The 45,957-nt window shown below is 34.0% G+C and carries 45 protein-coding genes and 1 pseudogene; 20 read left to right on the forward strand and 26 right to left on the reverse strand.

Annotated features, from left to right (window positions below):
* The 11 genes from BTJ66_RS10755 to BTJ66_RS10805 form a co-directional block, all read right to left on the reverse strand.
* Positions 1-194: transposase (locus BTJ66_RS10755; protein ID WP_476661997.1), on the reverse strand; the 194-nt coding region annotated here is incomplete at its 3' end.
* 242 nt (positions 195-436) lie between these two features.
* Positions 437-1,201, reverse strand: a complete 765-nt coding sequence (locus BTJ66_RS10760; RefSeq protein WP_099090954.1) for an alpha/beta hydrolase — start codon at positions 1,199-1,201, stop codon at positions 437-439.
* 19 nt (positions 1,202-1,220) lie between these two features.
* Entirely contained in the window at positions 1,221-1,910 is a 690-nt protein-coding gene (locus BTJ66_RS10765) for an ABC transporter permease (RefSeq protein WP_099090955.1), read from the reverse strand.
* 2 nt (positions 1,911-1,912) lie between these two features.
* Positions 1,913-2,854 (reverse strand): osmoprotectant ABC transporter substrate-binding protein, encoded by a 942-nt coding sequence (locus BTJ66_RS10770; protein WP_099090956.1) that lies wholly within the window; start codon positions 2,852-2,854, stop codon positions 1,913-1,915.
* A 15-nt stretch (positions 2,855-2,869) separates the two neighbouring features.
* Entirely contained in the window at positions 2,870-3,505 is a 636-nt protein-coding gene (locus BTJ66_RS10775; protein ID WP_099090957.1) for an ABC transporter permease, read from the reverse strand.
* A complete protein-coding gene (locus BTJ66_RS10780) occupies positions 3,505-4,689 on the reverse strand; it encodes a betaine/proline/choline family ABC transporter ATP-binding protein (protein ID WP_099090958.1) in 1,185 nt (394 codons plus the stop codon). Before BTJ66_RS10780 ends, BTJ66_RS10775 begins: the two co-directional genes overlap by 1 nt.
* A 293-nt stretch (positions 4,690-4,982) precedes the next feature.
* Positions 4,983-5,456, reverse strand: coding sequence for a thioesterase family protein (locus BTJ66_RS10785; protein WP_099090959.1), 474 nt, complete (start codon positions 5,454-5,456; stop codon positions 4,983-4,985).
* Position 5,457: 1 nt separating this feature from the next.
* Positions 5,458-6,423: a 3-hydroxyacyl-CoA dehydrogenase NAD-binding domain-containing protein gene (locus tag BTJ66_RS10790; protein WP_099090960.1), complete on the reverse strand. Its 966-nt coding sequence runs from the start codon at positions 6,421-6,423 to the stop codon at positions 5,458-5,460.
* Positions 6,420-7,310 carry a beta-keto acid cleavage family enzyme gene (locus tag BTJ66_RS10795; RefSeq protein ID WP_099090961.1) on the reverse strand — a complete coding sequence of 297 codons (891 nt, stop codon included), beginning with the start codon at positions 7,308-7,310 and terminating at the stop codon, positions 6,420-6,422. The genes BTJ66_RS10790 and BTJ66_RS10795 overlap by 4 nt, the downstream gene beginning before the upstream one ends.
* A 170-nt stretch (positions 7,311-7,480) precedes the next feature.
* Positions 7,481-8,041, reverse strand: a complete 561-nt coding sequence (locus tag BTJ66_RS10800; protein ID WP_099090962.1) for a TetR/AcrR family transcriptional regulator — start codon at positions 8,039-8,041, stop codon at positions 7,481-7,483.
* A gap of 235 nt (positions 8,042-8,276) precedes the next feature.
* A complete protein-coding gene (locus tag BTJ66_RS10805) occupies positions 8,277-8,870 on the reverse strand; it encodes a YdeI/OmpD-associated family protein (RefSeq protein ID WP_099090963.1) in 594 nt (197 codons plus the stop codon).
* 186 nt (positions 8,871-9,056) lie between these two features.
* Between BTJ66_RS10805 and BTJ66_RS10810 the strand changes: the two genes are divergently transcribed.
* On the forward strand, positions 9,057-10,415 hold the full coding sequence (locus tag BTJ66_RS10810; RefSeq protein WP_099090964.1) for an APC family permease: 1,359 nt from the start codon (positions 9,057-9,059) through the stop codon (positions 10,413-10,415).
* Positions 10,416-10,502: 87 nt separating this feature from the next.
* Here BTJ66_RS10810 and BTJ66_RS10815 read toward each other — a convergent pair whose 3' ends face one another.
* The 4 genes from BTJ66_RS10815 to BTJ66_RS10830 all read right to left on the reverse strand — a co-directional run bounded on the left by BTJ66_RS10815 (position 10,503) and on the right by BTJ66_RS10830 (position 14,402).
* Complete coding sequence (locus BTJ66_RS10815) at positions 10,503-11,675, reverse strand: MFS transporter (RefSeq protein ID WP_099090965.1); 1,173 nt, start codon at positions 11,673-11,675, stop codon at positions 10,503-10,505.
* 438 nt (positions 11,676-12,113) lie between these two features.
* Positions 12,114-12,887 carry an ABC transporter permease gene (locus BTJ66_RS10820; RefSeq protein WP_099090966.1) on the reverse strand — a complete coding sequence of 258 codons (774 nt, stop codon included), beginning with the start codon at positions 12,885-12,887 and terminating at the stop codon, positions 12,114-12,116.
* Positions 12,884-13,534, reverse strand: a complete 651-nt coding sequence (locus tag BTJ66_RS10825) for an ABC transporter ATP-binding protein (RefSeq protein ID WP_099090967.1) — start codon at positions 13,532-13,534, stop codon at positions 12,884-12,886. Before BTJ66_RS10825 ends, BTJ66_RS10820 begins: the two co-directional genes overlap by 4 nt.
* A gap of 85 nt (positions 13,535-13,619) precedes the next feature.
* On the reverse strand, positions 13,620-14,402 hold the full coding sequence (locus BTJ66_RS10830; RefSeq protein WP_099090968.1) for a CPBP family intramembrane glutamic endopeptidase: 783 nt from the start codon (positions 14,400-14,402) through the stop codon (positions 13,620-13,622).
* A 194-nt stretch (positions 14,403-14,596) separates the two neighbouring features.
* Here BTJ66_RS10830 and BTJ66_RS10835 point away from each other — a divergent pair, with 194 nt between their 5' ends.
* Entirely contained in the window at positions 14,597-16,180 is a 1,584-nt protein-coding gene (locus BTJ66_RS10835; protein ID WP_099090969.1) for an FMN-binding glutamate synthase family protein, read from the forward strand.
* Positions 16,181-16,333: 153 nt separating this feature from the next.
* Here BTJ66_RS10835 and BTJ66_RS10840 read toward each other — a convergent pair whose 3' ends face one another.
* Entirely contained in the window at positions 16,334-16,849 is a 516-nt protein-coding gene (locus tag BTJ66_RS10840) for a thioredoxin domain-containing protein (RefSeq protein ID WP_099090970.1), read from the reverse strand.
* Between the two features lie 200 nt (positions 16,850-17,049).
* Here BTJ66_RS10840 and BTJ66_RS10845 point away from each other — a divergent pair, with 200 nt between their 5' ends.
* Entirely contained in the window at positions 17,050-18,126 is a 1,077-nt protein-coding gene (locus BTJ66_RS10845; protein WP_099090971.1) for a M42 family metallopeptidase, read from the forward strand.
* A gap of 108 nt (positions 18,127-18,234) precedes the next feature.
* Here BTJ66_RS10845 and BTJ66_RS10850 read toward each other — a convergent pair whose 3' ends face one another.
* The gene (locus tag BTJ66_RS10850) at positions 18,235-19,053 is read right to left on the reverse strand and encodes an SDR family oxidoreductase (protein ID WP_099090996.1); all 819 of its coding nucleotides are present in this window, start codon (positions 19,051-19,053) and stop codon (positions 18,235-18,237) included.
* 210 nt (positions 19,054-19,263) lie between these two features.
* Between BTJ66_RS10850 and BTJ66_RS10855 the strand changes: the two genes are divergently transcribed.
* The 13 genes from BTJ66_RS10855 to hisIE all read left to right on the forward strand — a co-directional run bounded on the left by BTJ66_RS10855 (position 19,264) and on the right by hisIE (position 33,358).
* Positions 19,264-20,802, forward strand: a complete 1,539-nt coding sequence (locus tag BTJ66_RS10855) for an AbgT family transporter (protein ID WP_099090972.1) — start codon at positions 19,264-19,266, stop codon at positions 20,800-20,802.
* 217 nt (positions 20,803-21,019) lie between these two features.
* Positions 21,020-22,546 (forward strand): exopolyphosphatase, encoded by a 1,527-nt coding sequence (ppx, locus tag BTJ66_RS10860; RefSeq protein ID WP_099090973.1) that lies wholly within the window; start codon positions 21,020-21,022, stop codon positions 22,544-22,546.
* A 67-nt stretch (positions 22,547-22,613) separates the two neighbouring features.
* The gene (locus BTJ66_RS10865) at positions 22,614-24,773 is read left to right on the forward strand and encodes an RNA degradosome polyphosphate kinase (RefSeq protein WP_099090974.1); all 2,160 of its coding nucleotides are present in this window, start codon (positions 22,614-22,616) and stop codon (positions 24,771-24,773) included.
* Positions 24,774-24,975: 202 nt separating this feature from the next.
* Positions 24,976-26,277, forward strand: coding sequence for a D-serine ammonia-lyase (locus BTJ66_RS10870; protein WP_099090975.1), 1,302 nt, complete (start codon positions 24,976-24,978; stop codon positions 26,275-26,277).
* A 168-nt stretch (positions 26,278-26,445) separates the two neighbouring features.
* Positions 26,446-27,261 (forward strand): ATP phosphoribosyltransferase regulatory subunit, encoded by an 816-nt coding sequence (locus BTJ66_RS10875; protein ID WP_099090976.1) that lies wholly within the window; start codon positions 26,446-26,448, stop codon positions 27,259-27,261.
* Between the two features lie 18 nt (positions 27,262-27,279).
* Positions 27,280-27,897 (forward strand): ATP phosphoribosyltransferase, encoded by a 618-nt coding sequence (gene hisG, locus BTJ66_RS10880; protein WP_099090977.1) that lies wholly within the window; start codon positions 27,280-27,282, stop codon positions 27,895-27,897.
* Between the two features lie 22 nt (positions 27,898-27,919).
* Positions 27,920-29,155 (forward strand): histidinol dehydrogenase, encoded by a 1,236-nt coding sequence (gene hisD, locus BTJ66_RS10885; protein WP_238597630.1) that lies wholly within the window; start codon positions 27,920-27,922, stop codon positions 29,153-29,155.
* The gene (locus tag BTJ66_RS10890; protein WP_099090979.1) at positions 29,142-30,146 is read left to right on the forward strand and encodes a pyridoxal phosphate-dependent aminotransferase; all 1,005 of its coding nucleotides are present in this window, start codon (positions 29,142-29,144) and stop codon (positions 30,144-30,146) included. The genes hisD and BTJ66_RS10890 overlap by 14 nt, the downstream gene beginning before the upstream one ends.
* Complete coding sequence (hisB, locus tag BTJ66_RS10895; RefSeq protein WP_099090980.1) at positions 30,124-30,702, forward strand: imidazoleglycerol-phosphate dehydratase HisB; 579 nt, start codon at positions 30,124-30,126, stop codon at positions 30,700-30,702. The genes BTJ66_RS10890 and hisB overlap by 23 nt, the downstream gene beginning before the upstream one ends.
* On the forward strand, positions 30,699-31,295 hold the full coding sequence (hisH, locus tag BTJ66_RS10900) for an imidazole glycerol phosphate synthase subunit HisH (RefSeq protein WP_099090981.1): 597 nt from the start codon (positions 30,699-30,701) through the stop codon (positions 31,293-31,295). The genes hisB and hisH overlap by 4 nt, the downstream gene beginning before the upstream one ends.
* Positions 31,270-31,974 carry a 1-(5-phosphoribosyl)-5-((5-phosphoribosylamino)methylideneamino)imidazole-4-carboxamide isomerase gene (hisA, locus tag BTJ66_RS10905; RefSeq protein WP_099090982.1) on the forward strand — a complete coding sequence of 235 codons (705 nt, stop codon included), beginning with the start codon at positions 31,270-31,272 and terminating at the stop codon, positions 31,972-31,974. Before hisH ends, hisA begins: the two co-directional genes overlap by 26 nt.
* Entirely contained in the window at positions 31,971-32,729 is a 759-nt protein-coding gene (gene hisF / locus BTJ66_RS10910; RefSeq protein ID WP_099090983.1) for an imidazole glycerol phosphate synthase subunit HisF, read from the forward strand. The genes hisA and hisF overlap by 4 nt, the downstream gene beginning before the upstream one ends.
* Complete coding sequence (gene hisIE, locus BTJ66_RS10915; protein WP_099090984.1) at positions 32,726-33,358, forward strand: bifunctional phosphoribosyl-AMP cyclohydrolase/phosphoribosyl-ATP diphosphatase HisIE; 633 nt, start codon at positions 32,726-32,728, stop codon at positions 33,356-33,358. Before hisF ends, hisIE begins: the two co-directional genes overlap by 4 nt.
* A gap of 59 nt (positions 33,359-33,417) precedes the next feature.
* Here the strand turns inward: hisIE and BTJ66_RS10920 are convergent, their stop codons facing one another.
* On the reverse strand, positions 33,418-34,329 hold the full coding sequence (locus BTJ66_RS10920) for an ABC transporter substrate-binding protein (protein ID WP_099090985.1): 912 nt from the start codon (positions 34,327-34,329) through the stop codon (positions 33,418-33,420).
* 176 nt (positions 34,330-34,505) lie between these two features.
* Here BTJ66_RS10920 and BTJ66_RS10925 point away from each other — a divergent pair.
* Positions 34,506-34,873: pseudogene (locus BTJ66_RS10925) on the forward strand (VOC family protein).
* Between the two features lie 230 nt (positions 34,874-35,103).
* On the opposite strand, the gene BTJ66_RS10930 reads toward BTJ66_RS10925, so the two are convergent.
* Positions 35,104-35,604: a GNAT family N-acetyltransferase gene (locus BTJ66_RS10930; RefSeq protein WP_099090986.1), complete on the reverse strand. Its 501-nt coding sequence runs from the start codon at positions 35,602-35,604 to the stop codon at positions 35,104-35,106.
* Between the two features lie 88 nt (positions 35,605-35,692).
* A complete protein-coding gene (locus BTJ66_RS10935; RefSeq protein ID WP_099090987.1) occupies positions 35,693-36,397 on the reverse strand; it encodes an SDR family oxidoreductase in 705 nt (234 codons plus the stop codon).
* A gap of 191 nt (positions 36,398-36,588) precedes the next feature.
* Here BTJ66_RS10935 and BTJ66_RS10940 point away from each other — a divergent pair, with 191 nt between their 5' ends.
* Positions 36,589-36,858, forward strand: coding sequence for a DUF1413 domain-containing protein (locus tag BTJ66_RS10940; protein ID WP_099090988.1), 270 nt, complete (start codon positions 36,589-36,591; stop codon positions 36,856-36,858).
* A 215-nt stretch (positions 36,859-37,073) separates the two neighbouring features.
* On the opposite strand, the gene BTJ66_RS10945 is transcribed toward BTJ66_RS10940, so the two are convergent.
* The 5 genes from BTJ66_RS10945 to BTJ66_RS10965 form a co-directional block, all read right to left on the reverse strand.
* Complete coding sequence (locus BTJ66_RS10945; RefSeq protein ID WP_099090989.1) at positions 37,074-37,265, reverse strand: hypothetical protein; 192 nt, start codon at positions 37,263-37,265, stop codon at positions 37,074-37,076.
* Between the two features lie 189 nt (positions 37,266-37,454).
* Complete coding sequence (locus tag BTJ66_RS10950; protein ID WP_099090990.1) at positions 37,455-38,297, reverse strand: SDR family oxidoreductase; 843 nt, start codon at positions 38,295-38,297, stop codon at positions 37,455-37,457.
* Positions 38,284-39,360, reverse strand: a complete 1,077-nt coding sequence (gene uxuA, locus BTJ66_RS10955; RefSeq protein ID WP_099090991.1) for a mannonate dehydratase — start codon at positions 39,358-39,360, stop codon at positions 38,284-38,286. Before uxuA ends, BTJ66_RS10950 begins: the two co-directional genes overlap by 14 nt.
* A 19-nt stretch (positions 39,361-39,379) precedes the next feature.
* Positions 39,380-40,786, reverse strand: a complete 1,407-nt coding sequence (uxaC, locus tag BTJ66_RS10960) for a glucuronate isomerase (protein WP_099090992.1) — start codon at positions 40,784-40,786, stop codon at positions 39,380-39,382.
* Positions 40,787-40,804: 18 nt separating this feature from the next.
* A complete protein-coding gene (locus tag BTJ66_RS10965; RefSeq protein ID WP_238597631.1) occupies positions 40,805-42,193 on the reverse strand; it encodes a glycoside-pentoside-hexuronide (GPH):cation symporter in 1,389 nt (462 codons plus the stop codon).
* 988 nt (positions 42,194-43,181) lie between these two features.
* Between BTJ66_RS10965 and BTJ66_RS10970 the strand changes: the two genes are divergently transcribed.
* Positions 43,182-44,027, forward strand: coding sequence for an HAD family hydrolase (locus BTJ66_RS10970; RefSeq protein WP_099090994.1), 846 nt, complete (start codon positions 43,182-43,184; stop codon positions 44,025-44,027).
* Positions 44,028-45,752, forward strand: a complete 1,725-nt coding sequence (locus BTJ66_RS10975; protein ID WP_099090995.1) for a glycoside hydrolase family 3 protein — start codon at positions 44,028-44,030, stop codon at positions 45,750-45,752.
* Here the strand turns inward: BTJ66_RS10975 and BTJ66_RS14040 are convergent.
* A partial coding sequence (locus tag BTJ66_RS14040) for a hypothetical protein (protein ID WP_420801886.1) occupies positions 45,697-45,957 on the reverse strand: 261 nt, incomplete at its 5' end. The genes BTJ66_RS10975 and BTJ66_RS14040 overlap by 56 nt on opposite strands.

Below are 45,957 nucleotides of genomic sequence, written 5' to 3' on the forward strand. Positions count from 1 at the left end.
AATATTTTTACTAAAATAACAGGATCTATAGATGGTCTACCATTATCAAGGCAATATTTGTCTTCGACAAGTTCATACACAAAATTTAAATCTAATATCGTATCGACTTTACGTAATAAATGATTATTAGGGACTAATTCAGAGATAGAAATCATTTCATATTGATCTCTTTTATCAATTGATTTATTCAACATAATAAACACCACCACTGTTTAATTTACATATATTATAATATTTTTTGTGTAATATTGGCAGTGATTTATGCCGACTCCTGCGGGAATAGCACTAGCCGAAGACTACAGGCTAAGGCAGTGCCCGCGGAAAGCGTGCATAAAAAAACTGCCAACAAAGTCGTAGACTTTGTCGACAGTCTGAAGCATCCACTCAATGGTGGATGCTTTTTACTTACATATATCCTGAAATTTAAACACTTAGCTTAGTTCCCTTCTATGAACCATTTAATCGCACGGCGTATTGCATAATCCCAATATGCATAGTTGTGTTCACCAGGACCTTCTTCAAATGTATAGGGTAATCGACGTTTATTTAAATACTGAATAAACCGTTGATTGTCTTGGTATAATTCATCTTCAGTACCACACATAATAAGCAGCTCGGGAATTTCTTTTTGCTGCTTTATGGCTTCATCAACTAAATAATATGGGTCTAATGGCGTCCCATTTATTTGTGCATCTGGACCAGCAATGGCTGAACCGGAATAGTCATACCAATCATAATTAATCAAAGCTTGCGCATTAAATGCAGCAGATAACGGACTAGCTTTCGCAAAACGATGACCTTCTATCAATGCATATTTGATTGTGCCATATCCTCCCATAGAATGACCTGCAATAAAGTTATCTTCTCTGTTTGATGATAGCGGTAGTATTTGATGTGCATAATCAAATACTTCTAATACATAATCAAAATAATCATGACCATACACCATATTACTATAACCACTATGATCTGCATTAGGCATGATAACTGCTAATTGATAATCATTTGCGTAACGTTCTATACTTGTATAGCGCATATATGATGTTTCATCACTTGAAAGACCATGTAAGAGTAATAGCGTTTTTAACTTTTTTGGCTGTTTTTTCACATCAAAATAAGTTGAATCTTCTGGTAAAACTACTAAAAATTGTTGATGCATACCGATTGTTTTTGAATTATAGTTTATTGATAAAATTGCCATTGTCAGTCACAACCTTTTATTAATGAATACTTTGCGCTTCTTGTCTTTTCTTTTTATTTGTTTTGTTAGATGGATCTAAACGTTTTTCTAAGAATCTTAAGAAAAGATCAATTAAAATTGCAATTAAAGCAATTGGGATTGCGCCTGCTAGAATAAAAGTCGTTCCATCTGTTGCATTGGTACCACGTATAACAATGTCCCCTAATGTTGGCGCACCTATAAATGAACCAACAGCTACGACACCTATTGCAACAACAAGTGCAATTCTAAGTCCACCAAGAATTACGGATAATGATAACGGTAATTCTATCATACGCAAGACTTGATTACGCGTCATACCCATACCCTTACCGGCATCTTTAATATTCTCATCAACACCTACTATACCAGTAAATGTATTTTTTATAATTGGTAATAATGCATATAAGAACACAGTAACAACAACTGTTGTTGGACCAAGTCCCATAACTAACATTAATATAGCTAACATCGCAATGACAGGAACAGTTTGAATAATATTCGCAATTGTAATAATCGTCCAAGATAACTTTTTGTATCTCGAAATAATAATACCTAGAGGTATTCCTACAATCGCAGCAAATAGCACCCCATAAACAGACATAAGTAAGTGCTTAATAAATAGATCCCATAGGTAGCCAAAGTTCACTGAATAATATTCAACTAATTGTTGCAATAAATTACCTTCCATTACTAATGACCACCTTTCTTATCGTTTTCGAAATAATTATGCGCTTTCAAGAATTTTTCAGCGACAACTGCAGGTTCTTGCCCTTCTCCATCAGCTTGATAATTAAGTTTTTGCATTTCCTGCGTCGAAACTTTATTGTGTAATTTTTCTATTATCGGTTTTAATTCTGGCTGCTGTCTTAATAAATCATTTGTTGCTACTGTACTTGCATCATATGGAGGGAAGAAATGTTTATCGTCTTTCAATACCTTCAAATCATATGCAGCGATTCGACCATCTGTCGAATAACCGACTGCTACGTCTAAATTATTTGAATTTAATGCATCATATACTAACCCGATTTGCATTGGTCGTACCGTATTAAAATCAAAGCCATATTCTTTTGTAAAACCTGGATAACCATCGCCTTCTCGATTTAACCATGAACTATCGACGCCAAGTTTTAATTCATCACTATGTGCTTTTAAATCAGATACAGTTTCCAGATTATATTTTTTTGCCGTTTCTTTTGTCACCATAAATGCATAAGTATTTGCAAATCCATATGAATCAAAGAAAGTTTGATCGAATTTCTTTTGAAAACCATCTTGAGTAGCTTTCATCGCTTTTTTCGGATTTTTAATTGGTTCTTCATTCAACGCACCTGTTAAATCTGTACCATTATAGCGTGCACCTGATAGATCAGCATCACCATTTACGAGTGCATTATGTTGAATTGTACTAGACCCTAAGTTATTGATAAGTGTTGGTTTAATTTTTCCATCTGTATCATGTTCTATTAAAAGTCTCAACATATGAGACATAATTTGTGATTCGCTCGTTGCTAGCGCTGTGATTTTGACTTCGTTCTCTGAGCTATTCCCACCTAAACCAGGTAAACTACATCCAGACAACACCGTCAGACACAGTACAAGCACGATGCAATACTGTTTAATCTTTTTCATAATGTCCTCCTTATATTATCTGGATACTTTTAATCCTTTTGGTACTGCCCATTTTTCTACTAATGATAATAATACATCCACAATTAGTGCTAAAGCTGTTACTAATACTGCTGCACTCACAATCATTAATGGGTCATATAAGTTTAATCCATTGAATACAAAATCACCTAAGCCCCCTGCACCCACATAACTTGCAAGTGTTGCCCAGCTAATGACGTATACGGATGATAATCGAACACCACCTAAGATTAATGGTAATGCAAGTGGTAATTCTACGTCCTTCATTAGTTGAAAACGTGTCATACCCATACTTGTCGCTGCTTCTTTAATATTACTATCAATATTTTTAACACCTAAGACAGTATTATTTAAAATCGGTAAAAGTACATAAATAAATAAAGCTACAATTGCAGGTAATTTACCGACACCAAATATGGGTATCATTACAGCTAACACCGCTAATGTAGGTATCGTTTGTAATACACCAGCAATCGTGAGAACAATGTTTGATGTTCTTTTCATTTTGGATAGTATAATGCCTAATGGTACTGCGACTACGATAGCAATTAACAAAGCGATCATTGAGATATAAAAATGTTCAACCGTTTTTGATATCAGTTGGCCACCATATTGCTCTATGAATTGTTTCATTATTTATCAGCTCCTACGTTATCGGGCTCTACAATTGCGTCATTTGAAGTCGCTTCATCATCATCTAATTCTCCCCAGATACTATCGTATACAATATCTACTAAGTTTGCTCGCGTAACCAATCCAATTAATGTTTCTTCATCACTATCCACGACAGGTACATTTCTAACATTTCTTTTTAATATTGTACGTACTGAATCTTGTAATTTACTATCGATACGTACTCTGTATATATCGCGTTGCATCGTGTCAATTAGTTCTTTATTTCCACGTAGACCTTGATTAATATCTTCAATATCTAAATAACCCAATAATCTGCGATTGTTACCAACAACAAAAATTGTATCAACACGACGTTCTCTCATAATCTTAACCGCTTCATTCAATGAGCTGTCTGCATGAACAGTTACTGGTTTAATCATTGCATCTTCAACTGTACGCATATTTGGTCTGTCTTGAATCAATCTATTTTGTCCGATAAAGTCACGCACAAAATCATTTTCAGGATGACGTAAAATATTATCAGGTGTATCAAATTGCACAACACGTCCTTCAGACATAATGCATATTTTATCTGCCAATTTGATTGCTTCATCCATATCGTGAGTTACAAAGATGAAAGTTTTACCTAATTTTTGTTGCAATTCTTTAACCAAGTCTTGTAGTGTATCTCTCGTGATTGGATCCAATGCGCCAAAAGGCTCATCCATTAAAATGATATCTTGTTCAGCTGCTAATGCACGCACAACACCAATACGTTGCTGTTGTCCACCTGACAGTTGTGAAGGATATCTATCTAAATATTCTTCTGGTAAGTCTACTAATTTAATCAGTTCTTTTGCTTTCTGTTCCTTCTTTTCTTGTGACCATTTTAAAAGTTTTGGAACTAATACAATGTTTTCTCTGATAGTCATATGTGGCATCAAACCAATTTGTTGAATCACATAACCTATTTTTCTACGTAATTCCACAGGGTTCATTTTACGGACATCTTTGCCATTTATCGCAATTTGTCCTTCAGTTGCTTCTATCATTCTATTTATCATTCTTAAGGCAGTCGTTTTACCACTTCCACTTGTCCCTATAAATGCAATAAATTCACCAGCTTCAACCTCTAGTGATATATTATCTACAGCTTTTTTACCTCCACCATAAACTTTAGATAAGTTTTTAATACTTAACATGGGTCAATTCCTTTCTATGTACATATTCAATTTCAAATATTTCATAATAAATATAGGACTACCTGTGGATGTTATACAAATACTAAAATAAGTAAAAACATGAGCACACATAGCCCTACTTTATTTGTGTGTAAGCAATCAAAACGAATAACTCATTTAACTTTGATTTTATTAACCTATATATAACAAGATACATCAATAAATGAAAATTAACAATTTATAACCAAAAATTTGGTTATTGAATGTGTTATTAAAACCTTTTTATTCAATCGTTTCAAACTCATTTCAAAAAATTATTTTTTCTTAATACCTATAAGATGGCCGAGTTCTTTGGGTTGTATTTGAATTGATGCCCTCTGTGCGTATTCGTCAATTGATTGTCTTATGTCAGTAGGAAATGCTTCTGGCTGATTTTCCACTGTATTCATTCCCATAAGCATCACTTCGTATGTTGCACATCTATCTTTAACTTCATCACTAAGTGTCATAAATACATGTAATCTTTTAGCATCATAATCTACTAACTCGACCGAAACATTGATTACTTCGTCTACTTTAATCTCTTTCAAATACATGACATGATTTTCTAACGTGAACACAGTATACCCAATGCCTTCAATCGTCTGCTTATCTAAGCCTAAATATGAGAGCCATGCATCTGTAGCATCACTAAACACACGATTGTATTCTGCGTCATTCATATGCCCATTATGATCGACCCAAACTTGTTTTACATCTGTCTTATATTCATATAGTTTGTTAGCCATATTATTTCACCGATTGTTGTGTTTTCTTTTTCATAGTCGGGGTTTCTTCTGGCCAATATGCATCAGCAAGTTGTTTTACTTTGACTAAGAATTCATTACGTTTTTGGTCAAGTTCTGACATTGTTTGACCTTGTGAAGATGATTCACAACCATTTACAACTTTATCATACAAGTCCTGTGTTAATTCAGGTGCCACTAATTTAGTCCATGGTTTTTTTAAAGCTGGACCAAATTGTTTTAACATGTGACGCATACCGCCTTCACCACCCGCTAAATGAAAAGTCATAAACGGGCCATACTGTGCATAGCGTAAACCCGCTGCATGTGTAAATGCTTTATCAACCTCTTCTGTAGTAGCTATACCATCATTAACGATGTGCAGTGCTTCTCTCCATAGTGCTTCCATTAACCTATCTGCAACATGACCTTCAATTTCATGTCTAACATGAAGCACGTCCATACCAATACTTTCGTATATTTCTTCTGCTTTTACTGTTGTTGCTTCTGTTGTTGCTTTACCCGGAACAATTTCAACGAGCGGTAAAATATATACTGGATGGAATGGGTGCGCTACAATCAATCGTTCTGGATGTTGTAAATTCTCTTGCAATTCTGAAGGCATAATACCTGATGTACTTGAACCAATTGTTGCCTCTGTTTTTGCATAAAAATCAATTTCAGTAAGAACTTGATCTTTTAAAGATTCAATTTCTGGAACATTTTCTTGAATATGATCTGCGTCTTTAACTGCTTCTTCTAAATAAGGTGTGAATGTTAAGTTATCGATTGAAGCTCCTGCGGCTAAGCCTAATTGTTCAGCATATGGCCAATTTTGTTTAACTTGCTTCAACATTCTTTCATATGCACCTTCACTTGGATCCGTAGCAATCACTTCGTGTCCATGAGCTAGCATTCTTGTAATCCATCCACTTCCAATAACGCCTGTACCTACGACTGCAAATTTCATTTTGCGCCTCCTTGTGGTTGTCTTAATTGATATTTTTCGCGTGCTTCTGCTGCCGTCATAGGCTGTATATCTAAATCTTTCAATATTTCAACTGCTTTTTCGACTAACTGCTCATTTGTTGCTTTTACACCTTTAGTTAAATATATGTTATCCTCTAGCCCAACACGAACATTCCCACCACGTTTTGCTGCTTCTTCAACGGTTGGGAATTGCATGCTTCCAATTCCAAATGCTGACCAATGTGCATTTTCTGGAATACGTGTCTTAAAGTATTCTATTGTTTCTGAATCATTTTCAGCTCCCCAAGGAATACCTAAACAAAATTGAAATAATGGTTCGCCTTCGATTAATCCCTCATTGATTAATTGCTTAGCGAATGAAATATGACCGCTATCAAAACACTCTAATTCAGGTTTAACGCCTGCATCTTTAACCAGTTGCGCTTGTTTTCTTAACCAACCTGCTGGGCTTAAGTAAATTGCGTCTCCCATGTTGACGCTGCCACAATCTAAAGTACACATTTCAGGAAGTAAATCCCCTATGGGTTCGTGTCTTTCTTCAGGTGTTTGCATATCAGAACCCTCTGCCGCAAGATATGGATTTTCAAGATTTGGAATAAAATCTCCCCCACCTCCTGAAGTAATATTTATAATAATATCTTCATCTGCAGCTCTAATAAGTCTTACTGCTTCTTTGAAAAATTCAACATCATGACTAATACCACCTGTTTCTGGATTTCTCGCATGAATATGTGCCACTGTCGCACCCGCTTTTGCACATTTTATTGCTGAATCAGCTATTTCTCGGGGTGTCACAGGGACACTTTTATTTTTCTCCGTCGTATCGCCAGCACCTGTCAAAGCTGCTGTTAGCATAACTTTTCTCATTAATATAAACCTCCCCAGCTTTTTATAACACATCCATTAGTGTACCAACCAGACGGTTTAGTTTCAACTTTTATAAAGTTAAAAAATAAGGATAATCAACTTTGAAATGTTGATTATCCTTATATTATCAGTACTTTGCATGAATGATACATTTTATTTAATTTGAGAATTCAACTATTGTTTTCTTGTTTCTTATTCGTTAGTGTATACTCGGTTAATCTATTTAAGACTTTTTCCCTCATGTCTTCATCAAGCCCATCCAATCCAAATATTTCTGAAAGCCATAATCCATCCACTGCAAGTCGAATAATCGTAGCATCTACCTTGTCTAGACCATCATTTTCAATATTTTTCTGCCATTCTTTATAAGTATCCTGTAGAGGCTGAAGCAACTGACTATTAATTCCTTGAGCAGCAAGCATACCTGATGTGATTGAACCATTTTCTGAACGATGCCCTCTTGTGGCTTCAATAAATGCGCGTGCCCATTTTCCTTGATCTTGATGATCTGCATGAACGTGTCCATTAACATTCTCCCTATATAAAGCGTCTGCGTGATCAACAAGTCCTTGGATTAATGCAAATTTGTTTTTAAAGTGATACAATAGCCCACCTTTACTTACACCAGCTTTTTTAGCAACGGCATCTAATGTTAAATACTCACTGCCTTGTTCATCTACAATCGTAGCAGCGGCTTGTAGTAATTGTACCCTCTTGGAAACTCTCGGCATTAATACACCTTCTTTCTCATATTATACTCAAAAACTAATTAAGCTTAGTTTTTATATTCGAGCAAACTATATAGGATAAATATTAAAGTTGCAACTCTCATTTTTATTATTGAAGCAAAATGCGCTGCAATATGCTTAATTATAACTAGCTAATACAAATCGTTAGCACTGTAATATAAGGGTTAAAATCCAATTGCCATTTCATGATCAACTTTAATTTTATACTATTGATGAATTAATCATTCATACCTTTACCATCTAATATATGCTCAATGTATTTTTCCACGCGATTTTTGCGTGATGCTGCTCTTTTAGCTTGTCCAATGTGAAATATATATTGTCTTTGTCTTCCTGGCGTTAATTGACTGAATGCTTCTTTTAATTTTGGCATTTCATCTAGTTTAGATTGCAACTCTTCAGGCATATCATAGTCTTCTGTCTTTTTCATAGGAACCTTTTTGCCTGATTTTTCAATTCTAATGGCCTCTTCAACATACCATTTAATTTCATCTCTGCGATTGTTGATTTCATCTAAACTCTCAAAACGTAATTGCCTTGCTGCTTGTACATTTTTAGTTTGTTGTATGAGTGATTGATACGGGTCTTCCATTATTGCCCCTTTTTCAAAAAGCAAAGCGCAATAGTGTTTAAAATCCTGTATAATAACAACATTTTTATTTTCAAATGTGTAACAAGGGTGCATCCATTTATAATCTTCTTCTAATTCGGTTTCTCTTATTATTTCACGCAATATTTTAAATTCATTTTGCCATTGTTTTAATCTTTCTATAAAAGCATTCACTTTAATATTATCTTTTTCATTAGTCATAAAAATCACACCTCTTAATCATTTTTTAATAACTTTATTCTACTATGAAATGCTTTATTTTATCTATAAATAGTCTTTCCAGTAATTATTGTTTTGTTTTCCGATTGTTTTGGTAGGAATTGAGACGCGTTTATGCTATAATTTTTTTATTATTTTTATAAATACATAGAATATAGAGGTGATTAAATGCAACAAGCAACAAATTTAAAAAGCGTATTAGGTTTAACAGATGTATTAGGCATTGCCATAGGACAAATTATCGGGGCCGGCGTGATGTCATTGACTGGTATTGGAATCCAAATGACTGGCAGTGGTATTACGCCTGCTTTTATATTATCAGCAATAATCACATTACTAACGATGTTTCCAATTGCAATATTAGGATCAACACTTCCTACTACAGGTGGTATGTATCAGTATACAAGTCGCTTGTTGTCACCCAAAATTGGTATCTTTTGGTTATTATTATTTATACTTTTGCAAGTCACATTATCTTTATATGCTTTATCATTCGCACAATACTTAGAAGGTCTGCTTCCAGGTTTGCCTGTTAGAGTTGTCGCATTTACCTTACTAACGATTTTATTCATAGTTAATATCGTGGGCATCAAATCTGCGTCTGTCATTGGTAACCTGATGGTTATTATATTGATCATTGCATTATTTTGTTTTATTATATTTGGCCTACCACATGTTAATTTCGGTGTATTTAATATACATTCCATGCTACCAGAAGGTTTCGCTGGTTTCTTCACTGCCGTGGGTCTTGTATCATTTGCAACTGGAGGTGCACAAGTTGTCGCTGAATTAGGTGGTGAAATGAAAAATCCCAAAAGAGATATTCCAATTGTAATTATAGTGGCTACCATCTTTGTAGGATTATTATATGCCTTTATCGCCTCTATAGCTGTTGGTGTCTTGCCTATACCAGAAGTCGCAGGCAGACCACTGACAAGTGTTGCTCAAGAGGTATTACCTACGCCCATATTCATCTTTTTTATGGTTGGTGGCGCTATGTTCGCATTAGCGACGACACTCAATTCAACCTTTACTTGGGTTACGAAAAGCTTATTGGTCGCAATCCACGATGGGTACCTGCCCAAGAAATTAGGCGATGTAAATAAACGCTTTGGCACACCTCATTGGCTTTTATTACTTTTTTATATTATCGGTGCACTACCCATTCTTACAGGTGTTTCTTTAAATGTTGTAGCACAGTTAGGCACAGGAATTTCATTAATTGTCTTTGCATTTCCAGCTTTAGCAGTAACTCAATTACCTAAAAAATATCCAACAGCCTACAATCACTCGCCATTTAAATTACCCTATCCAATGCTTGTGACCATAGCAGCAGTTGCTATCATTATATTATTGTATCAATCTTATTTATTAATTTCTGATTTAAATATCGGTTACATTATAGGGACCTTAATTTACATTTCAGTTTCCGCAATTATTGCACTTATTTCTAATAATAAAAATAATATATCAATTAATGACATTCGTATAAATACTACTCAGTCTTTTGAAAAATCAAATTTATAATATAAAAATAGTGGGCATACATTACTGCTACTTAGTTAGTAATGTATGCCCACTATTATCATCTAATGCACTTTAATGATTTTATATTTAGGCTCTATGATATTTTTCAACTTGTTTTAGACTGATGATTAAAATTAATGCTAATAACGCAATTGCTGCACTAAAATATGTTGTAGCTAACACATCTATTTTAGACACAACTAAACCACCGACAATACCACCGATACCAATACCTGCATTCAAGCTCGACATATTCCAGCTCATCACTTGGCTTGTATCACCTTCAACATGTTCGATAATACCGCTTTGAACTGCTGGGTTTGTACTCCACTGCATGATATTCCATATGAAGATAACCATTAATAACAATCCTGTTCCAGGTAAGAATAAATTCAGTATCAACATCATCGTAATAAATAATGATGTTGCAATAATCAACCAACGTTTACTTGTTAATCTATCTGAAAGGAATCCTCCCATTGACGTTCCAATTACACCAGCAACCCCATTGATTAATAGCGTAATTGATACAAAAGATAAATCATGACCGCTAGATAGCATTAGTGGATTTATATATATAAATGTTACAGAATTTGCAACAAGTAATAAAAATGTGATACCTAAAAATTTAATTACTTCTGCCGGTCTTAATACTTTAGAATAGCTGCTTTCACGTTTCTGAGTGCCAGCCTCTGTACTTACTGTTTGATATTGTGGGTGCGGAACATAGAAATACATCAATATTCCAACTAATACGCTGATAATCACTATAAATATGAATGTATATCTCCATCCAACTAAATCACCAATGATAGTTCCAATAGGCACTCCAAGCACATTTGCACCGCTAAATCCTGAATAAACAATACCAATCATTTTCCCGCGATGTTGAGGGGCAGTTAATAACGCCGTTAACGCTAATATTTTCACTACTATAAGCGCTGCTGCTGCAGATGAAATAATACGTCCAAATACTAAAACCGTAAAGTTAGGGGCAACTGCAATGATAACATTTCCGGCAATAAACACTAATAATGCCCATAATAATACTGGCCTTGGCGAAAATCGATTTGTTAATTTCACTAGGATAGGTCCTGCAATGGCAAATGTAATTGCATAAAGTGTCACTAATTGACCTATAATCGCTTCGGAAACATGCAAATCATTACTCATTAAATTCATGATCCCAGCAACCATCATTTCAACCATACCTACGATAAAGATACTCAAAATAAAGGTAGCAATTCGCATAACTGACATATTTTCACTCCTCTCTTAAATAAAATGGGTTTATACATAACCATTATATTATAAACCATACGTCAACACGTTTGAACACTTTTTATGTAGTGCAATATTCAAATTTTTTGCAATAGAAAAAGAGTCTGTGACATTATTGATTCGTCTCAGACTCCTTAAAGACCCACTTCTCAATTTATTGAGTTAGTGGGGCTTATGCATGAGCTTTAGCTCAGGTATTCCTCTAAACCACTTCTCAATTTATTGAGTTAGTGGGTCTTATGCATGAGCTTTAGCTCAGGTAATCTTTTTATACTATTTCAATTCTAGTCATCCTTGATTCGATGAGACGTAAAATTTTTTTAATAAAATCAGATTTCAGCCGCCATTCCCATGTTCTGTATAAACTTGAGTCATTTATGTCAAAACTTGTTTTTATATGTTATTAACTCATTCACTTCATTCGTCTTCTTGTTTCAAATGCCGACCGATCAATTGATCACGATGATTAAAGAATTGTTTATAACTTAAATACGTAGCAATTAATGCTGACATGATAGTTGCAGTTGTATGAATAAATACAACCATCAATTGAAACTTAACTGCTTGCAATGGCGCAACACCACCAATAATTAATCCAGTCATCATACCTGGAATCGAAACAATACCATACGTCTTAACGGAATCAATCGTCGGTACAATCGCTGTCTTTACACTGTTACGAATCGTTTCTTTAGAAGAAAGCTTAGGATTTGCTCCAAGCGCTAACTTCGATTCGATTTGACTCATTTCTTGCACAAATTCCCTATCTAAATTTTGGTATGCTAAATTAATCGCAATCAAACCATTACTTCCTAACATCCCTGCAATCGGAATGACTTCATTAGGTTTAAATTGAATGGCTCCTGTTAAAATCACACCAATTAAAGGTAAAGCTACACCTACAAAAATAGCGACAAACGAAATCCAAAACACATGATGCATGACTGGAGATGCCCTACTCATAGTATTCCAAGAAGCATTAATGATAATGATTAATACAAATACTACTAACAACCACGCTTGGTTTACGCCAAATATAAAATGTAAAAGATAGCCTAGTATAATTAATTGGATAATTGCTCTTACTGTTGCTGTTAATAAATCTTTAATAATATGTAACTTTTCTTTATACGAAACAATAATGGGAAAAAGTAACAGCAGACCCGTCAATGCTAAAGCAGTAGTACTCATGATAAATGCTCCTCCTTATCAATTTTGCCATCGACAATTCTCACTTTTCTTTTAAAGTGTCTATTACTTTGGTCATTACTATGTGTTATCCATAAAATTGCCACACCTTCATCTGCTAATTTAAAGATTAAAGACTCAATGTTTTCACTATTATGCACATCTAATGCGCTTGTGGCTTCGTCTAAAAGCAAGATTTTCGGTGTGTACATAAGTTGTCGCGCAATCGTGATACGTTGCCGTTCTCCTCCTGACAAATGTTCTACCCGGGTATTAAAATGATAATGTCCTAAACCAACTGCTTTCAATAAGCGTTTAGCTTGTTTGCGATCAAATTTATCTCCTCTAATTTCTGCCGGAAAAGCTAAATTTTCACCAATTGTCCTATCAAATAAATCACTTTCTTGTAGCAGATAACTCACTTCCATACGTAATTGTTCTGGATTTATTTGTTCATATGGTTTGTCATTAAAATAAATTTCACCCTCTGTTGGACTTATTAAATTATTAATCAAACGCAATAGCGTACTCTTACCGCTTCCAGAAGGACCTACAATTGCTATAGTGTCCCCTTGTTCGACCTTCAAATTTATATCATTGATAATGTTTCGATTATCTATTGTGTATGATATATTTTTCAGTTCTAACATAGCTATTCACCCTTTTTTAATTACTCACAGTATTATTCCCTAAGTTATCGATTTTAATAATATCTGATATCGATTTCTTCTAAAATTATTTTAGAAGAACAATTGCTATAAATGATACAAGATTATTTAATGCGTGCAATGTTATTGAGACAGCTAGATTCATTCCACTTTTTACATAGACAAATACTAAACCAGCACCAATGATTAGATAACTGCCAATTTCAAATGGTGAATTTGCACCTAGTACATGGACACCTGCAAATAATATAACTGACAGTATTGAAGCAACGGTATATGTTATTTTTTTACCTAGCTCGTGAATAATTAAATGTCTAAATAGTAATTCTTCAATAATTGGTGTAAGTATTACAATATCAACAAATAAAAATGGTAACATCAAATTATTATCAAACATTTCTTCTAAAAGCATCTGATTTTGTGTTTCATTGAATTGAAGCGATTCAGGTAAAAATTCGACCATCCATTCATATAGACTAATTAAACCAAGCGTCATTACATAAGTACCGACAATTATAAAAAAATATTTTCTTATTGCTTTAAAACGGTTCCTTGTAATAACTATTAGATGATCTTTAAAATGCATGAGATAAAAACTATATAATATTACAATTTCAGCAATTACACTCGCTGTGATTAAAATATTTTCATCACTTAGCAAAGCTTCATTTTTGAAATCAAAAAGAGTGAACACAATATATAGCGAAGCTAATAATAAAAGTGGAATAATATTATTTGCCACTAAATAAATTGGAATCAGCCAAAAATCTCTTTTTACAATTTTTTTACTACTCCACTCACTTCTATTTTGAAGATTACTCTCCGCTGATGAGATTGATTTTCCAGTCATATGACACCTTCTTTATCAGGATATACTCTAAATATATCACGTATTTTTATAGCATATTTACTATTTATTAAATATTTTATCATCTTCCTTTTAAAAATATTATAAATTTAAATAACTTACTTATGTGGTTCTTAATTACGTTGTAATATGTTTAATTTGGTGTACTATATAATTAACTGAAGGGGGATGTTTTTATGACTTTATTAACTGTATTGCAATTTATTGTTAATATGATAATCGTCATATTTTTATTAATCATGTTAGTTATGGGAGCGGTGTTGCTTTTTAAAGATAAGCACCAAAAACAACATAGCGTGCTTCGTAATTATCCACTACTCGCACGCATCCGCTATTTCGGAGAAAAAATTGGTCCTGAATTACGTCAATATCTCTTTTTACCTGATACTAAGGGCAAACCATTTTCAAGAAATGACTTCACAAATATTGTAATTGCCGGCAAATATAATTCAAGAATGACAAGTTTTGGTACGCAGCATGACTATGAAGATGGCTTTTTTATTCAAAACACAATGTTCCCATTACAAACAACTGAACTTCACATCGATCAATCACCTATGATTTCATCTTTTATCTATAAAATTGATAACGAACGCCTGTTTAATCGTGATGAACATAGACTCAAAACAGAAATAGATCCTTACTATTTATCTGATGAAGACCAGATTGTAATTGGCGCTAATTTACCACATCCATTCAAATTGAAACGTTTAGTAGGTCAATCTGGGATGAGTTATGGCGCTTTAGGTAGCCATGCTATTACCGCACTTTCAAAAGGATTGGGACAGGCTGGCACATGGATGAATACAGGAGAAGGTGGTTTGTCTAAACACCATCTTGCAGGTGATGTGGATATTATATTTCAAATTGGACCGGGACTATTTGGTGTTCGCAATAAAGCAGGGCAGTTTGATCAACAAGCCTTTATTAAATTATCGCATCATGACCGTATTAAAGCATTTGAAATCAAATTGGCACAAGGTGCAAAAACGCGTGGTGGACATATGCAAGGTAATAAAGTCACAGATGAAATTGCCTCTATAAGAAAAGTTGAACCTTGGGTAACAATTAATTCACCCAACCGTTTTGATCATATCGATAGTCCAGAAACTTTACTGAATTGGGTACATCATTTACAACGCATTGGACAAAAACCTGTTGGATTTAAAATTGTAATCAGTAAAGTTAGTGAAGTAGAAAAACTTATTCGTACAATGGTAGATACACATCAATATCCTAGTTTCATTACCATTGATGGCGGTGAAGGTGGCACTGGAGCCACATTCCAAGAGTTAGAAGATGGTGTTGGGTTGCCTCTATTTACTGCTTTACCAATACTTACAGCTTTATTAGAAAAATATAATATAAGAGAGCGTATTAAAGTCTTTGCATCTGGTAAACTTATCACTCCAGATAAGATTGCTATCGCCTTAGGTCTTGGTGCTGATTTGGTAAATGTAGCACGTGGTATGATGATTAGCGTCGGGTGTATTATGAGTCAGCAATGTCACATGAATACTTGTCCGGTTGGTGTTGCAACTACGGATCCTAAACGGGAAAAGGGATTAATTATCGATGAGAAAAAATATCGTGTCACCAACTTTGTCACAAGTTTACATGAAGGACTGTTTAACATCTCGGCAGCAGTCGGTGTCTCATCACCTACAAAAATCACAAAAGAACATATCATCATTAAAAATAAAGATGGTAAACTGCAGTCTATACAGGATTATAAATTAAAGTTGATTGAACATGCCTAGTTTATTATGTTGCTTAATCTTAAATTCAGATGTCATGATTTGTGTCCCCCAATATCCTATAATTTTTAAATGTCTAAGTCTAATCAATTAAACAGAGCACAAGTCATCAAAGTTAGAATTTTTGATAACTTGTGCTCTGTGAGCTATATAACACTATGTTAATTTGGAGATAGTTTCTTTCAATAATGTTTCAATTTTAACTTGTTCATCTTCTAATGGATTAAATTGAAATTGTTCTTCATTAATAAATACGGTCGGTATACCTTTAATGCCACGATCAAATATTTCTTCATTGATTGCTAGTGAACGTGCGTCAGCATCTTTTTTAGGCGTTAAGTTAAATTCATGTGCCATTTTTTCTTCAATATCTGTAAAACTTGCTTTCCAATTTTCTTGTGTTTCATATAATTTTCGAATAATTGCTAATGTTTCTTCAGGCTTATCATAATCTAAATGAATGTTCGCAACGGTTCCTTTTAACAAAGCTTGTTTTGTTTTATCAAAATGTTTAATTATGTGTTGCACTTGACCCGCTTCAATATAAGGTGTAAGTGTATTATCCACTGCCTTAAAATAGTTTTTACAATATGGACACGCAAAATTTATAAACGACTCAACTTTAATGGGCGCGTTAACTGAGCCAAATGATAGATGTTTCACTATTGTCATAATATATCCCTCCACTTTGTCTATATTGCTATTGAAACATGACCCATGATGTATTGCACGTTTTTAGTCTTAGCATTTCACTACGAATTGGCCATCATTTGTTGCTATATTCTGTGATATTTATATATTTAATCAAAACACTATGTTATTACATACTTAATGGTAAAATATAGACATAAATTATTTTAAGGGGGAATTATATGAATGATTCAGTGAAATTATTAAAATCATTAACAGCTGTTGACGGTATTGCTGGACATGAAATGGCGGTCAAATCATTAATGCTTGATTATTTAACTCCCGTGAGTGATGAGATTATCGAAGACAATCTTGGTGGTATTTTTGGTAAAAAATCAGCTACAAATGGCGATAAAACATTGATGGTTGCAGGTCATCTAGATGAAATTGGCTTTATCGTTACTAAAATAGATACTGATGGTTTCTTAAAATTCACACCCATAGGTGGTTGGTGGAACCAAGTGATGCTTTCACAGAAAGTAACAATCACAACAGATAAAGGGAAAAAAATCAGAGGTATTATCGGCTCAAAACCACCTCATGTTCTGTCTCCTGAGGAACGCAAAAAGACTATTGATATCAAAGAAATGTTTATAGATATTGGTGTTAAAAGCAAAAAAGAAGCTGAACAGTTCGGCATCGAAATTGGCAATATGATTACACCTTATAGTGAATTTGAAACATTAGCTAACAATAAATACTTAACTGCTAAAGCATTTGATAATCGTTATGGTTGTGCCCTTGCAGTAGGTGTTTTACAAAATTTAAAAAATGAGTCTATCGCTGTAAATTTAGTATCTGGTGCAAATGTACAAGAAGAAGTTGGACTTCGTGGTGCTAAAGTAGCTGCAAATAAAATCAAACCTGACTTAGCGATTGCCGTTGATGTCGCAATTGCTTACGACACACCTGGTATGTCAGGACAAGTGAGTGATACTGCGATTGGTAACGGGCCAGTTATCATAATTATGGATGCCTCTAATATCGGACATGTTGGTTTTACCAAACATATTAAAGAAATTGCTAAAAAACATAATATCACGATCCAATTAGACACTACTGCTGGTGGTGGTACGGATGCAGGTAGCATTCATGTTGCTAATGAAGGGACACCTACTGTTTCTATTGGTGTTGCATTGCGTTACATGCATTCGAATGTCTCTGTATTACACACAGATGATTATAAAAATTCAGTTGCACTTGTAACAGAAATTGTGAAGTCATTAAATAATGATATAATAGAACAAATTATCTGGTAATATACAACATAATATATTCAAATTAAAATCCCCACAGAAACTGAATAAACTCAGTATCTGTGGGGATTTTATAATAATTCATCCTATCTCATTTAACCTTACTTGCAATTATTTTGTTGTATTTTTCCAACTATCATCACTTAACATTTCGCCAGGCCACGTATATGCCATAACTCCGCCATCTATAGTAATCGTTTCACCTGTTATAAATGAACTATCATCGGAGGCAAGAAATGCTACAAGCTTTCCTATTTCTTCAGGTGTCCCTAATCTACCTAATGGCGTAACCCATTTTTGATTCTCTCTGAATGCTTTGCCTGCTTCATCTTCAGACGTGCCAGTCAATTTATCCACTAATGGCGTTTCAATCGTCCCTGGTGAAATAGCATTTGCTCTAATATTTTCACGACCATATTCAATGGCAGTTGAACGCGTAAAATTAATCACGCCACCTTTTGCTGCATTATAACCTGAACGATTTAAATCCGCAGCCAATCCAGAAAAAGATGCCGTGTTAATAATCGAACCGCCATTATCCATCATGAGTGGCAATAAAAATTTGGTCATTAAAAATGTCCCTCTTAAGTCTACACCTAGAATTTTGTCAAAGACTTCAACTGGATATTCATGAATACGACCTGCTGCATTATCCACACCAGCGTTATTAAACAGTATATCTATTTTTTCATATTTCTCTTGAACAGCTTGTGCAAAGCGCTCAACTGCATGCTCGTCAGATACATCGACAATATAACCAGAAGCTTGATGCCCTGAGCCATTTATTGCCTTAACAATGTCATGAACTTTTTCTGAAATATCTACTGCCAATACATGTGCACCTTCGTCGGCTAATACTTTTGCAGTTGCTGCACCTATACCTGTACTTGCACCAGTCAAAATAGCTACTTTATTATTTAATCTTCCCATCATTTATCACTTCTCCTATTTAAATTAATTGAACGGCTTCATAATTCCATTTCTTTAATTACTTCCTTTTTTCAGCTTATTTAAAACTTTTAGACTTTTTGTTGTTAATATATCTCTACATTTAAAATACAATATTATTTTCAGAATATTTGTTCAATTATAGGGGGTATTTTGTTATACTTTCGATAACTTAATTAGGAGGTAGGCAATATGATTTCAAATACCAAAGAAAAACAGTCACTTATAAATAGATTTTTAAATATTGTAGAAAAAGTTGGAAATAGACTACCTGATCCTAGTATATTATTTTTCTTGATGTGTTTAGGTCTAGCGATTATAACTTGGGTTGTTTCACTGTTCCATATCACTGTTAAACACCCTGGTACCGGCGATACCATTGCCATTAAAAGTATTTTAAGTAAAGATGGCTTGATGATGATTTTAAATGATGCCATCAAGAATTTTTCAGAGTTTCCCGCCCTGGGTCTTGTATTAGCTGTCATGCTCGGTGTGGGCGTAGCAGAAAAAACAGGGTACTTTGATAAATTAATGGTGCAAGTTGTACATAAAGCACCTAAAAAATTTATCGTTCCAGTCATCATACTCATTGGTATAATAGGCAATGGCGCTGGAGACGCTGCACCTATCGTATTACCACCACTAACAGCAATGGTGTTTATTAAGTTAGGTTATCACCCCATCGCAGGTTTAGCCATGGCATATGCTTCAGCCTTAGGTGGTTTTTCAGCAAATGTCATGATTGGTATGGCAGACGCATTGCTATATGCGTTTACTGAACCCGCAGCAAAAATTGTTTCTGACACTGTTCACGTTAATGTTGCCATGAATTGGTACTTTATAGCGGCAAGCGTAGTTGTTTTATTACCATCCGTTTATTGGGTAACCATGCGCTTTGTTATTCCAAGACTAGGTAGCTACGATGACTCCAACTCTGATATTCATGTTGATGATGAGAATACCGGACTGACACGCGAAGAAAATCGAGCAGTATTTTGGGCAAATATCAGCTTTTTCATCATGATTGCATTAGTTATCATATTAGCAATACCGCAAAATAGTTTTTTAAGAAATGCTAAAACAGGTAGCTTGCTCAATGATGCGCCTATTATTAATGGCGTTGGTCTAATTATTCTCGTTCTGTTTTTAGTACCTGGCTTAGTCTATGGGATATTGATGAAAGAATTTAAAAATACTAAAGACCTAGGTAAAATGTTAGCAGATTCTATGTCATCGATGGGATCATTTATCGTTATTGTATTTTTTGCTGCTCAGTTATTAGCGTTTTTAGAATGGAGCAATTTAGGCGTTATCGTTGCCGTTAAAGGAGCTGCACTATTACAAGGACAAAACGGTGTTATACTCATTTTAGGTATTATTTTATTAAGCGCAATTATCAATTTATTAATTGGTAGTGCATCTGCAAAATGGGGTATTTTAGCACCTATTTTCATACCCATGCTCATGTTAGTAGGATTTCACCCTGCCTTTACACAAATGCTCTATCGAATTGGAGATTCGATCAGTAATCCGATTACACCTATGATGCCATATCTACCACTGCTATTATCTTATGCACAAAAATACGATAATAACATGAAATTGGGCGCTCTATTATCTAGTTTAATGCCTTATACAATTATTTTAAGTATCATATGGCCTTTATTTATGATTATTTGGTATTTATTGGGTTGGCCTTTAGGTCCAGGTGGCCCCTTACAAATAAAATAAATTTACTATCATACGTAACAATACAAGTGGCAAGATAACTGTATTGTTACGTTTTTATTTACTGTACTCCGAACAATTTAATTATTTATATTTTACATTGAACAATATAAATAATTTAATCACAAATTTGGTTATTTGATGTAATATATAGTAAAGAAAAGGGTAAAGAAAAACAGAGTATCATTAATAGAACCTCATTTCTACATAGGAGGCAAACATGGAACGTATAGGATTAATAGATATCGGTTCAAATACGATAAGATTAGTTATTTTTGAGTTTGATAAAAAAACAGGTCTAAATGAATTGCTAAATATCAAAACACCCGCAAGATTAAGCCAATATTTAACAAAAGATTTAGCGATGACGAATGATGGCATTGATGTACTAACAGAGACATTACGTAGTTTCAAAACCGTAGCAGATAAATTTGCCGTGAATGAATTACATCCTATTGCTACAGCAGCTATTAGACAATCGTCAAATAGAGATAAGATTATTGAAAATATTAAAAATGAACTTAATATAAAAATTAAATTAATACCTGAAGAAGATGAAGCATTTTATGGTTTTTATGCTATTACACATACTACGGATATCAAAGATGGTATTTCTGTCGATATAGGTGGTGGCTCTACAGAGGTAACATTGTTTAAAGACAAAAAATTAGTAGAAGCACACAGTTTTCCATTCGGGGTGGTTACATTACAGCGCAAGTTCTTTGATGACAAGTCGCATAATGATAAATCTGCAATTAAAGAGATGGAAAAGTTTTTATCTAAACAATTTGATCAACTTGCTTGGCTAAAAGATCAAGAAGTTGCTTTAGTTGGTATTGGCGGCTCGGCACGTAATGTTGCGCGTATCCATCAATCTGAGCATTCATATCCTATCGGTGGCGTTCATAATTATACAATGACTGCTGACAACATTGACGAAGTTTATACTATTATTAAAAAAAGTTCCCGTGATGAACTAAAAGATATCGATGGCTTAAGTAGGGATCGTGTAGACATTATTCTACCTGCTATATCCGTCTTTAAAGTGCTATTCAATAAAATAGATGCATCACAATTCACATTTTCACGTAAAGGTTTGCGTGAAGGTTATGCAATGAATGTCATTAGCGAGCGTCATCCAACTGAATTTAGAAAGGAAAATATCAGAAAGGACGCCCTCTTCCACTTAGCTAATGAATATGGTATAGAAGCGTCTAACGCAAAGCAACGTGTTAAGTTAGCTCAATCTCTACTAGAACAACTCATCGATTTAGATAAAATTGAAGTTTCAGATAAAGAAAAAACGCTATTTGCAGAAGGTGCTTACCTGTATTACTTGGGTCGCTTTATTGATTCTGATTCCAGTTCACCACACACGTATTACATTATTGCTAACTCTATGATTGACGGCTTCAAACATGAAGATCGTGTCAAATTAGCATTACTTGCAAGTTTTAAAAATAAATCACTGTTAAAATTCTTTAGCCATGAAACGAAGTGGTTACGCGGTAAAGAATTAGATAATGTTCAGTCACTTGGAGGCATCATAAAATTTGTTAATGCTTTGAACATATCTCATACAAGTTCAGTTGAATCAATCAATCTAAAAGAAAAAGATGGCGCATACACATTATATGTAAATTATAATGGTGCTCCTATTGCTGAAGAATACCAGTCTCATCGTCAGAAAAAACATATCGAGAAAATTTTAAAAGAAAATCTTTCTATTATCTTTACAAAACCTTAAAATTCATATGTTACGTTATATGTAGCACAATATGTATTTTAGACTACAACGAGGTGTATAAAGCGCTATGCATAGAAATTTGGGAGATAAAGACTTGAATTTACCACAGTATTATAATAATAGAGAGCTAAGTTGGTTAGATTTTAATTATCGCGTATTACAAGACGCACAGGATAAGAATAACCCACTATTAGAACAACTTAACTTTATCTCTATATTTAGCTCGAATTTAGATGAGTTCTTTATGGTTCGCGTAGCGGGCTTACAAGATCAAGTGAAAATGGGATACGATAAACCTGAAAACAAGGCCCAATTAACACCTAAGCAACAACTTGACCAAATTAAGATAAAGAATAAAGACATTGTTGATTTACAATATAAACGTTATAACGAATTAATAGATGATTTAAAACAATATCAAGTAGAAATCATAAAACCAGAACAACTGCCTGATGATTTATTACCACAACTTGAATCTGAATTTAAATCTGGGATTTTACCTACTTTAACACCGTTGGGTATCGATGCTTATCATCCTTTTCCGAAATTAAATAATAAGAGCTTAAATATTTTTGTGGATATTGATACTGAAGATGATATTAATTCTGCTATCGTTCAAATACCTTCACTTATATCCCGCTTTTATTCATTTAATAAAGGTGATAAGCAATATATCATTATGATTGAAGACATCATTACCTACTTCATCAGTGATTTATTTACAGGCTATACCGTATTAAACACATTTACATTTAGAATTACACGTAATGCTGATTTATCCATTCATGAAGACGGTGCAGAAGATTTATTAATAGAGATTGAGCGTTTCTTAAAAGAACGTAAACGTGGTACAGCAGTACGTTTGGAAGTAGATGGAAGACAAGCAACACATGAAGATATTGTATGGATTATCAATCAATTAGATGTTCACGATAATGATGTTTATTTCTTAGATGGACCACTTGATTTGACAATGCTTTCAGATTTAGTTGAACACCTATCTAACAAGCTGAAATATTTAAAATATAACAAATACGTACCACAAATACCTCAATCTTTAGGTAATAATAATATTTTTGACTTATCTTTAAAAAGAGATATCTTCTTCCACCATCCATACGAATCATTTGAACCGATTGTTGATTTTATACGAGAAGCGTCGGAAGATCCTAACACCATTGCAATCAAACAAACACTTTATCGTGTGAGCAAAGATTCACCTATTATTAACAGCTTAAAAAATGCTGCTGAAAATGGTAAGCAAGTCACTGTGCTTGTTGAATTGAAAGCACGTTTTGATGAGGAAAACAATGTACATTGGGCAAGAATGTTAGAAGATGCAGGTTGTCATGTTATTTATGGTATGACACATTTAAAAACACACAGTAAAATTGCGCTCGTTGTTAAACGTATTAATCAACAGTTAACCTCGTTTATTCATTTAGGTACTGGGAACTATAATGATAAGACAGCAAATATATATACTGATATGGGATTAATTACCACAAACGCTGATATTGCAGAAGATGCAATCAATTTCTTTAATTATTTAAGTGGCTATTCGGTAAAACCAGTCTACAACAAATTGATTGTAGCACCTTTTGATATTCGAGATGTCTTCTTAGCACGAATTGATAATGAGATTAAATCACACCGTGATAACGGTAATGGTAAAATCATTATGAAAATGAATTCCTTAACAGATAAAGATATCATTCTTAAGTTGTTTGAAGCATCTTGTGCAGGCGTAAAAGTCCAATTGATTATTCGTGGTATTTGTTGCCTTAAACCAGGTGTTCCAGGTATAAGTGAAAACATAGAAGTCGTTAGTATCGTTGGAAGATTTCTTGAACATTCACGAATCTATTATTTCCACAATAACGGGGATGATATCATATACCTTTCTTCTGCTGATGCGATGACAAGAAACATGATTAAACGCGTAGAAATTTTATTCCCTGTCGAAGATAAAGAGATTGCTAAACGTTTATTAGATTATATGAACTTACAACTTTCAGATAACCAAAAAGGTCGTTACCAAGACCAATTTGGCCAATATCATTACATCAAAAACAATTTGTCGCCATTAAATTCTCAAGCCTTTCTAATGAAAGAAGCAATGAATTATGGACAACAATTAAAAGAAGATAATGCAAAACCCCAAGTTATGTCAGTCAATGAACGCAAAGGTTGGTTCTCTAAGTTTCGTAAACAATTTAAAAAGTAACTTATACTAGGCCATATGGACTGTTACACGTCAAAAAACGTGTAACAGTTTTTTGTTTATATTTATTTCATTTTAATGTTCATGTGCAATGATAGCATGAATAAGAGAGCTAATTTACTCGAATATACCCTTCTTTGATATAATTGAGGTAGATATTAATTATAATTTTGAACTTTTATACGAACAAAATGGAGGTATCAATATGACATCCTTATCCACGCTTAAACAAAATTTTCCATTAATAGATCATATGCAACATTATCAGCCCATTTTTTGGGAAAATCCAAATTTCCATAAATCATCTACATTTCCCTTTTCTTTAAAGGATATAGAGGATGCTGCTCAACGACTCGTGCGATTTAGTAATTATATTAGAACTGTATTTCCAGAAACGGAAAACAATCATGGACTCATCGAATCACCTTTAAAACACATTCCTTTCATGCAGAATGCATTAACAAAGTCAGAACCATTCACGCCAGCGGGTAAATTATGGTTAAAATGTGACAGCCATCTTGCTATATCTGGATCGATAAAAGCACGTGGTGGTATTTATGAAGTGCTTAAATTAGCTGAAACGATAGCTATTCAGAGCGGTTATTTAAGAGAAACAGATGATTACAGTGTACTTGCTGAACGCAAATATCAAGTGCTATTTAATCAATATCATGTTGCCGTTGGGTCAACTGGAAATTTAGGATTAAGTATTGGTATCATGAGCGCAAAGCTAGGCTTTAAAGTGACGGTTCACATGTCGACGGATGCCCGTCAATGGAAGAAAGATCTTTTAAGAGAACGTGGTGTGAACGTTATTGAACATGAATCTGATTATCAATACGCAGTTGCAGAAGGTAGAAAACATGCTCAAAATGATCCTAGGTGTCATTTTGTAGATGATGAGGGTTCCTCTGATTTATTTTTAGGGTATACCGTTGCCGCTTTAAGATTAAAATCTCAACTTGCAGCTGAGGCTATACAAGTAGATGCCGAACACCCTCTATTTGTCTACTTACCTTGTGGCGTGGGTGGTGGCCCTGGCGGTGTTGCATTTGGTCTGAATCAAGTATTCGGAGAACATGTTTATTGCATATTTACTGAACCAACACATGCACCTTGTATGTTATTAGGTATGATGACTCAATTACATGACCAAATTTCGGTTAAAGATATTGGCATTGATGGACGCACCGATGCAGATGGTTTAGCAGTTGCTCGCCCTTCTCGATTAGTTGGGCAAATTATGAATACGCTATTATATGGTGTACAGACCGTATCAGATAATCAAATGTATCATTATCTATATCTATTAAGTGACAAAGAACATATATTTATTGAACCTTCAGCTGCATCAGGATTTGCAGGTATTAAATCCGCTATTGCGTTAGCCAAACAGCAAGGTATTCCTTTAAATCATGCTAACCATATTGTATGGGCAACTGGAGGCAATATGGTGCCCAAAGATGAAATGTTAAAATATGTTAACTATGGTAAAACAAATTTATAAAAAGCATGCCCTTACACATTATGAAGTGCAAGGGCATTATTTATACGACGACACAAAATATTTTCAGAATATTTATTGAATTCTAAAAATAACTGTGTTAAAGTATTCTTTATCAATTCACTTTAGTTCGGTAGAGAAACAAAGCGAAATGCGAAGGATGGTTTTAATATGGATTCAACAACACTTATCAACAATAAAGAAAGGGAACTTTATTTTTTAAAACATTTTCAACAAGCTGATTTTCATCTTGTCGACTTTAGTTTTATCGAATCATTGTCTTGGCAAACATTAACCAAAGATGATTTGCAACAAATGACTGAGCGAAGTTTCTGGCAACACGACCACCATATATTTGCATTACGTAATGATTTCACGGACCAATTATTACGCTATTATAGTAATTATCCGCCACGTTATCGAAAAGTAGCTTATTCAGGGCCTATTGTTCGTGATAATCATGTATATACACAATTAGGTATTGAACATTACAATCCAACTGTAACGGATATGCAAGCTGATTTTATGGTCTTTTATGAATATATACAAAAATATCTGAACGATGATATCGATTTTGTTATTTTAGGACATTATCAACTCATCGATTTACTACTATCTACCAAAGAGCAAACAACGACTATTTTAAAACTAATACAAGAACGTAACATTTCAGAACTTTCATCTGAACTTGGTGCATCACATCCGCTTGTTCAGTTATTGACAACAAAAACAACTGAACAATTAGATTTACTAAGTCAATTGTTCCCATATAATCATCGTACAATACAAGCTTTACGTCGTTGGGAACAATGGTTTAAATCCTTAAATGTAGAAGATATACATTTAGATATCACACCACAACCACCTCGTTCCTATTACAAAGGTGCATTTTTAAAATGTCATCTTAAAAAAAACAAATACCAACAACTTACAGGTGGCTTTTACAAAGGAGATTTAGAAGGATTCGGACTGGGTTTTATATTATAACTAAAAGGAGCTTATATCATGCTTACAGTGGCTATAGCCAAAGGACGTTTATTAAAAAGTTTTATCACTTATTTAAAACAAGTAAATGAACAACAGCTTGTAAATGCGTTAGCGTTAAGAGAACGCCAATTATTGATTTCTGTTGGTTCTATTCAATTTGTATTCGTTAAAGGAAGCGATGTCCCTATATATGTAGAACAAGGTGTAGCAGACGTTGGCATTGTCGGAAGTGATATTTTAGAAGAAGGGAATTATACAATAAATAATTTAGTGGATTTGCCTTTTGGAGATTGTCATTTTGCCTTAGCTGCTAAACCATCAACTTCAACATTTAATAAAGTAGCAACTTCATATGTTAAAACTGCCCGTGCTTATTTCGAATCAAAAGGCATAGATGTGGAACTAGTCAAACTATCTGGTTCCATCGAATTGGCCTGTCTCGTAGATATGGTTGATGGCATAGTCGATATTGTGCAGACGGGTACTACCTTAAAATCAAATGGATTAATCGAAAAGGAAACAATTAAAGCGATTAATGCAAAACTCATCACTAATAAGCAATCATATTTTAAAAAATCTTCCGAAATTGAATCATTTTTAAAAACACTGGAGGTATCACTCATTGATTGTAGATAAAACTTTATTTTTAAAAAATTATATGAATCAATCTTCTTTGAATGAAGACTTATACCCAATCGTAAAAGATATTTGCGAAAATGTTAGACTTAATGGTGATCAAGCCCTTAAAAAATATAATCAACAGTTTGATAACGTAGACACGCCCAATTTAGAAATCACTTCTAACTCTCTAGAAATTGCCTATAATCAATTGGATAGTCATTTACGCGATGCTTTACATCAAAGTCACGAACGCATCAAAGACTATCAAACATCTATTAAATGGACAAAACAACAAGGTACCTCAGAATGTTATGAATTATATCACCCTTTAGAAAGCGTTGGCGTATATGTACCGGGTGGTAAAGCAAGTTATCCTTCTACCGTCTTAATGACGGTAACACTTGCCAAAGTAGCTGGTGTTAAAAATATAATCGTTGTCACGCCTCCTCAATTGAACGGCTTACCCGACATCGTATTAGCCGCATGTTATATTGCAGGCGTTGATAGTATTTATCAAGTTGGTGGCGCACAAAGTATTGCTGCTCTTGCCTATGGTACCGAAACAATACCGAAAGTAGATAAAATTGTCGGACCTGGTAATCAATTTGTTGCATATGCTAAAAAATATTTATTTGGCCAAGTAGGCATTGATCAAATAGCAGGACCAAGTGAAATTGCACTAATCATCGATGAAACTGCGGATTTAGATGCAATTACTTACGATATTTTTGCTCAAGCTGAACACGATGAGCTAGCAAGAACTTTTGTAATCAGTGAAAATAAGTCACTACTACAACGGCTCGAACAAAAAATCAAACAATCATTAACTCAAATTAAACGACAATCTATTATACAAGCTAGTTTAGATCATCATCATTTTTTAATTCATGTAAATAATTTTAATGAAGCATGTGATGTAATGAATCTCATTGCACCAGAACATGCTTCCATCCAAACTGCTTCACCACGTGATTATGTAAATCATGTACGTTATGTCGGTGCGTTATTTTTAGGTCATTATTCACCAGAGGTTATTGGTGATTATGTCGCTGGTCCAAGCCATGTATTACCTACCAATCAAACAGCTCGATTCACAAATGGATTATCGGTGAATGATTTTCTAACGCGTCACTCGGTCATCGATTTATCCAAAGCTACATTTGATAAAGTTGAATTGACTGCACGTAAATTAGCGCATGTTGAACAGTTATACAATCATGAGCAATCTATAGAAATAAGAGCAATAAAGGAGTCTAATAATGATAAGAATTAACAAAAATGAAAGCCCTCTTCGTCCTTTAACAGCAGATCAACTTACATCAATTATTCAAAATGCTTCATTTAATTTTTATCCTGATGAGGAATATGAACGTTTTAAACAAGGTTATGCGCATTATTATAATCTATCAGCTGATCAAATTATTGCAGGTAATGGATCAGATGAATTAATTCAAAAATTAATGCTCATTATGCCTGAAGGTCCTGCTTTAACACTTAATCCCGATTTCTTTATGTATCAAGCCTATGCAAATCAAGTCAATCGACCGATTGCATTTGTAGATGCTGATATCAATTTATCATTTAATTTGGAATCTATTTTAAGTCGCATTGAAGAAGTACAACCTGCCTTCTTTATTATGAGTAATCCACATAATCCATCTGGAAAGCAGTATAGCATGACATTTTTGACTGCCATAGCCGATAAAATGAAAAGCATCGGAGGCTATTTTGTAATAGATGAAGCTTATTTAGACTTTGGAGATGCGTATACATTTGAATTGCAACCACATGTCATTCAAATGCGTACCCTTTCAAAGGCTTTTGGTATTGCTGGATTACGTTTAGGTGTGTTAATCAGTACGCCAGACACGATTCAACTGATACAAAGCATTGAACATCCATATCCCTTAAACACACTCACATTACACATCGCTATTTTTATGTTTGAGCATATTGACATGACACATCAATTTATTGATCATCAGCGTGTTTTGGCGATTAGATTACGTCAAATGTTTCTAGACAACGTCAACGATTTGATGATGGTCTTCCCTTCATCAACTAACTTTGTCTTAACCAAAGGGCCAGCTGCACAAAGTTTAGGACGATTCATTGAAGATAACGGTTTCCTACCGAGACGTTATGAAGAACCAAATATGAATGAATACGTTCGCTATTCGATTGCTACAGACGAACAATTAGACCAATTAGAACAACTCATTAAATCATGGAGGTCTCAATATGATATTTCAAAAGAAGCGTAATACCGCTGAGACACAATTATCAATTCGTTTAGCTGATGACAGCCGGACAAGCGAAATTAACACGGGTGTTGGTTTCTTAAATCACATGCTCACGCTATTTACTTTTCATAGTGGACTATCAATTGTGATTGAAGCCAATGGAGATACTGATGTAGATGATCATCACGTAACTGAGGATATAGGTATTGTACTTGGCCAATTATTATTAGATATGATTCGAGAACGTCAATCTTTCCAAAGATATGGCGTTAGTTATATTCCAATGGATGAAACGTTAGCACGTACGATCGTAGATATCAGTGGCCGACCTTATTTATCATTTAATGCTGATTTAAGTAAAGAAAAAGTAGGCACGTTTGATACTGAATTAGTTGAAGAGTTTCTTCGTGCATTGGTAATTAATGCACGTCTAACTGCACATTTTGATTTACTTCGTGGTGGCAATACACATCATGAAATTGAAGCAATATTCAAATCTTTTGCCCGTGCACTCAAGATGGCATTATCACAGACTGATAACGAAACGATACCTTCATCTAAGGGTGTGATTGAGTGATTGCTATTATTGATTACGGATTAGGCAATGTTAAAAACGTTCAACGCGCCGTACAGTTTTTGGGTTATGATGCGATATTAACGGATCAGTATAAAGACATTGTCAATGCAGATACTATTATCTTACCTGGTGTCGGTCATTTTAAGGATGCCATGCGAGCAATTAATGATCGCGGACTAGCGACGATTATCAAATCCATTACAGATAAACCAGTTATTGGTATTTGTCTTGGTATGCAACTTTTCTATCATTGGAGTGCAGAAGGTGATGCTGAAGGCTTAAAACTTATTCCAGGAAACATTGTTCCGATACAATCACCCTATCCCGTACCACATTTAGGATGGAATAATCTACTAAGTAAAAACACATCATTATTACATGATGTTTACTTTGTACATGCTTACCAAGCTGAAATGTCAGAACATGTGATTGCATACGCAGCGTATGGTACTGATATACCTGCAATCGTTCAATTTAAAAATTATATAGGTATTCAATTTCATCCAGAAAAAAGTGGTGAAACTGGATTAAAAATACTCAATCAAGCACTGAAAGGTGGATTTCAAAATGATCAAATTATGGCCGGCAATTGATTTAATTAACGCAACTAGTGTTCGACTGACTGAAGGTAAATATGATTCAGAAGTCAGAATGTCACGTAGTGCAGAAGAAAGTGTCACTTTTTACAATCAGTATCAATGTGTAGATCGTATTCATATTGTTGATTTGCTCGGCGCCAAAAATAAAGTTTCAATTGAAAGTAACTATATCAACCATTTACGTACACTGACAGATAAGCACATGGAAGTTGGCGGTGGTATTAGAGATAAGCAAACAATTGAAGCCTATTTTGATCGAGGCATAGAATATTGCATCATTGGCACAAAAGGTATCGAAGATTTGGAATGGTTGACACGCGTGACTAAAGCATTTCCTAATCGACTCTACCTATCAATCGATGCTTATCATAGACATGTAAAAATAAATGGCTGGGAACAAGATGCAGGTCTTGATATCTTTGATTTATTACGCCGTGTCGAACAACTACCTTTAGGTGGCATCATATATACAGATATTTCTAAAGACGGTAAGCTTGAAGGCCCTAATTTTGAAATTACACAACAATTAGTTGAATCAACTCAAAAATCCATTATCGCTTCTGGTGGTATACGTCATCAACAAGATTTAGCTCAATTAGAATCAATAGGCGTTACAGCAGCAATCGTTGGTAAGGCCGCCCACAATCCAACATTCTGGGAGGGGTTATCATGATTAAAAAACGAATTATTCCATGCTTAGATGTTAAAGATGGTCGAGTTGTAAAAGGTATTCAGTTTAAAGGATTGCGTGACATTGGTAACCCGGTAGAATTTGCACTTTATTACAATGAACAAGGCGCTGACGAACTCGTTTTTTTAGATATTTCACGTACTGAAGCCGGTCATGATCTAGTACTTGATGTTATCTCAGAAACCGCAGAAAAGCTATTCATTCCTTTAACTGTTGGTGGTGGCATTTCAACCATCGATGACATCTCTCAATTATTAAACCATGGAGCCGATAAAGTTTCACTAAATTCAAGTGCGCTCAAAAACCCTACTTTTATAAAGGAAGCCAGTGAAAAATTCGGTAGACAATGCATTTGCATTGCCATAGATAGCAACTACGATAGTGAATTAGATGATTATTTTTGCTATACACATGGTGGTAAACAGCGCACAGATAAACGTGTTTATGACTGGGTTCAAGAAGTTGAAGCATTAGGCGCCGGAGAACTTCTGATTACAAGCATGACTCATGATGGGATGAAACAAGGTTTTGATGTCTCACATTTACATGCCATTGAGCAGCTTGTCAATATACCAGTTATTGCTTCTGGAGGCGGCGGAAAGCCAGATCACTTTGTTGATTTATTCAAGCAAACAAAGGTTTCTGCTGGACTTGCAGCAAGTATATTACATGATAAAGAAACGACAGTGAATCAAATTAAATCATCGATGAAACAAGGAGGTATTCCAGTAAGATGACTACTCAACAACCTGATTTTAGTAAAGGTCTTGTACCAGCTGTGTTACAAGATGTCCATTCAAATCAAGTACTTATGCTTGGGTATATGAATGAAGCCGCATATCAAAAAACACTTGATGAAGGAATTGTTACATTTTATTCTCGTTCAAAAAAACGTTTGTGGACTAAAGGTGAAGTCTCAGGACACACGCAAATCGTTAAACACATCCATCTAGATTGTGATCAAGATACATTGCTAATTGAAGTGCTTCCTAATGGACCAACCTGTCATACTGGTAGTCAAAGTTGCTTTAATACCCCTGTACCTTTTAATGTTCAACAACTCGAACAAACGGTTGCATCAAGTGCTGAAAGTAATAAAGATAATTCTTATACACAATATTTATTAAAAGAAGGTCTTGAGAAAATAACGAAAAAATTTGGCGAAGAATCATTTGAAGTTGTGATTGGTGCAATGAAGCATGATATTGATGAAGTGACTAATGAAACTGCCGATTTAATGTATCATCTTTTTGTATTATTACATGCTTTAAATATTAAATTTGAGGATGTTGAAAAGGTTTTAGAGCAACGTCATCAAACTGCTAATAATTTTAAGGGTAAGCGGAGTAACATTGACAATTGGTAAAAATATAAGCGTAATGGTTATCAAATAAAATCATTTGGTAACCATTACGCTTTTGTTTTTTATTTATGTTTTAAAAGTTCTTCTTTAAATAATTCTGCTTGTTTTTCAACTGAAATTAAATCTGCATATATCGCTTCATTCATAGAATAATAAATGACATTACCCTCTTGTACTGCTTTGTTATTTTTCCAAGTATTTGATTTCACAAAATCATTATTAGGTTTTTTGCCATCCTTTGTAGGAAGTAATAAATAGTCTCCAGAATAAGTGTTGAATTTCTCTTTTGGCACCTTCATGAATTTCTCTTTTGGCATAGCTTGTTTAGCTTTCGGGTCCTCTTTTAAATTGAAACCTTCATAAATAGCTTCACTTCCACGGCCGAATCTAGGACCAAATTGATAAATATCTTTCGCTTGAACATCCATTATTGAAAAAGTCTTATCATTTCCAATTTCTTTTTTAATCTCTTCACCATCTTTAGCTAATTTTTCCGATAATTTATTAGCTTGTTTTTGCGCCTTAGCTTCTTTATTTACTAATTTCCCCATTTCAATATGTGTTTCTTTATAGTCCATGTCTTGTACTTTAATAGGAACTGTTGGTGCAATTTTAGCGAATTTTTTATTATTTTTATTTTCTTTATATGTAATAATTAAATCCGGCTTTAATTTAGCAGCCGCTTCAACATTTTCTGGGTCTATTTTTTTCACTTTACTCATATCTAAATATTTAGAATTGGGAAATACACTTGTAACTGCAATAGGTTTAACGCCTAACTTTTTAAAATTACCATAATTTGCGGTTAACACAAGTACTCTTTTCGGGTTCTTAGGTATTTTCACTTTACTGCCATCATCTGTCGTATAGGTCTTGTTCCCCTTATTTTCTTTTGAATCTGAATCTTTATTACCGTTACTACATGCTACTAAAAATAATAACAAACATAACATCAAACAAAATAACTTTTTCAAAATGATAACCTCTTCCATAGTTTATTACTACTATTTTAATCGAAAACGATTATCAATTGCAATGGAATTAATTAAAATATTGAATTAATTTACCGATTAGATTTTATAAACAATTAATTTAGTTTATCTTTTTATTTTTATACTTTTGTTAATATATAATAAAGGAGTTGTTATTGATGTTAAACCATTTTTTAGGTATTGATCATGTTCAGTTAGCTGCACCACCTAACCATGAATCTTTAGCAAGAGCTTTTTTTCCGAAAAGTTAGGCTTTAAAGAAATTGCTAAGCCATCAAATCTTGCCAAAAAAGGTGGTGTTTGGTTTCAAGTAGGTCAGCAACAATAGCATGTAGGCATGGAAGAAGATTTTATTGCAGCCAAAAAAGCACACCCTGCCTTTTTAGTTCACAATGCTACAGACGTAAGAAAATCACTCGAAGCTCAAGAAATAGAAATTATATATGGAGATGACCTTGAAGGTGCTGATCGCTTTTACATTTATGATCCATTTGGTAATAGAATTGAAATCATAGAATGGTTGTAAGACCCATATATTATCTTGGACGATAAACAAAAAATGCCTTACACATACCAAATTGATGTAAAGGCATTTTTTATATTTTCATTAGTGGACAATGACCTCTTTAACACAATGTAAATCCTGTAGGTGTGATTGTGACGGCAGCACTAAATACAATCGGTCTGTTTCTATAATAATATTTATGTCTCATTTCCACCGCCTACCTTAATTTAAATTGATATAATGTATCAATTTCATATTTCAAGGCACATGAGGTCCTCATCATAATATCTTTCACCATCAAATACTGATTTAGGTTCTCTCCCATAGCGTCGAAATCCTAAATTTTCATATAAGCGAATTGCATTTATATTTTCAGTTAAAACACTCAAGCCTATGATTTTCACAACGCCACGTTCACTCACATCTTTAATGATATGTTGAATCAATTGTCCCGCAATACCTTGATGTCTGTATCTAGGATCGCAATACACGGTGACTAAATTACCCTTATGTTTCACTTTTTCCATTTTCTCACTATAAAATGTCGCTATGCAAATAAGTTCACCACTATCAAATGTACCTATCGTAAAATGTGTTTCACTTACTATTATGCGTTTTTTAAATGCTTCATCTGACAATGTCTTTTCACGTTCATATGTCGATACAAAGCCTTTAGGATCAGTTTGCAATGATTTTAAACGTAACGCTTTATATTGCTTTACATCTTTTTCAGTTAAATATCGTATATCCATTTTGCCCACTTCTTTCACGTTTGAATTCAAATAAGCCCACTAACTACTAGTTTAACAATAGCATTTAAAGTTAATAATTTATTTATTCTTATACAGGTCTTACCGTAATTTCATTTACATTGACATGGCTTGGCTGTTGTAAAGCGTAAATTGCCGCTTCTGCAATATCCTTAGGATCGAGTTTTTTACGAGCGCCCCAATCTGTATCTCCACTTAATGGTGTATCAACCATTCCCGGAGAGATACTCGTTACACGCACGCCTGTTTTTGCCAATTCTTTTTCTAGACCTTGCGTTATACTGTGTACCGCTGCTTTCGAAGCACTATATAAGGTGCTTTTTTTAGTAACTTCAAACCCCGAAATAGAAGCAATGTTAATAATATGGCCACTAGATTGGTTTAGAAAAGTAGGTAATACTGCGTTTATACCATATAATGTCCCTTTTATATTTACATCAATCATCGCATCCCATGATTCTACATCACCTTCAGTAATTGCCGAAGATAACATTAAACCTGCGCTATTCACTAAAATATCTACTTGTCCAAATTTTTCTTTCGTTTTTTCAACTAATTGCGCTACTTCTTCTCTATGTGTAACATCCACAATCACTGTATCTACTATTGCTTGTTTAGTTTCTTGTATGCCCTTAGCCACTGTCGCTAATCGAGATTCATCACGCCCTGTTAAGACTACTTTAACACCATATTCTGACAATGCTTCGGCTATACTTGCACCTATACCACTACTCGCACCTGTCACTATTGCGACTTTATCTTGTAATTCAACCATTCATATCTTCCTTTCTACATTAACTTTTTAGTCATTTGTATAATTACCTATTTTCAGCCATTGTATCATGTTAATTTACTTTTTAAGAATTTTTGATTTTCACCTTGTCATGATCAAAATTTAACTATAAAGTGGATGATAGATAGTGACGTATGCTTGTCATCTTTATTATAGGTTATAGGGGGGAAATCATGAATTTTGATAAGAGATTAGAAATATTAAGAAAATCTATCGATCGAACAAGCTTTGAATTCCGTTTTGAAGATTTATTCGATAAAGACGAATGGATTCAAATACCATTAGTAGAACGACAACAATTAGAGCAAGCCTTCCGAAGATATGTATCACAACATCATCATTTACGCATTCCTTACGCGTCAGAAGACCATATTCGCATGCGTATGTATAATTCTGTGTACGCTTTTAATGAAATCAAACACAACTTCAAAGACTATGTTTAATCACAATCTTAACATCGTAATATACTAAAAAAATAAAAAGCCTACGTTACTGGATGAACAGTAATCATAGGCTTTTTAAAATACATAAGGGCGTTTCAAATAAATCATGAAAGTTAATACTAGGGAGAAAAGCGTTCAGAAGTAAGATTATTTCAATGTATAAGCTACATGTGAAATAGCTTCAAACTTCTCAACTACTAGATGTATACAGCGTATTAATTATTTACTAACAACTCCTTGTTCAATCCATAGTTGTATATTTTTTCTGCATCAATATAAGCTATATAATCAATACTTCTGTATCCATCTTTAATATCATTAATAATTCCTTGATTTACACCTGTGTGTGTGTAAATTTCATAACTGCTTTCATTTGAAAAAATAACTTTCTCAATTACTTCTCTCATCATAATCACTCCGTATTTTTTCTTTCGCAAAGCTTTTGTTATCTTCTACACCTTTATATTAATCGATTATTATGCAAATTGAAAGCTTCTTGTGATTATTTTCACAAAATCCTCACTTTTAATTTTACTTTTTATAATCTCACTATTTTTTATTTGACAATCGTGATTCAACAAGGAGTATTCATTACTTTAAACGCCAGAATATGCACTAAATCCTCCATCTATTGGCAAGACAATCCCATTAATAAAACTAGAGGCTGGCTGACTGACAAGAAATAAAAGTGCACCAATAAGTTCATCTGGCTCTCCAAAACGGCCCATTGGCGTCGCGTTGAGTATTTTTTCCGAACGTTCGGTATAACTACCGTCTTTGTTAAGCAACAATGCTCTATTTTGATCAGTTAGCAAAAATCCTGGTGCAATCGCGTTCACACGTATATTTGTTTTTGAAAAATAAACACTTAACCACTGTGTAAAATTGCTAATAGCTGCTTTAGCACCACTATATGCCGGTATTTTTGTTAACGGAGTAAAGGCGTTCATTGACGAAATATTAATAATTGCAGCATCATCTTTGTTTATCATATCTTTCGCAAAAACTTGAGAAGGTATAAATGTTCCAAGGAAATTTAAATCAAAGACAAATCCTACACTTTTTTCATCTAATTCAAAAAATGATTTTATGTCACCTTTTGCCTGAGGTTGATAACATTCATCATCCGTCGTACCTTTAGGATGATTACCACCAGCCCCGTTAATTAATATATCTACCTCTCCGAATCTATTATGAATCATAGTTTTAGCATTTTCCATTGCTGTTCTTTCTGTCACACTCGCGACAATCGATAATGCTTTGCCACCTAGATTCTCGATTTCTTTTACCACCTTATTCCCACCAGGTTCGTCTATGCCTATAATAATAATATTGGCACCACACTTCGCCAATGATTTTGACATTTCTGCACCTAATACACCAGCACCTCCCGTCACTACAATATTTTTATCTTTTAAATCTACATTAAATGGTAGCATATTGATGTCCTCCTTCATCTTCGTTGTTTTTCTTGATTGCTTCATACAAGCCATTTAAGTATGTTGCACCTAATGCACGATCATATAGTCCATAACCAGGTTTACCAGTTTCACCCCAGATCATACGACCATGATCTGGTCTTATTGGACCTTCGTATCCAAATTCGTGCAATGCATTGATGACTTGGTACATATCTATAGAACCTGAGGTTGATAAATGCGCGGACTCTTGGAATGATTTATTGCCTACTAATTTTACATTACGTGCATGCACAAAATGAACATGTCCTTTTTTCCCAAAATATGCAAGCATTTCTGGGAAATCATTATTTTTATCTGAACCTAAAGAACCAGAACACATTGTTAAACCGTTGTATTTAGATGGGTATAAGTCTATAAAACGCTCAAGATTTGTTTTATTGGTTATAATACGTGGCAATCCGAATATACTCCATGGTGGATCATCCGGATGAATAGCCATTAAAACATCTGAAGCTTCTGCAACTGGTATCACTTTATTAATAAAGTAGCCTAAATGCTCCCACAATTTTTCTTCATCAATAGCCTTATACGCTGTAAACAAAGATGCTAAGTCTTCCTTCGTATAACTAGAATCCCAACCAGGTAATGAAAGTTCCCCTTTTAGAGGGTCCATTTTTGCAATATCGTGCTCATCGTAAATTAATGCAGTAGATCCATCTGACAAACGATAATCTAATTGCGAACGCGTCCAATCAAAAACTGGCATAAAATTATAACAAACGACTTTAATACCAACTTGACCCAAGTGACGTAATGTTTGGCAATAATTTTCAATATAGTGGTCACGTGTTTGCTTTCCTAATTTAATATCTTCATGTACTGGTACACTTTCAATGACAGACAATTCTAACCCTGCGCTTTCAATTTCTGTCTTCAATGCCTTTATTTTATCTAATGGCCATACTTCACCAACTGGTATATCGTAAATTGCACTAACTACCCCTTTCATACCTGGAATTTGTCTGATATATTCAAGGCTAATTGGATCATCTTTACCATACCATCTGAATGTCATCTTCATAACAAATGACCGCTCCTCTCTAAATTAATTTGAAGTAATTATACGCATTGTTGTAACAAATATTTGTAATTAATTTCTCTAATAATGCTGCACTATCTGGTATTTCATTTTTTTCTACAAGTTCCCCAATAAACGTACATAAAATTCTTCTAAAATAATCATGTCTCGAATATGAAATAAAGCTCCTAGAATCGGTGAGCATACCAACAAAATGCATAATTAACCCTTGGTCTGCTAAAGAAGACATTTGTTTTAACATGCCTCGTTTAGTATCGTTAAACCACCAACCAGCGCCATGCTGCACTTTACTTTGAATAGCTGAGTTATTTTGAAAATTCGCAATTGTTGACCCTACAATATCGTTGTAAATAGGATTTAAATTGTAAAGGATGGTACTTGGCAAGTGCTGTGCTTTAGCCATCATATCTAGTAGTCTATTCAAATTCAGTGCTAAATCATGTTGATCTCGAATCGAATCGAATCCAGTATCTGCACCTAATTCACTAAATGCTTTCGTATTATTATTACGGATAGCACCAAAGTGAATTTGCATCACCCAATCTTTTTCAGTGTATAATCTACTTAGTTCTTTAAGGAGAAAAGTCTGAAATTGCGCTTGTCCTCTTGTCGATATAGGTTGCTGCGCAATCGCCTTTTCAAAAATCATGTCAATATCATCTTGGGTATAATTTTGGTAGTCAATTGTAGCTAATCCATGGTCTGCTAGACGACCACCTTTTTCATGAAAATATTCTACTCTTTGTTTCATACTGCTAATAAAATCTTGAACGTTGTGTATCGGTTGGGTTAATTTGCTTAAATTATCGATAAATTCAGCAAAGCACGGTTCATTTACTTTAAATGCAATATCTGGTCTGAATGCAGGTAAGACCGTCGTTTTAAAATCTTTTTGTGCTTTAATTTCATCATGATAATGTAAATCATCTGTGGGATCATCTGTCGTACAGATTAGATTTACGTTTGATTGTGAAATTAAAGATTGTGTAGTAACATGATGTTCCGTTAAATAACTATTAATTTCATCATAAATTCTGTCTGCATTCTCTTCAGTAAGTAATTCATGGACATCAAAATACATTGATAATTCCAAATGTGACCAATGATATAGTGGGTTAGCTACTGCATTCTCCAATGTAAATGCCCATTTTTTGAATTTTTCCCTAGGAGGCGCATCTCCAGTTATATAATATTCTTCGATTCCTTGTGCACGCATCGCCCGCCATTTATAATGATCGCCCCCCAACCATAGCTCAGTGATATTATTAAAATGTTTATTTTCACTGATTTGTTGTGGATCTAAATGACAATGGTAATCGTATATCGGCATATCTTTTGCAAATTGATTATATAATTCAATCGCTTTATCATTTTGTAACATAAATTTATCATTAATAAATAACGTCATTATTCACTGCTTCCTTCCTTAAATTTCTTCTCTAATCGCTAGTTCCTTCACAATTTGTTTGTGTCTCTTATCTGTTAGTGGGTACCCAAACAAGAAAATAAATAATGCTATTAAACAACCAATACCTGGTACTAAAAAGAATAATATTTTGAGTCCTTCAAGTGTTTCAGCACTTTGCGCTACATTTGGTTGATAACCAATCATCGTTAGAGCTAAGCCTGGAATAAATCCAGCCAATGCTTGTGAAATTTTACGTGTAAAACTATAACTTGAATACGTAATACCCTCCGAACGAATACCTGACTTCCATTGTCCGTATTCCACTACATCAGCAATAAATGCCCATGTTACTGTATTCGGTATTACGATGAAAAATGATGATATGGTATTAACAATTAAAAACGTTGTCATTTGATTGCCAAAAAATATAAAATTTAAAAATTCACAGATAATGAACCCAATAATACCTATAATTGCTGTCTTCTTCTTCCCAACCTTCTTACTTAACAACGTTGTTAAAAATAAGCCTGGAATAAGCACGACGAAGTTCAATGTACTCACTAAACCAACTAAATTGGGCGCATCCATTACATATTGGAAATAATATAGCTGCGAGGATTGTTTTAAAAACATTGCCATTATAGTTAGCAGCGTATATATTGCTAGCACGGCAAAAGCCCCATTTTTTAATAGACTGATAAATGCCTTTTTACCCATTCCTTTTTCTTTAGGTCGTTGAATAACATAACGTTCTTTAACATTTTTATAACAAATCAAATGAAGTATTACACCTACGATTGCAAGTAATGCTACCGCTACTGGATAGCCAATTGCATGATTAGGAAAATGATTTACCATAGGAATCACTACGATACCTGCTACAAATAGCGCTGCCTGCGATCCTAAATTTCGATAAACCGAAAGCTGCGTTCTATCTTCTGAATTGACTGTCATAGAAGCAGATAATGAACCATATGGAATATTAACAAAGGAATATGCTGCATTGAACAACATATATGTCGCAAATGCCCATATCACTTTACCTGTTTGATCTAAATTCGGTGAAATAAACGACACAACTGTACATATTGCTAATGGTACTGTGCCATATAATATAAATGGTCTGAATTTGCCACGTTTACCAAAATTTGACCTTGAATCTACATATGTGCCAACGCCTGTGTCAACAAATGCATCAAATATTTTAGAAACTAAAAATACAAGACCTCCATAAAATGCTGAAATGCCTAAAATATCAGTGAAAAATTTCAGTAAATAAATTTGACCCATATCAAACATCATACCGTTACCCAAATCTCCCAAACCATAGGATAACTTTTCTCTAAACTTTAATTTTGGTGTTCCTATCTCTTCAAACTTTTTTTGTTTATTCTTATTCGTTGTCATTGAAACCATAAGATGACCTCTTTCTAACGTTTGATGTCTAACTCCACTTCAGTAATGTGCTCCATGCGCTATAATTTTTTATCTTTACCATTTATTACAGTTCTTAAAGACACAACACCTGAAAGCGTTATTTAAGCGATACCTAAAATCAAAATAAAAATGATAATAAACTATGTATCATCGCTATTCATGTAGTGAATGCACCCATAACTATAACTATGGCTATTCTAACCAGTCTCGTTTCAACGACCATTTGAAAGGCATATAAATCATGTAAGGTCATATAAGTAACCTTTAAATTCAAAGTGTTGCCTTTTATAATCGTTAACTACTTTTTAGAGAAGCCTATTTTTTCGATTAACATTTGACCACAGCAACTATAATAGTTGTCATGTCGTTGTTGTAAAGTTTGCATCTTTGTCATTAGCATCTTCCTTTTCCAACTTATTTCCCTACTCAACTCAATTTCATTATAATTTTTATTTAATTCAAGTCAATTACAATAATAATTTGTTCTAAATGATGTCATTTTTTCTCTTTTACTTTATTTATCATAAATACTGACTATAACCGTTCCGCATAAAAGAATATAAATATTTAATGTATTAATTATTTATATGTCATCAAACTTATCGCACTCAATTTAAATAGACTTAATTAACACTAATACCTCAAAATTTTATAATAAATTTGATCTTTTTATTAATAAATTATGCTAAACTGAGATTTTTGTGAATATATTCACATGAAAATGAGAAATACTGTAGTTTTATTAAAACTGAAATGCTAAGTTAAACATGTAAGGAAAGCGCTTAATGAAATTGCAAATAACTTCCAGATTTAATTTCTAAATATTCCCAAAATTTTATATTCAACTCATTATTTATGAAATCAATTATTTTTTGACTAGTCTTTTGCTAGCGTACAGTTTTACTTTATCACCAAGTTATAAATAACAATCAAACCATTACTGAAAGGAACATAAATTATGATTAGTACATTGTCACGTTACCAACCTCGATTTAATAAATTAATTTGCGTAGATTCAGATGGTTGTGCCATTGATACAATGACAATTAAACATGAACGCGCCTTTGGTCCAGCTCTCGTAGCTGAATGGCAACTTAATGAACATTCCAAAGCAATACTTCAACGCTGGAATGAATTTAATCTTTATGAGATTACTAGAGGCATTAATCGTTTCAAAGGATTAGAAAAAATGTTAGCAGAACTTGTCGCAGATGGCTTTGAAATAGAAGGATATGAGGATATCAAACATTGGGTAACGACGACTCATGCCTTTTCTAATCCAAGTTTAGAACAAGCTATCGCTGACGCACCGGATCAAATAGGGCTTCGCAAAGCATTGGCTTGGTCTCATCAAGTTAATCAGCGCATTCAAGAGTTACCAAGTATTGGCCCGTTTAATCATGTCTTAAGCACTTTAAAAAATGCATCATCATTTGCTGATATTGCTATAGTATCTTCAGCTAATTTATCTGCGGTACAACATGAGTGGGAAACGTATCATCTAACACCTTATTTAAGTGGTATGTTTGCTCAAGAAGCAGGTACAAAAGAGCATTGTTTAGCAGTTTTAAAACAATTTTATAATCTTGAAGACATAGTCATGTTAGGCGATGCAAAAGGTGATATGGAGGCTGCACAAGTAAACGGTATTTATTTTTATCCGATTCTAGCTGGTCATGAAGATAAATCGTGGCTTGATTTTAATAATAAATATTTAAAATTATTTAAAGAAGGTCATTTCGACCAAGACATACAGTCTTCACTTATTACTGCATTTTATAATAACTTTGAAGGAGCGAAATAAATGGTAAAGGTAAATTTAAAAGCAGCACCTTATAACTTAGATGACGAACAAATCACGTGGGTTGAACAGACACTCGACCATTTAACAGATGAAGAAAAAATCGGACAATTATTCTTCAACTTATTTTCATTAGAGGGTGGAAAAAAATTTCACGATGCCGACTTAAGTAACAAGGAAGTATTAGAACGCTATCATATTGGGGGCGCTCGTTATGAAGGTGGTAACAAAGAGGACGTACAGCATTTATTGAATGATTTACAAAAACATACGAAAATCCCTGTATTAGTTGCTGCTAACTGTGATTCTGGTGGTAATGGTGCTTGTAAAGATGGAACATACATTGCCAGTGCAGCACAATGTGAAGCTGCTCAAGATACAAAAGTAGCCTATCATGCTGGCTTAGTATCTGCGCGTGAATCATCAGCCCTAGGTGTTCATATAAATTTTGATCCCTGTGTAGATATTTTAAAAAATTGGCGTAATACAATTGTTAACACACGTGCTTATGGTACAAACGCAGAAACTGTAATCAAATACTCAAGTGCCTTTATCGATGGCTTTAATGCCGAACGTGACATGATTACATGTATCAAGCATTTCCCAGGTGATGGGACAGAAGAACGAGATCAACATTTAGTCCTCGGGGTAAATGAATTATCTACAACAGAATGGGATGATAGTTTCCGTAAGGTCTATCAACATCATATCGATCGCGGTGTACAAATGATTATGGCAGGTCATATTGCACAACCCGCATATTCTAAACAATTAAATCCGAGCTTGGAAGACAAAGATATCTTACCTGCGACTTTATCTAAAGAATTAATTACAGATTTACTTAAAGACGACATGAACTTTAATGGATTGGTTGTAACAGATGCAAGCCATATGTTAGGTATGACAGCTTCAATGCGTCGTGAAGAATATGTTCCCCTTTCGATTGCTGCCGGATGTGATATGTTCCTCTTCTTCAATGACCTAGAAGAAGACTATCAATTTATGCTAAACGGTTATAAAAATGGGGTCATTACCAATGAACGTCTAAACGACGCAGTACGACGTATATTAGGTTTAAAAGCGCAATTACGTTTGCACGAAAAACAAGAAAACGGTACCCTTATTCGTCCTCAAGAAGATTTAAATATAATTGGTTGCCAAGAACATTTGGACATGCGTGCAGAAGCCGCAGATTTAGGTATCACATTAGTAAAAAACACTTTAGACCAACTACCTATTCGTCCAGAAACACATAAAAATATTCAACTATACATTATTGAAGGCGAAAAAGATGGCATATATAAATCTGCTAACAACGTACAAGATGACGTTATAAAAGAATTGGAAGCGCGTGGTTTTAATGTCACTTTAAATGATGGCTCTACACGTGTTAAAGGCAAAACATTAGCTTATCGTAAAAAGGTAGATGCTGCCCTTGTCTTTGCCAATATAATTGGCTATGCCGCTGAAAATAATTACCGCATTAAATGGGGAACTGCCATGAGCAATGAGATTCCATGGTATGTTCATGAAGTGCCAACAGTATTTGTTTCTCTTAATTTCACTACACATTTGCATGATGTATCGATGGTTAAAGCCTACGTAAATGCGTACCATTCTAATCCTGAAACAATTAAACAAACTGTAGATAAAATAATGGGAGAAAGTGAATTCAAAGGGTCATATAATGAACTTGTTTGGACTGATAAATGGGAAGCCAAACTTTAACAGTACAATTCATTTTGTGAAAATGAGTTATGTTAGAGAAACTATTACAATTGTAACTAAATATAATAAAGAAAAAATAAGAGTCCGGGACATAAACATTTCTGATTAAAGAATAAACGTCAATTTCTATTGAAATTATATAGAAATTGACGTTTTCTTTATTTTTATATAATTTTGTAGCTCGTTGAGCTACTATTTTTCTTAT

It is taken from the genome of Staphylococcus edaphicus (genome assembly GCF_002614725.1).
Taxonomy (GTDB): domain Bacteria; phylum Bacillota; class Bacilli; order Staphylococcales; family Staphylococcaceae; genus Staphylococcus; species Staphylococcus edaphicus.

Bases quoted from the DNA above. Each gene is read 5' to 3' on its own strand.
- BTJ66_RS10975 (WP_099090995.1), top strand. From the start codon at position 44,028: ATGGTAAAGGTAAATTTAAAAGCAGCACCTTATAACTTAGATGACGAA.
- BTJ66_RS10765 (WP_099090955.1), bottom strand. From the start codon at position 1,910: ATGGAAGGTAATTTATTGCAACAATTAGTTGAATATTATTCAGTGAAC.
- BTJ66_RS10940 (WP_099090988.1), top strand. From the start codon at position 36,589: ATGAATTTTGATAAGAGATTAGAAATATTAAGAAAATCTATCGATCGA.
- BTJ66_RS10775 (WP_099090957.1), bottom strand. From the start codon at position 3,505: ATGAAACAATTCATAGAGCAATATGGTGGCCAACTGATATCAAAAACG.
- BTJ66_RS10830 (WP_099090968.1), bottom strand. From the start codon at position 14,402: ATGACTGGAAAATCAATCTCATCAGCGGAGAGTAATCTTCAAAATAGA.
- BTJ66_RS10795 (WP_099090961.1), bottom strand. From the start codon at position 7,310: ATGAGAAAAGTTATGCTAACAGCAGCTTTGACAGGTGCTGGCGATACG.
- BTJ66_RS10770 (WP_099090956.1), bottom strand. From the start codon at position 2,854: ATGAAAAAGATTAAACAGTATTGCATCGTGCTTGTACTGTGTCTGACG.
- BTJ66_RS10935 (WP_099090987.1), bottom strand. From the start codon at position 36,397: ATGGTTGAATTACAAGATAAAGTCGCAATAGTGACAGGTGCGAGTAGT.
- BTJ66_RS10800 (WP_099090962.1), bottom strand. From the start codon at position 8,041: ATGCCGAGAGTTTCCAAGAGGGTACAATTACTACAAGCCGCTGCTACG.
- BTJ66_RS10875 (WP_099090976.1), top strand. From the start codon at position 26,446: ATGGATTCAACAACACTTATCAACAATAAAGAAAGGGAACTTTATTTT.
- BTJ66_RS10870 (WP_099090975.1), top strand. From the start codon at position 24,976: ATGACATCCTTATCCACGCTTAAACAAAATTTTCCATTAATAGATCAT.
- BTJ66_RS10785 (WP_099090959.1), bottom strand. From the start codon at position 5,456: ATGGCTAACAAACTATATGAATATAAGACAGATGTAAAACAAGTTTGG.
- BTJ66_RS10965 (WP_238597631.1), bottom strand. From the start codon at position 42,193: ATGACAACGAATAAGAATAAACAAAAAAAGTTTGAAGAGATAGGAACA.
- hisD (WP_238597630.1), top strand. From the start codon at position 27,920: ATGAATCAATCTTCTTTGAATGAAGACTTATACCCAATCGTAAAAGAT.
- uxaC (WP_099090992.1), bottom strand. From the start codon at position 40,786: ATGACGTTATTTATTAATGATAAATTTATGTTACAAAATGATAAAGCG.
- hisA (WP_099090982.1), top strand. From the start codon at position 31,270: ATGATCAAATTATGGCCGGCAATTGATTTAATTAACGCAACTAGTGTT.
- hisB (WP_099090980.1), top strand. From the start codon at position 30,124: ATGATATTTCAAAAGAAGCGTAATACCGCTGAGACACAATTATCAATT.
- BTJ66_RS10845 (WP_099090971.1), top strand. From the start codon at position 17,050: ATGAATGATTCAGTGAAATTATTAAAATCATTAACAGCTGTTGACGGT.
- BTJ66_RS10815 (WP_099090965.1), bottom strand. From the start codon at position 11,675: ATGTCAGTTATGCGAATTGCTACCTTTATTTTGAGTATCTTTATCGTA.
- BTJ66_RS10810 (WP_099090964.1), top strand. From the start codon at position 9,057: ATGCAACAAGCAACAAATTTAAAAAGCGTATTAGGTTTAACAGATGTA.
- ppx (WP_099090973.1), top strand. From the start codon at position 21,020: ATGGAACGTATAGGATTAATAGATATCGGTTCAAATACGATAAGATTA.
- BTJ66_RS10780 (WP_099090958.1), bottom strand. From the start codon at position 4,689: ATGTTAAGTATTAAAAACTTATCTAAAGTTTATGGTGGAGGTAAAAAA.
- BTJ66_RS10950 (WP_099090990.1), bottom strand. From the start codon at position 38,297: ATGCTACCATTTAATGTAGATTTAAAAGATAAAAATATTGTAGTGACG.
- hisF (WP_099090983.1), top strand. From the start codon at position 31,971: ATGATTAAAAAACGAATTATTCCATGCTTAGATGTTAAAGATGGTCGA.
- BTJ66_RS10890 (WP_099090979.1), top strand. From the start codon at position 29,142: ATGATAAGAATTAACAAAAATGAAAGCCCTCTTCGTCCTTTAACAGCA.
- BTJ66_RS10840 (WP_099090970.1), bottom strand. From the start codon at position 16,849: ATGACAATAGTGAAACATCTATCATTTGGCTCAGTTAACGCGCCCATT.
- BTJ66_RS10825 (WP_099090967.1), bottom strand. From the start codon at position 13,534: ATGTTAGAACTGAAAAATATATCATACACAATAGATAATCGAAACATT.
- BTJ66_RS10835 (WP_099090969.1), top strand. From the start codon at position 14,597: ATGACTTTATTAACTGTATTGCAATTTATTGTTAATATGATAATCGTC.
- BTJ66_RS10855 (WP_099090972.1), top strand. From the start codon at position 19,264: ATGATTTCAAATACCAAAGAAAAACAGTCACTTATAAATAGATTTTTA.
- hisIE (WP_099090984.1), top strand. From the start codon at position 32,726: ATGACTACTCAACAACCTGATTTTAGTAAAGGTCTTGTACCAGCTGTG.
- BTJ66_RS10850 (WP_099090996.1), bottom strand. From the start codon at position 19,053: ATGGGAAGATTAAATAATAAAGTAGCTATTTTGACTGGTGCAAGTACA.
- BTJ66_RS10945 (WP_099090989.1), bottom strand. From the start codon at position 37,265: ATGAGAGAAGTAATTGAGAAAGTTATTTTTTCAAATGAAAGCAGTTAT.
- BTJ66_RS10820 (WP_099090966.1), bottom strand. From the start codon at position 12,887: ATGAGTACTACTGCTTTAGCATTGACGGGTCTGCTGTTACTTTTTCCC.
- BTJ66_RS10930 (WP_099090986.1), bottom strand. From the start codon at position 35,604: ATGGATATACGATATTTAACTGAAAAAGATGTAAAGCAATATAAAGCG.
- BTJ66_RS10760 (WP_099090954.1), bottom strand. From the start codon at position 1,201: ATGGCAATTTTATCAATAAACTATAATTCAAAAACAATCGGTATGCAT.
- BTJ66_RS10790 (WP_099090960.1), bottom strand. From the start codon at position 6,423: ATGAAATTTGCAGTCGTAGGTACAGGCGTTATTGGAAGTGGATGGATT.
- BTJ66_RS10865 (WP_099090974.1), top strand. From the start codon at position 22,614: ATGCATAGAAATTTGGGAGATAAAGACTTGAATTTACCACAGTATTAT.
- uxuA (WP_099090991.1), bottom strand. From the start codon at position 39,360: ATGAAGATGACATTCAGATGGTATGGTAAAGATGATCCAATTAGCCTT.
- hisG (WP_099090977.1), top strand. From the start codon at position 27,280: ATGCTTACAGTGGCTATAGCCAAAGGACGTTTATTAAAAAGTTTTATC.
- BTJ66_RS10970 (WP_099090994.1), top strand. From the start codon at position 43,182: ATGATTAGTACATTGTCACGTTACCAACCTCGATTTAATAAATTAATT.
- BTJ66_RS10805 (WP_099090963.1), bottom strand. From the start codon at position 8,870: ATGACTAATGAAAAAGATAATATTAAAGTGAATGCTTTTATAGAAAGA.